Raw genomic sequence first — 57,671 nt, forward strand, 5'->3', positions numbered from 1 at the left:
GCCGCCCTAAACCGGCCACCGCGTTCTTCCAGGAAGAGCTCAGGCGCCTGGTTTTGGGGCGGCTGCGCCACCCAGCGCGGGGCAAGCCCGCTCACTACAGAGGTGTTCAAGGTTTTTTCGGGCGCAGTACCAGCCACAACGCCCCGGCGATCAATATTCCACCATACAGATGCGCCATCGACAGCGGCTCATCCAGCAACAATGCGCCCCACAAAACCCCGAACGGCGGAATCATGAAGGTCACGGTCATCGATTTTACCGGCCCAATGGACGACAGCAGGCGGAAGTACAGGATGTAGGCGAACGCCGTACACACCAACCCCAACCCGAGCAGCGACAACCACACCTGCCAACCACCCCAACTGGCCGGGGGATGGCTGATTGCGCTGTAGGCGAATAGGGGCAGGAGAAACAGCGTAGCCCCCAGCATGCTGCCCAACGCGGCGAGCCGGCTGTCCAACCCGCCACGCTGATCCAGCCAGCGCCGCGCCAGGAAACCGGCAAAACCATAGCAAGTCGTCGCCAGCAGGCAGGCCAGCGCGCCCATCAACAATTGCAGGTCAAACGCCACCGGCCCGGCGCGTGTCAGCACGCCCACGCCCAGCAGACCCAGGCTGACACCGGCGATTTTTGCCGACGTCAGCCGTTCGCTGAAGAACAGCCCGCCGATCAGCACGCCCATCAGCGGCGTGGTGGCATTGAAGATCGCCGAGTAGCCCGCCGGCAAGACCTGGGCCGCCACCGAGTACATCGTCGCGGGAATCCCCGAGTTGATCACACCCAGCAGCAGCACGGTTTTGAACTTGCCCTGGAAGTCCCAGTTGACGCGCATGATCGTCAGGATCACCAGCAAGCCGGCGGCGGCGATCGACACGCGAAAGAACGCGGTCGGCACGGTGCCGATTTCCGGCGCGATGATGCGCATGAACAGGAAGCTGGCCCCCCAGATGGCAGCCAGCCCCAATAGGTACAAGGTGTCGAGGGGTCTCACGAAATACTCCTACATCAATAAGGCGGCGAGTGTTGCATGACCCGGTGACGGATTACAGGACAAACCGCGTGACCAGGCCATTGAGGTCCACAGCCAGGCGAGACAGCTCATGGCTGGCCGCCGAGGTCTGGGTGGCACCGGCGGCGGTCTGGGTGGACAGGTCGCGAATGTTGACCAGGCTGCGGTCCACATCGCGGGCAACCAGCGCCTGCTGCTCGGCGGCACTGGCGATCACCAGGTTGCGCTGGCTGATCTGTGAAATGGCGGCGGTGATTTTCTCCAGCGCGCTGCCGGCACTGTTGGCTCGCTGCAAGGTCTGGCCCGCGTGTTCGGCGCTGCTGTTGAGGGCGTCGACGGTGTTCTGAGTGCCTTGCTGGATGCCGTTGATCATCTGTTCGATTTCTTCGGTGGAGTCCTGGGTGCGCTGCGCCAGGGAGCGTACTTCATCGGCCACCACGGCGAACCCGCGCCCGGCCTCACCGGCACGCGCCGCTTCGATGGCGGCATTGAGCGCCAGCAGGTTGGTCTGCGCGGCGATACCGCGGATGACTTCCAGCACCTTGCTGATGTCTTGCGCCTGTACCGCGAGGCCCTCGGCTTTGGTCGAGGCACCGAGCACTTCGTCGACCAGGTTCTGGATCGAGCTGATGGTTTCGCTGATCTGGTAATGACCGTGCTTGCTGTCTTCGTCCGACGCCTTGGAGGCCTCGGCGCTGGACACCGCATTGCCGGCCACTTCGTCCACGGCAGTGCTCATTTCAGTGACGGCGGTGGCGGCCTGTTCGATCTCGTCGTTCTGCGCCTGCAGGCCACGCGTGCTCTGTTCCATCACCGAACTCATCTCTTCGGCCGCCGAGGCCAGCTGTTGCGCCGATTCGCTGATGCCACGGATAGTGCCCTGCAACTGCGCCTGCATGGTGGCCAGGGCCGCCAGCAGTTGGGCGGGCTCGTCCTTGCCGCTGACGCTGATCGGTTGGCTCAAGTTGCCGCCGGCGATTCTGCGTGCCACGGTCAGCGCCTGGGCGAGCGGGGCGGTGATGCTACGGGTCAGCAGCCACGCCAGCAGCAAGGTGGCGATCAATGCGCACAGGATGATCAGGCCGACAATCCACTGCGCGCTGAAATAGGTCTGCGCGGAGGCGTTCACTGCGGCTTCCACGCCGTTCTGGTTGAAGGTAATCATGTCCTCCAGGCTCTTGCCGAGGATCAGGCCCTGTGGTGCGAGACGACTGTTGAGCAGGTCAATGGCATCCTGTTGCTGATCCTTGTCGACCAGGGCGACGATCTGTGCGACGAGCGTCAGATAAGTATTTACGTTGTCTTCGAGCTGCTTGAGCATGCCGCGCTCTTCGTCGTCGCTGAGCAGGGCCTTGTGATGGTCCAGCAGGGTTTGCAGCTCGGCGCGCTGGCGCGTGATCAGGGCTTTGCTGTTGTCGCGGATGCGTGATTCGTCGGTGGTCGCCAGGCGCAGGGCCTCCAGGCGAATACTGGCCACCAGGGCCGCGCTGTCGTGAATGTTCTCGATGCTGGGCATCCACGACGCTTCGATGACCTGCGCGCTTTGTCGCAACTTGGCCATCTGGCCCAGGCCGAACATCCCGACAATCACCAGCAAGCCGGCCAGTACCCCAAAACTCAGACTGGCACGTAGACCGATCCGCATATTCCTCAATGACATCTCAACGCTCCTTGGGTGATTAGTACCTGTTCCCGGATCGGTCTTCTGACCTTGTTAGGGTGGGAGAAGGGGGGCGCTGTATATCAAAGTGCCATCAATGTAGTAATCAGGGTTTCCCTTACGCTGTATCACCACCCTTGCCGGGACTTTCATCTGCGAAGCCGGGTTGTTTTTGCAGCGCACAAACCTCAGGCACCGCCGTTGCTGGCTCACAGCGCGGAGGGCGCGGCTGCGCCAAGTGCATTTATTGACTGCTTGGTCGAGTTATAAAAATTGAAAATAAATGTACAAAACCACTAAGGCTGTACAGCGAGGTTGGAAAAATCATCCTTCTCCTGCCACGGTTCACTGGCTAAGCTCAGGTTTCCCTGACGCCGCTTGAGGTTTTCCGCATGTCGCAGCACGCCCTCGCAATTGCCCGGATGATCCTGGATGGCTTCGACGATTACCGTGAGCACTTCCGCCGAATCACCGATGGTGCCCGCGAGCGTTTCGAAAAGGCTCAATGGCAGCAAGGCCAGGCGGCGTCGGCGGCGCGTATCAACCTGTATGAAGAGAAAGTCGGCGAAGTCACCGCGCGCCTGCGGGCCGGTTTCCCGGCAGCGGTGCTGCTGGAGGTCGATCAGTGGCCCTTGGTCAAGAGCGCGTATATCGGCCTGATCGACCTGCGCTTCGATGATGAGCTGTCGGAGACCTGGTACAACTCGATCTTCTGCGGCCTGTTCAGCCATGACCTGATCAGCGACGGCTGTATGTTCATTCACACCACGCGGCCGAGCCTGCGACGGGCGCGTGCGGCGCAAACGCGGTTGTACACGCCGGATGGCAAGGTGGCCGAGATGCTGGCGCAGATCTTTGCCGACTACAGCTTCAGCGAACCTTACGCCGACCTGCCCGCCGACCTGCGCCGCCTGGAAGCCCAACTGCGGGAAAACCTGCCGGACTGGGTGTGCAAAGACCCGGACCTGAGCGTCGAGCTGTTTTCCTCGGTGCTCTACCGCAATAAAGGCGCTTATCTGGTCGGCCGTCTCTACACGCACGACGAGCAGTGGCCGCTGGTGATTCCATTGCTGCACCGCGAAGGGCGCGGTATTCAGATCGATGCGCTGATCACCGACGAGGCCGAAGTCTCGATCATCTTCTCGTTCACCCGCTCATACTTCATGGTTGATGTGCCGGTGCCCGCCGAGTTCATCGGCTTTCTCAAGCGCATCCTGCCCGGCAAACATATCGCCGAGCTGTACACGTCGATCGGCTTCTACAAACACGGCAAGTCGGAGTTCTATCGTGCGCTGATCAACCATCTGGCCAGCACCGATGACCGCTTCATCATGGCTCCCGGCGTGCGCGGCATGGTCATGAGTGTGTTTACCCTGCCGGGCTTCAACACCGTGTTCAAGATTATCAAGGACCGTTTTTCACCCTCGAAAAACGTCAACCGCGCCACGGTGATCGAGAAGTACCGCCTGGTCAAAAGCGTCGACCGGGTCGGGCGCATGGCCGATACCCAGGAGTTTGCCGACTTCCGGTTCCCCCTGAACAAGTTCGAGCCCGACTGCCTGGCCGAGCTGCTGGAAGTCGCGGCCGGCACTGTCGAAGTGGAAGGCGACACGGTGCTCATCCGCCACTGCTGGACCGAGCGACGCATGACCCCGCTCAACCTCTACCTCGACAACGCCAACCCGGCGCAGGTGCGTGAAGCCCTGGAAGACTACGGCCTGGCGATCAAGCAACTGGCGGCGGCGAATATCTTTCCCGGCGACATGCTGCTGAAGAACTTCGGCGTCACCCGCCACGGTCGCGTGGTGTTCTACGACTACGATGAAATCTGTTTTCTCACCGAAGCCAACTTCCGCCACATCCCGCCGCCGCGTACCCCCGAGGATGAAATGGCCTCGGAGCCCTGGTATTCGATCGGCCCGCTGGATGTCTTCCCCGAAGAGTTTCCGCCGTTCCTGTTTGCCGACGCCGCCCAGCGCAAGCTGTTCGATGAGTTGCACGGCGAGCTGTACAACGCCGATTACTGGAAGGGGCTGCAGGAAGCGATTCGAGCCGGCAAGGTCATTGATGTATTCCCGTATCGCCGCAAAGAGCGCGAGAACGAATGAGGGGCGCGCGCGTGGGTGGTTTTCTGCGACAATCCGCCCCCTGCATAAATAGATGACCCAAACGCACCTGATGACTGACCAAGCACCCACGATCGATCAACTGCTCAAGACCCTCGACCACGCCATGCTCGCCGACCGCCACCGCTTGCGGCGGCAGTTGCTTGAATTGCGCAAGAAGCCTGACGAGGAAAAGCTGGCGCAGTGGGTGGCGCGGATGCAGGCGTCCTGTGCCCAGGTCACGGCGCGGCGGGCCGGCCTGCCGGTGATTCGCTACGACGACAGCCTGCCGATTGCCGCCAAGCGCGATGAGATCAAAGCTGCACTGAACAAGCATCAGGTGCTGATCATTGCCGGTGAAACCGGCTCGGGTAAAACCACCCAGCTACCGAAGATCTGCCTGGAAATCGGTCGTGGCCAATTCGGCCTGATCGGTCATACCCAGCCGCGTCGCATCGCCGCGCGCAGCGTGGCCACCCGCGTCGCCGAAGAGTTGGGCACGCCATTGGGGGCATTGGTCGGCTATCAAGTACGCTTTGAAGACCAGAGCGATTCCAACACCCTGATCAAACTGATGACCGACGGCATCCTGCTGGCGGAAACCCAGAACGACCGCTACCTCGAACGCTACGACACGATCATCGTCGATGAAGCCCACGAGCGCAGCCTGAACATCGACTTCCTGCTCGGCTACCTGAAAACCCTGCTGCCGCGCCGCCCCGACCTCAAGGTGATCATCACCTCGGCGACCATCGACCTGGAGCGCTTTTCCAAGCACTTCGACGATGCGCCGATTGTCGAGGTTTCGGGCCGTACCTTCCCGGTGGAAACCTGGTATCGCCCGCTGACCCTGGAACAGGACGAGGAGGGCAACCGCGTCGAGGACGACTTGACCGTCGACCAGGCGATCCTCGCCACCCTCGATGAAATCGCCGCCTATGAACGCAGCGAGCGGCGCAGCCCAGGCGACGTCCTGGTGTTCCTGCCGGGTGAACGCGAGATTCGCGATGCCGCCGAGATGCTGCGCAAGGCCCAGCTCAAGCACACCGAAATCCTGCCGTTGTATGCGCGCCTGTCACCGGCCGAGCAGCAGCGGATTTTCCAGTCGCACCCAGGGCGGCGCGTGGTGCTGGCGACCAACGTTGCGGAAACCTCGCTGACGGTGCCGGGCATTCGTTATGTGATCGACAGCGGCACTGCGCGCATCAGCCGTTACAGCTACCGCGCCAAGGTACAGCGCCTGCCGATCGAAGCGATTTCCCAAGCCAGCGCTAACCAGCGTAAAGGCCGTTGCGGCCGGGTCGAGCCGGGCATTTGCGTACGCTTGTACAGCGAAGAAGACTTTATGGCGCGTCCGGAATTTACCGACCCGGAAATCCTGCGCACGAACCTCGCCGCCGTGATCCTGCAGATGCTGCACCTGCGCCTGGGCGAGATCACCGACTTCCCGTTTATCGAACCGCCGGACGGCAAGGCCATCAGCGACGGTTTCAATCTGCTGCAAGAGCTTTCGGCGGTAGACCGCAATAGCCAGCTCACGCCGTTGGGCCGCCAGTTGGCGCGTTTGCCGGTGGACCCACGCATGGGGCGCATGCTGCTTGAAGCCGCCAAGCTTGGCAGCTTGCAGGAAGTGCTGATCGTCGCCAGCGCAATGTCGATCCAGGACCCGCGCGAACGCCCACCGGAGCGCCAACAGGCGGCCGACCAGGCGCACGCACAGTGGAAGGATGCCGATTCCGACTTCGCCGGGTTGGTCAATCTGTGGCGCGGCTTCGAAGAGCAGCGCCAGGCGCTGACCGCCAGCCCGCTGCGCAACTGGTGTCGCAAGAACTTCCTCAATTACCTGCGCCTGCGTGAATGGCGCGATTCCCATCGCCAGTTGAGCCTGATCTGCCGCGACATGCAGCTGGCCATCAACCAGGCCCCGGCGGACTACCCGAAGCTGCACAAGGCGGTGCTGTCCGGCCTGCTCAGCCAGATTGGCCAGAAGACCGAAGACGGCGACTACCTCGGTGCGCGTCAGCGGCGTTTCTGGATTCACCCGTCCTCGGGCATCGGCAAAAAGCGCCCGCAATGGTTGATGACCGCCGAACTGGTGGAAACCACCAAGCTGTATGCACGCATGGTGGCGAAGATCGACGCCGACTGGATCGAGCCGCTGGCCGGGCATTTGATCAAGAAAAACCACTTTGAGCCGCATTGGGAGAAGAAGCGTGGCCAGGTAGTGGCATTTGAGCAGATCACCCTGTTCGGGTTGATCGTGGTCGGACGCCGGCCGGTGCATTACGGGCCGATCGACCCCGTGGTGTCGCGCGAGCTGTTTATCCGCGAAGGCCTGGTGCGTGGGGAAATCCAGTCCCGTGCCAAGTGCCTGGCGGCCAACCAGCAGTTGCTGGAGCAGCTCGACGAACTGGAAGCCAAGGCCCGCCGCCGCGATATCCTGGCCGATGAAGAAACCCTCTACGCCTTCTATGACGCACGCCTGCCGGCGGAGATCCACCAGACCGCGACCTTCGACAGCTGGTACAAGGTCAACAGCCAGAAAAACCCGCAACTGCTGATCATGCGCGAAGAAGACGTGCTGGCACGCGAAGCCAGTGAAGTCACCGCCGCGCATTACCCGGATACCCTGCACCTGGGCGACCTGGCCCTGACGTTGAGTTACCACTTCGAGCCCAACCATCCGCGTGACGGCGTGACCCTACGCGTGCCAGCACCGCTGCTGCCGGCGCTGCCGCCGGAGCGTCTGGAGTGGCTGGTGCCGGGGCTGATCGAAGCCAAATGCGTTGCCCTGGTGCGTAATTTGCCCAAGGCACTGCGCAAGAACTTCGTGCCGGTGCCGGATTTCGTCAAGGCGGCGCTGCAGCGCATCGAATTTGGCCAGGGTTCATTGCCCCAGGCGCTGGGGCACGAATTGCTGCGCATGACCGGCGCACGGGTCAGCGATGAGGCTTGGGCGCAGGCGGCTCAGCAGGTGGAAAACCACTTGAAGATGAACCTCGAAGTGGTCGATGGCCAGGGCAAGTTCCTGGGTGAAGGCCGCGATCTGGCGGAGTTGACCGCCCGCTTTGCACAAGCCAGCCAAGCCGCCTTGGCCGTGCCGCAAACTGCAAAAAGCCAGCAACCGGTGCAGGCCAAGGTGTTTGCGGCGGTGGCCGAGAAAACCCAGCAAAACATCGCCGGCCTGTCGATGACCGTCTACCCGGCGCTGGTGGAGGACAATGGCACCGTCAAGGAAGGGCGTTTCTCCACCGCTGCCGAGGCCGAGTTCCAGCACCGCCGTGCTTTGCAGCGCCTGCTGATGCAGCAATTGGCGGAACCGGCAAAATTCCTGCGCGCAAAATTACCCGGGCTGACCGAGCTGGGTTTGATGTACCGCGAATTGGGGCGCATTGACGCGTTGGTGGAAGACATTCTGCTGGCCAGCCTCGATACCTGCGTGCTGGAAGGTGAAGCCAGCCTGCCCCGTGATGGGGCGGGCTTGGCCGCCTTGGCCGAACGCAAGCGCGGCCATTGGACCGAACATGCCGAACGCCTGGCGCGCCTGACCCTGGAAGTGCTCAAGCTCTGGCACGGTTTGCAGAAACGCTTCAAAGGCAAGATCGACCTGGCCCAGGCCGTGGCGTTGAACGATATCAAGCAGCAACTGAGCCAATTGGTGTATCCCGGTTTTGTCCGGGAAACCCCGGCGCAGTGGTTCAAGGAATTGCCGCGTTTTCTCAAGGCCATCGAGTTGCGCCTGGAGAAATTGCCGAGCCAGGTGCAAAAGGACCGGGTGTGGAGCGGCGAGTTGGCAGGCTTGTGGACCCAGTACGAAAACCGCCTGAAAAAACACGCCCAGGAAGGTAAGCGCGACCCGCAACTGGAGCTTTATCGTTGGTGGTTGGAAGAGTACAGGGTGTCGTTGTTTGCCCAGCAGTTGGGCACTAAAGTGCCAATTTCCGACAAGCGCCTGAGCAAGCAGTGGAGCCAGGTGGAGCCCTGATTCTGACGTGGGTCGGGCTGGCTCACTTGCACATTAAAACGGTGCTTGTCTGGGACGTGGCGCCAAATCCCGGCATTTGTGGCAAACTTCGCCGCTATAAATGCCGGGATCGTCGCACAGAGCTGCGGCGCGATGGAATAAAGCGTTGCCAGTCTGATGTCCGCCGCGCGGAATCGGACTACTTACAGTTTGGTACGACGGTACCAATATCTTCTGCCTGACAGATTTAGAGGAACGACCGTGCATAACGTCGTCATCAGCGGCACTGGCCTGTACACCCCGGCCAACAGCATCTCCAACGAAGAGCTGGTGCAGTCTTTCAATGCCTACGTGCAACAGTTCAACAGCGACAATGCCGCTGCTATCGAGCGCGGTGAAGTGCAGGCGTTGACCGAGTCCAGCGCGGCGTTCATTGAAAAGGCGTCAGGCATCAAGAGCCGCTTCGTGATGGACAAGGAGGGCATCCTTGATCCGCAGCGCATGGCCCCGCGCTTGCCCGAGCGCTCCAATGACGAGTGGTCGGTGCTCTGCCAGATGGCGGTCGGCGCCGCCGAACAGGCCCTCAAGCGCGCAGGCAAGACTGCCGCCGACATCGACGGTGTGATCGTTGCCTGTTCCAATCTGCAGCGTGCCTACCCGGCCATCGCCATCGAAGTCCAGAGCGCACTGGGCATCGAAGGTTTCGGTTTCGACATGAACGTGGCGTGTTCCTCGGCCACCTTCGGCATCCAGAACGCCGCCAACAGCATTCAGTTGGGCCAGGCGCGGGCGATCCTGATGGTCAACCCGGAAGTGTGCACCGGCCACCTGAACTTCCGTGACCGTGACAGCCACTTCATTTTTGGTGATGCGGCCACTGCCGTCGTGCTTGAGCGCGCTGACCTTGCGACCTCCGAGCATCAGTTCGAGGTGGTGAGCACCAAGCTGTTGACCCAGTTCTCCAATAATATTCGCAACAACTTCGGCTTTCTCAACCGCGCGGCGGAAGAGGGCATCGGCGCGCCCGACAAGCTTTTCGTGCAGGAAGGTCGCAAGGTGTTCCGCGATGTCTGCCCGATGGTTGCCGAATTGATCAGCACCCACCTGGCGCAGAACCAGTTGAATGTCACCGACGTGAAGCGCTTCTGGCTGCATCAGGCCAACCTGAGCATGAACCACCTGATCGTGAAGAAACTGTTGGGCCGCGAAGCCACGGTGGAAGAGGCCCCGGTCATTCTCGATACCTACGCCAACACCAGTTCGGCGGGTTCGGTGATTGCGTTCCATACTTACCAGGACGACCTGCCCAAGGGCTCCGTGGCGGTGCTCAGCTCGTTTGGCGCTGGGTATTCCATCGGCAGCGTGATCCTGCGCAAGCGATAAACATCGAGGTCTTGAATGGCGGCAGCGGACGACGCGCACCTGCTTGAACGACTGCTCAAGGGCGAGCAGCGGGCCTACAAGGACATGGTCACCACCTACCAGAGCGCGATGCGGGCGGTGGCCTATGCCATCGTCGGCCAGCGCCACGCCGACGAGGTGGTGCAGGACGCCTGGTTGTCGGTGGTGCGCAACCTGGCCAAGTTCGAAGGGCGCTCCAGCCTCAAGACCTGGTTGCTGACCATCACCGCCAACGCCGCCAAAGGCCGCTACAAACAGAACCGTCGTGAAGTCTTGCTCGACGATTTGCCTTCGCCCCACGGCACCATCGGTGATGATCGCTTCGTACCCGACGACGGCCATTGGGCTGTCGCCCCCTACGCCTGGCACCAGGACACCCCGGAAGCCTTGCTGACCGAGGACGAGCTGCGTGAATGCCTGGAGCATACGATTCTGAGTCTGTCGGAGTTACAAAGTAGCGTGCTGGTGCTGCGTGAACGCCAGGGCCTGGAATTGGAAGAAATCTGTAATCTTCTGACGCTCTCGCTCTCCAATGTCCGTGTGCTGTTGCATCGAGCGCGGCTTAAAGTCTTCGCCACGGTGGAGCATTTTGAGGAAACGGGCGAATGTTGACGTGTAAAGAACAAGTGGCGCGGTCCAGTGACTACCTCGATGGGCAATTGACCTTTCGCGAGCGTTTGCTGGTGCGTCATCACCTGATGTTCTGCCCCAACTGCCGGCGATTTATCCGTCAGATGCGCTTGTTGCAGGCGACGTTGAAGATCATGCCGCAAGCCCCGGTCAAGGATGCCGATGCGTTGGCTGAGCGACTGGCTGCCGAGCGGCGCCAGATCATTAAAGGCGGGTAAAGACAGGCTTGCGTAGGGAGTCGAACGGATGAGGGGCGACCCACCCACGCAAGGCTGTTGAAACCACCTCGGGCCGTCCTGGCCCAAGGCTTGTTACACACACATTTAGAACTTGGCTTCAGCATCCAACTGCAGGGTGTTGGTGTTGGCATCACGCTGGGTGCGGCTGGCGTAGTCGGCCTTGGTCAGGAAATACGTAGCGCCGAGGGCGAAGTTCTTGTCGATGTCGTAGCTGACCTTGAACTTGTGACCGCGTGAACCGGTGGTGCCGTTGGCGAAGTCCGAGTCGGTGAAAGCGCCAACGACCGCGTCACGTTGGGTATCGCGGTAGTTGTAGTCCAGGTTGAAACCGAACACTTTGGATTTGGCACCCAGCAACCAGGCGGTGTCCTGATCGGTCACGGCATCGTTGTTTTTCACGTACTGACCATAAAACGCCAGAGGCACGGCCAGGCCGCCGATATCGGCTTGGGCAAAGCCTTCGTACAGGCGGAACTGGTTGTCGGGCGAGTTGCCGTTGACCGCCAGTGCGCAAGGCGTGGTGGTTGTGGTGCAGCGGCTGTCTTTATCGTTCTGGTAGGCGTAAACGCTGCCGCCCAGGGTCATTTTCAGGTTGTCCGTGACCGAGAAGCGCGTGCCCAGCTGGCCGGATGTCAGGCGCAGGTCGTGGCGGAACTGCACGCCGTCGCCGTCAACGTTGTCCTTGAGGTTGTAGTTGCCGATGCTGCCGAACAGTTCGGCGCTGCTACCCAGTGGGTACTTGTAGGTCAGGGCCAGACCTTCCGGGTTGATGTCGCTATCCCAGATCACGTCGCCCATGTTCACCCAGGGTTGGAGCATCTTGCCGCCGATCACGTGCAAGTTCTTGATCTGGTCCGGGTGGTAGTCGATGTAGCCGAGGTCCAGCCAGATCGACTTCTTGTCGAAGTAGTTGTCCTGGTCCTGGTTGGTGGAGCGGGCATCGTCGTTGCTGCCCGTGGCGATTCGGATGCCGGTGTCCACTTGCGAGTTGATTTCGGTGTAGGCGCCCAGGCGTGCGCGAATACGTTGGCGGTCTTTGTCACGGCCGCCGTTGTTGGATTCGCCTTGGATCTTCACGGTTTCCTGACGGAAACGCACGTCACCCTTGAGTTGGGTGCGCGCGGCCCAGGCCAGCTTCTGGTCGAAAACGCTGAGGTCGTTGGTTTTTTTCGCGGTGGCCGCGATCTGCTCGTTGGTCTCTTGTTGAGCTTGCTGTGCGATCTGCTTTTCTTTCTGGTCTTTGGCCAATTCCGCTTGCAGTTCAGTGTACTGCGCCGCAGTGATCTGGCCGTTGGCCTTGAGCATGTCGAGCAATTTAGCGTCGACTGCAGCGCTGGCTGGAATGCTCAGGGCCATCAGCAGGCCGCCGCACAGGACCGCCGCAGTTTTAGTGGAAGCAAGACGCATATCAATCTCCGAAAGTGAGGAGGGATGGCAAACCATCTAGGACACAACCGACCGATGACGGACGGAAAATAGCCGCCTTATAGAACCAGGCGCTCTAAAAAACAGGCGTCAGTATTGCGATCGTTTATGACGAGGTAGTGGCGAAGTGATTTCATCTGCATGACAAATTATTTAAGAATGGAACTAATTGTTTCGAGATTTGTCCTTGCGGTTTCGAGGTGTGCCCCGCGCTGTGATAGGCGATACTCGCCAGGCTTTTACGCCCAACACCCGCGAGGACGCCGATGCCGCTGCAACGTCTGGACAGCTTGTCCGAAATTGCCCCAAATGCCTGGGACGCCTTGGTGCCGCATGCTCAGCCCTTCGTGCGGCATGCATTTCTAAGTGCGTTGGAGGACAGCGCCAGCCTGGGCGCGCAGTCGGGTTGGCAGCCTGAGCACTTGCTGCACTGGGAAGGTGATCGCTTGGTGGCGGCCTTGCCCAGTTACCGCAAGTGGCACTCCTATGGCGAGTACGTGTTCGATCATGGCTGGGCGGACGCCTGTGAGCGCGCCGGTATCGACTATTACCCCAAGCTGTTGACGGCGGTGCCGTTCAGCCCGGTGAGCGGGCCAAGGTTGTTGGCAGCGAATGCCGAGGACGGTTTTGAATTGCTCAAAAGCCTGCCGGGCTACCTGGAAGTTGAAGGGCTTTCCAGTGCGCATATCAACTTCACCGACCCACTGGCCGACAGCGCACTGGCCCGGCAAGAGGGCTGGTTGCAGCGCCTGGGCTGTCAGTTCCATTGGCAGAACCGGGGTTATCGCGACTTTCAGGACTTCCTCGATGCCCTCAGTTCACGCAAGCGCAAACAGATGCGAAAAGAGCGTGAGCAAGTGGCGGGGCAGGGGATCGATTTCGAATGGCTGCAAGGCCACGAACTGAGCGAGGCCCAGTGGGACTTTGTCTATGCCTGCTACGCCAATACCTACGCCGTGCGCCGTCAATCCCCCTATTTGACCCGCGCCTTTTTCAGCCTGCTGGCCGAGCGCATGCCCGAGGCGATCCGCGTGGTGTTGGCCAGGCAAGGGGCGCGTCCGGTGGCCATGGCTTTCAGCTTGATCGGTGGCGATAGCTTCTATGGTCGCTATTGGGGTTGCCTGGCGGAGTTCGATCGTCTGCATTTCGAGACATGTTTCTACCAGGGCATGGACTACGCGATCGCCAACGGCTTGCAGCGTTTCGACGCCGGTGCCCAGGGCGAGCACAAGTTGATACGCGGGTTCGAACCGGTGATAACCCGTTCATGGCACTACCTGCGCCATCCGGGTTTGAAGCACGCCGTGGAGGATTTCCTGGCGCGTGAGCGGGTGGGAGTGCTGGCGTATGCCGAAGAGGCGAGGGCAGCTTTGCCTTATCGGCAGGGCTGAACCATCGGTCAGGCAATACTTCCAAGACGCTGGTACGTCGCTATTCTGTATGTACAAAAGTAAATACAGGGCGTGCCATGCTTTTTGAGTGGGATGAATCCAAGAATAAAGCCAATATATTGAAGCACGGCATCGATTTTAATGACGTTCCGGATATCTTCAGTCATCCAATGCTGGCCTTGCGCGATGATCGAGCGGATTATGGTGAGGAGCGTTGGGTCAGTATTGGCTGGATCAAATTGTTAATGGGTGTAGTCGTATACACCGAACGGTGTGGTGATGTGATCCGTATCATCTCCGCCCGAAAAGCAACCAAGAAGGAGGCCAAATACTATGACGCAAACATCGAAAACTGATTGGGAGCGCTTGGCCAAGATGAATGATGACGAAATTGACACCAGCGATATTCCGGAGCTCGACGCCGACTTTTTCCGGCGTGCCGAATTGCGTGTCCCGGTGAAACAGACGGTCACGATTCGACTTGATGCTGATGTACTGGAGTGGTTTAAAGGCCAGGGTACCGGGTATCAGACGCGAATCAATCAGCTCTTGCGTCAGTACATGCAGGCCCACCAAGGATGATGTGATTCACGGCAGCCCTGCCTTATCGGCAGGGCTGAACTCCTTTGCTTCAGGCCGTCTCTTCTTTGCCCAGCCAGCGATAAACCACACCGCCGACGATTGCACCGAGGATCGGCGCGAGCCAGAACATCCACAGCTGCTGGATCGCCCACCCGCCGACAATCAATGCCGGGCCGGTACTGCGGGCCGGGTTGACCGAGGTGTTGGTGACGGGGATCGAGATCAGGTGGATCAGGGTCAAGGCCAGGCCAATGGCTATGGGTGCCAGGCCCGCAGGGGCACGGCGGTCGGTGGCGCCGAGGATGATCAGCACAAACATCGCCGTCATCACCAGTTCGGTGACAAAGCCTGCCGCCATCGAGTATCCACCGGGTGAGTGCTCGCCATAACCATTGGAAGCCAGGCCGCCGGCCAGTTCAAAACCCGGTTTGCCACTGGCAATGAAGTACAGCAGTGCCGCGGCGACGATGCCGCCGATGACTTGGGCCACGATGTACGCCGGTAATTCCCTGGCCGGAAACCTTCCGCCCACGACCAACCCCACCGATACTGCCGGGTTGAGGTGACAACCGCTGATATGACCGATAGCAAAGGCCATGGTCAGCACCGTGAGCCCGAATGCCAGGGCCACACCGAGCAGACCGATCCCGACGTTGGGGAACGCTGCGGCCAACACCGCACTCCCGCAGCCACCCAGTACCAGCCAAAACGTGCCCAATCCTTCCGTAACGGAACGTTTCAACAAAGTAGACATGAACACTTCCTTAGTAGATTGCTCTATCTAGTTAACGGGTAGGTGATGCTTCCTTGCAGTGTTACGTCAGGGCCATCCTGGTTCCTGCTTGTAGTACAGCAGGATTGTGGCCCATCACCCGTTCGATAGAGAAAACTGTCAGAATTGTTCGGATTTGGTGGCGCAGTCATGACCCTCCGATGTCAGTCGATGCCTACAAAGCCCCCCGTCTGGTGCTGCCACAACCGCGCATACAGTCCGCCATGGGCCAGCAATTGGGCATGGCTGCCACTTTCAGCAATCCGGCCTTTCTCCAGCACCACCAACCTGTCCATTCGCGCAATAGTCGACAGCCGGTGCGCAATCGCAATCACCGTCTTGCCCTGCATCAGGGTTTCCAGGCTTTCCTGAATCGCCGCCTCGACTTCCGAGTCCAGTGCCGAAGTCGCTTCATCCATGATCAGAATCGGCGCGTCTTTAAGCAGCACGCGGGCAATCGCAATGCGTTGACGCTGCCCGCCGGACAGCTTCACGCCGCGTTCCCCCACATGCGCGTCCAGCCCGGTGCGGCCTTCGGCATCCGACAGCAATGGGATGAACTCATCGGCGCGGGCCTTGTGCACGGCGGCCCAGAGCTCTTCATCGGTAGCATCCGGCTTGCCATACAACAGGTTGTCGCGGATCGAACGGTGCAGCAGCGAGGTGTCCTGGGTGATCATGCCAATCTGTTCGCGCAGGGTTTCCTGGGCCACCTCGGCGATGTTCTGGCCATCGATCAGGATGCGCCCGCCTTGCAGGTCGTAAAGGCGCAGCAGCAAGTTGACCAGGGTCGACTTGCCGGCACCCGAGGGGCCGATCAGGCCGATTTTTTCCCCGGCCTGGATGTTCAGGTCCAGGCCGCTAATGATCCCGCTCTTTTTGCCGTAGTGAAAATCCACCTGTTCAAAACGCACTTCACCGTGGGGCACGCTCAGGCGTGGAGCGTTGTCGCGGTCGGTCACCGCCAGCGGTTGGGCGATGGTTTTCAGGCCGTCCTGCACCATGCCGATGTTTTCGAAAATGCCATTGACCACCCACATGATCCAGCCGGACATGTTGACGATGCGAATCACCAGGCCGGTCGCCAACGCAATTGCGCCCACGGAAATCAGCGACTGGGTCCACAACCACAGGGCCAGGCCGGTGGTGGTGACGATCAACAGGCCGTTCATGGTGGTGATCACCACGTCCATGCTGGTCACCACACGGCTGGCCAGCTGGGTCTTTTCGGTCTGCTCGATGATCGCTTCCTTGGCATATTCCTGTTCGAAATGGGTGTGCGCAAACAGCTTCAAGGTGGTGATGTTGGTGTAGCCGTCGACGATACGGCCCATCAGTTTGGAGCGCGCCTCGGAGGAAATCACCGAACGTTCCTTCACCCGTGGCACGAAATAGCGCAGTGCCAGGCTGTAGCAGACGATCCAGGTCACAAGCGGAATCATCAGGCGCCAATCAGCCTCGGCAAACAGCACCAGGGAGCTGATGGCGTAGATCGCTACGTGCCAGATCGCATCCACCGCCGCCACGGCGGAGTCGCGCAGGGAGTTGCCGGTTTGCATGATGCGCTGGGCGATGCGCCCCGCGAAGTCGTTCTGGAAGAAGTTCAAGCTCTGCTTGAGCACGTAGCTGTGGTTCTGCCAACGGATCAGGCTGGTCATGCCCGGGCTGATGGTCTGGTGTACCAGCAGGTCATGCAAGGCGCCGAAAATCGGGCGCAGCAGCAGCGCGACCACGGCCATCCAGATCAGCTCGGCGCTGTGAATCTGGAAGAAGTCGGCGGGCGGGGTGCCTTGGGCCAGGTCGATGATGCGGCTCAGGTAGCTGAACAGCGCGACTTCAATCAGCGCACCGATCAGGCCCACCACCAGCAAGGCGACGAAATGCGGCCACACCTGGCGCAGGTAGTAGAGGTAGAAGGGAAGGACTTTATCGGGAGGGGCCGCGCTGGGTGCGTCGCGGAAGATATCGATCAGTTGTTCAAAGCGACGATAGAGCATTAAGTTTGACGCCCGCCGTGCGGGCTCTCCTTTCAAAGGTACGCGCGGCCTTGTGGGCCGCGCGCGAAGCGGCCTGCCGGCCTCAGTCGATGCGCTTGGCCGACTTGATCACGACAGGATCGATTGGCACGTTCTGCATGCCTTGCTTGGTGGTGGTCTGGGAGTTGACGATGATGTCGACGACGTCCATGCCCTTGACGACTTTGGCGAACACGGCATAACCGGCGTCACGACCCGGGTCGAGGAAGGCATTGTCGGCCACGTTGATGAAGAATTGGCTGGTGGCCGAGTTCGGGTCATTGGTACGCGCCATGGACAAGGTGCCGCGTACGTTATGCAGGCCATTGCTGGCTTCGTTCTTGATCGGTGCGTCGGTGGGCTTCTGCGACATCTGCGCGGTGAACCCGCCGCCCTGGACCATGAAGCCCGGGATCACACGGTGGAAAATCGTGTTGGTGTAGAAACCTTTATCGACGTAGGCCAGGAAATTCTTGGTGCTGATCGGCGCCTTGACCGGGTCCAGTTCGATCTCGATCTGGCCGTTGGTGGTATCGATCAGCACGTGAGGCGCCTTGGCGGGTTCGGCGGCCATCAGGTTGGCTGCGAACAGAACGGAGCCGGTAAAGAAGGCGATTTTTTTCAACATGGGTCAGTGATCCTGGGTAGTGGTTTCGACAGTCTTCAGAAAATCGAGCAAGGTCGCGTTAAAGACTTCGGGTTGGTCCAACGGCGTGGCATGGCGGGAATCCTCGATCACCACCAGACGCGCATCGGGCAGCAGTTTTACATAGTTTTCTTTATGCGCCACGGGGGTGTAGTCGTGGTCGGCGCTGATGACCAGGGTTGGACAGGTAATCCTGGAAAGTTGTTCCTGTACGCCCCAGCCCACAATCGCGTCGAAGCTGGCGAGATAAGCACGTTTGTCATTTTTTGCCCAGCGCTCGGCCATCTTGCGGCGCAGGTCGGCCTGGTGCGGTTTGGGGAACAGCCGGTCGCCGAGCGCCTTGCCGATGGTCGCGAGGCTGAGCAGGCGCGCCAGGCTCCAGCGTTTGGCCCATTGCCAATAATCATCGACACTGCGCACCTTGACCTCGGGTGCGCTGTTGACGATGCACAGGCTCCTGACCCGGCCGGGTTCGTCCACTGCCAGCTGGAAGGCAATCATACCGCCCATGGACAGGCCGACCACATGAGCGGGTGGCAGGTCCAGGTGTTCGATCAGGGCGATCAGGTCGAAGGTGAAGCCTGCAATGCTGTAGCGCTCCCGGGGTTTGTCGGAACGCCCGTGACCGCGTACATCCACCACGATCAGGCGGTAATGCCTGGCCAGCACCGGGACCTGCAATTCCCAGTCCTGGCTGCTGGAGCCCAGGCCGTGGATCAGGATCAGCGGTGCGCCGTGACCATATTCCTCGTAGTGCAGGCTGCAGCCTTCGTGGTCGAACCAGGGCATGCATAAACTCCGTTTCAGGCTTGTCGTGGGGCGGCGAAAGGCGCATCCAGAGGGGCGGTGTCAAAGGTGCGCAGCAGTTCCACGAGGATCTGCGTGGCCGGCCCCAGGGGTTTGTCCTTGTTTGAGTAAAGGTAGAACGTGGGGTTGCGGCTGCCGCCTTTTTCCAAGGGTAGCTGCTTGAGCAGGCCGTCCCTGAGTTCACGTTCGATCAGGTGTCGGGGCAGCCAGGCGAAGCCCAGGCCGCTGCTGACGAATGTGGCGGCAGTGGACAGGCTGCCGACGGTCCAGCGCTGTTCGGCACCGAGCCAGCCGACATCCCGCGGCTGCTGCCGTCCGGAATCGCGGATCACCACCTGCATCTGGCTTTCCAGGTCGTGGAAGCTCAGTTCGCGGTTCATGCGGTGCAGCGTGTGTTCGGGATGGGCCACGGCCACAAACTCCACATCGCTCATTTCCGTGCCCAGGTAACCGGGGATGCTGAAGCCGCAAATCGCCAGGTCGGCCACGCCTTCAATCAGCAGTTCTTCAACACCCGACAGTACCTCTTCGCGCAGGCGCACGCGGCAACCGCGGCTCTGCGGCATAAAGGCGGAGAGGGCGCGCACCAGACGCGCATTGGGGTAAGCCGCATCGACCACCAAGCGCACTTCCGCTTCCCAGCCTTGTTCCATATGGTGGGCGAGGTCTTCCAGCTGGCTGGCGTTTTTCACCAGTTGCCGCGAGCGGCGCAACAGCACCTCACCGGCGTCGGTGAGCACTGCCTTGCGCCCGTCGATGCGCAGCAATGGCACCCCGAGTTGATCTTGCATACGCGCCACGGTGTAGCTCACCGAGGACTGCGAACGGTGCAGCGCTTCAGCCGCCTGGGCGAAGCCGCCATGGTCGACCACGGCTTGCAGCGTGCGCCATTGATCGAGGGTAACGCGGGGCGCTTTCAAGATGAGCTCCTCTTGTCCTAAGCTGGCAACCTTTATGGAGACTGCCGAATGAGAAAATTCTGTTGTGTGTGGCTGGCGCTGTTGCCGATGAGCGCGTTTGCCTACCCGATCGACGTGACTAAGAAGATCGACGGTGTGAGCGTGGATTACACCGCGTCCGATGTGGACGGCGACATCAGTTCGATCCAGTTGAATAACTACGGCACGAATGACGCCGTCTGTTCGGTAACCTTTACCAACGGCCCGGAATCTCCACGTCGTCGTACGGTTACGGTGCTGGCGGGTAAAAGCACCAACACGACGGTCAAGTTCAACCGCGCCATTATCAAAATGCGTATCGCCCTGGCCTGCGCTCCCAAATGAGGCGACAGCGGAGCCTGCGCTTAGCAATACTCCGCTTATTAACAAATTTCTAGATGGGTTATAGCAGTTTTTTGCGCTTTTTTATCGAATGGGCGTTGTTTAATCTTTTCTCCATCGACTTACAGCAAGTACAGATGGAGCCTACATAGCCATGTCCAATGTTCTGATCATCGAAAGCAGTGCCCGCCAGCAGGATTCGATTTCCCGCCAACTGACTCAGCAATTCATCAGCCAATGGCAAGCCGCGCATCCGGCGGATCAGATCAGCGTGCGAGACGTGGCGCTCAACCCGGTTCCGCACCTGGACGCCAATCTGCTGGGCGGCTGGATGAAACCGGTCGAGCAACGCAGCGCCATTGAACAGGCGTCCCTGGACCGCTCCAACGAATTGACCGACGAATTGCTCGCCGCCGATGTGCTGGTGATGGCTGCGCCGATGTACAACTTCGCCATCCCCAGTACGCTCAAAGCCTGGCTGGACCACGTGTTGCGCGCCGGTGTGACCTTCAAGTACACCGCCACCGGGCCCCAGGGCTTGCTGACGGGTAAACGTGCCATCGTGCTCACTGCGCGGGGCGGCATTCATACCGGCGCGACATCTGATCACCAGGAACCGTATTTGCGCCAGGTCATGGCCTTCATCGGGATTCACGACGTGACGTTCATTCACGCTGAAGGGGTGAACCTGAGCGGTGACTTCCAGGAAAAAGGCATCAACCACGCCAAGGCGTTGCTGGCCCAAGTTGCTTGATCCGTTAATCGTCAGATAATCGCGCGGTGTTTATCTAGCTCCACGCCAACCCTTCAAGTACGCGTATCGAACCTCCCTTTGCACTTTTTGCTCCTGAGTGCTCCTGCCCGACTGCCGCTATAGCGAGGTCGGGCTTTTTTTTGCGTCGAGTTTCGTGCCGCGCCGAAAACCTTTAATGTCCCGCCCATTCGAAACGAGGCGCGCATGGGTTATCTACTGGTTGTCACTCTGATTCAGGCATTTTCCTTCAGCTTGATCGGCGAATACCTCGCCGGCCACGTCGACAGTTACTTCGCCGTGCTGGTGCGCGTGCTGTTGGCCGGGCTGGTCTTCATCCCGCTGACCCGCTGGCGCTCGGTGGCACCCGCGTTCATGCGCGGCATGCTGATCATCGGCGCATTGCAGTTCGGCGTCACGTACGTGTGCCTGTACCTGAGCTTTCGCGTGCTTACGGTGCCCGAGGTGCTGCTGTTCACCATCCTCACGCCGTTGCACGTGACCCTGATCGAAGACGCCCTCAACCGGCGCTTCAACCCCTGGGCGCTGATTGCCGCATTGGTGGCGGTGGGCGGCGCAGCGGTGATCCGCTTCGATCAGATCACGCCGAATTTCTTCATGGGCTTTTTGCTGCTCCAACTGGCCAATTTCACCTATGCCGCCGGGCAGGTGATGTACAAGCATCTGGTGGCTCGCTACCCGAGTGATCAGCCGCATTATCGGCGCTTCGGTTATTTCTACCTGGGTGCGCTGCTGGTGGTGTTGCCGGCGTTCTTGCTGTTCGGCAAGGCCAACTTCCTGCCCGAAGCGCCGCTGCAGTGGGGCGTGCTGTTATTTCTCGGCTTGGTCAGCACCGCGCTGGGCATGTACTGGTGGAACAAGGGCGCCTGCCTGGTCAATGGCGGCACCCTGGCGGTGGTGAATAACCTGCATGTGCCGGTGGGCCTGCTGCTCAACCTGCTGATCTGGAACCAGCACGAACCGCTGGGCCGTCTGGCCCTGGGCGGCTTGGTGATTCTGGGGGCGGTGTGGATCAGCCGGTTGGGTGTGCGTAAACATCAGCTGGCTGCAGACTGATCTCATTCTGGGTGTGTATTCGCTGAATTTTTTCTCGACATTGATCTGACCAAAACAAGGATGAACGGTGTGAAGGACTCGCAGTTAGAAGCAGCTATGCCTGAGATGGTTGTCTATCTCAAGGCATTAATTCTAGGGTTTGTAATTTCTGAAATCTTCCGTATTGCCTTACAGCTGGGTCGGCCGCTGGCGAATCAGCTGGGTCAGTTCAGCGATGCGTTGTCATGGTGTTTGATTGTCATCTTTATTGCGTTGGTCACGGTATATGCGGTCTGTAGGGGGGCCAAAGCTACATTCAACCGGTTGAGCAAAAGTCGCAGATTGGATCTGCTGCTCACCGTGGGAATCGGCGTCGTGAGCGACCAATATTTGGTTCCTCCGAAAGTTGACAGTCATCTTGAGGCTTTTTTTAACTCTCAGGCGTTCGGGTGGGGTTGGGCGGCAGCCACTTTATTGTTCTTCGCGTTGCTGATGGTTTCTTCTCTCGTCAGCTTTTTCCGTTCAAATCGGCGCGTTGCAGACTCCCAGATTTATTTTCTAACCGATAGGGAGATCGACAATCCGGATCAGGATTGTTTGTCCTTGGGCGAAGACGCACGCACGTTTGCTGAGACTGTGCTTGCCAGCAACACCGCTTCAGGATTGGTATTTGGTCTTGAGGGGCCTTGGGGTATAGGAAAAACCAGTTTTTTGAAGATGGTTGAAGCGTATTGGGCGACCGAGGCGCCTTCGTCGATTATTCTTTTTCGCTTTGAGCCGCTCAGGTATGCCGGTGAAGCGGATTTAACTGAGCGATTCGTGAAGGAGCTGTTGAGCGTCGTCCAATGCTCGGTATTTGCGCCAGAATTCAAAGTTGCACTATCTCGTTATTCGAAAATGTTAAAGGGGAAGGCTGAGTTTTCATTGTTCGGTCTGAAACTGTCGTTCGAACCCTCTAATGAAACAGTTGATGAGCTATTGCGGGATCTGGATTCAGTGCTTCGAAGGGCGAATCGAAGGTTGATCGTCATTGTCGAAGATTTGGATCGAATTGAGCCTAAGGCGGTCAGTAACGTTCTTTTTACTGTTCGTAGGACATTCAATCTTTCCCAAGCGACTTATATTCTTTGCTATGACACAGAGAATTTAATCGCTGGGAAGGATGAAGGGCGTGTGTCACGTGAGTTTCTTGAAAAATTTATAAACGTAAAGTTTAGCGTGTTGATAGACTCGGCGGCTGTCATTAAATACCTTAACGAAGGATGGCAGCGAGAGCGCGAGTTTATGGCCTCGTTGACGTCAGATAGGAAACCGGTACTTACCGAATTGCTGAGTGATCTGGCTTCTTTGCTGGCGGGTAAAAATGCTGTGCAATATATGCAGATTGTCGGAAATATTCGTAAGGTTAAGCGGTTTATCAATGCGGTTGTGGCGATACGCTTGGAAACGCTGGATATCTCTATTACTGACTTTGATCGTGGGGATATTATTAATCTTGTGTTGTTGCATATGAACTATCCTGGCGTTTTTAGGCAGATATATTCCGAGGAGATGGAAGGCCGCTCTGGAATATTTTCGACGCTCGTTAATTCTGATAAGACTGTGAATAATCATCTTGATTATCTTGATTATGTGTCATCTCAAGAGCCTGGTGCGAAATTTTTGTTGGATTCGTTATTCTCGATGTCGACAAGAAAGTCTAATGAGGGTTATGGGAGGGCACGGGCTTTTGTCAATGATCGCTATGACCGATCATTAGAGAAGTATCTCCAGTTGATTATTAAATGCACAGTGCCAGATCCAGCGAAAACACATAAACTTTTCCAGTGTGCTGTAAGCAAGGCAGCGCAGGGCGATTCCATTCAAGATATTCTCGAAGGACGAGGGTTTGAGCTATCGCAAGGGGAGCATGCGCATCAAAAATTTTGGGAGCTTTTCGTCGATAAATGCTCTAATGACGGAAAGTTAGCATTCGCTGCTGCTGATGCCTTAGTTGATATTGCTCCGCGCTATATGCTGCTTCGTGTTTCTGGCGAAAACTTACGTCACCGTTCGATGTTGCATATTGTGAGGCTGCTGGATGCGGTGGGGTGGAATTCTTCTAAAGGGAAGAATGTATGGGTGGAACCTGATATCGCCAATAAGATTTTTGGCGAGGAGGCGTTTGTCGGGTCTGGAATGCTGGAGCGAATGTTGGCATCTGAGCCCTCGGTACTTAAATGGCATGATGTACTGTTGTTTCGTCAGTATTGCTCGCCAGAGAAGAATGGTCGCTATCAGGACGTTTATAAATCGCTTCGCGGGCATCTTGGTAGCCAATCTGTACGTTCTATTCAAGCGGATCTCGATCCTGTGCGAGAGTGTGTCAGGTATTTCAGTCAATATGTCTTTGCGCGGTTTCGAAGTGAGTTTATTGACCCCCAGAAGAATTTCTTTGAACTGGTATGGCAGGTTCCCACTCGATGCTTTTGGGGGGAGGTAGACCCTGCGGATGCCTCAACAGTTTCAGAGGGGGCGACTTTGTCGTTGGACGACAGGGTCAATGCAGAAAGAAATTATTTAATTTCTTTTGTTGTTTATAACTTGATTAATGTCTCGCCTGTGGATGGTCAAGTAGGTGGGTGTGGTGTTTTTGATCTGAAAGGCAATTCGGATAAGCATCAAATATCAGAGTTGATGAACGAATATTTATTCGGCTTCTGTTTTGATGTCGAGCGGCACGAAAATAACCTGATGCATTTTCTGGATTTTTGTATTTATAATTTTCCCCATAAAGCAGTTACCTCTGAGGGCTCCGAGTCCTTGGGCAGCGACTCTGATTTTAACCCGGTGGCAAACGAAGTGATCTTGTCACTGGACCTTTCGCGGTTGACGTCGTATTGGCGCCAACACCGCGATAGGGTTTTAAACGAGGGGTACCTTGAGAGGGAACGGAGTGTCTGCACACATGACTACGTGAAAAAATACAGTGAGAGCCTCAAAGCTGTTTTAAAGGCTCTTGATGCGTTTTGTGACAACGACGTCACTGCCTCATCATCGAGTTAAACGACGCTTTTTTCCAACGCCGGCGGATGACTCGCCCCCAACACCGCCGGCAACACCCCCGCCCGTAGATCATTACCACTCGGCTGCTGATACAGGCTCAGGCCGAACTCCGGCAATACCGCCAGCAAGTAATCGAAGATATCGCCCTGGATGCGCTCGTAATCCGCCCACGCCGTGGTGCGCGTGAAGCAGTAGATCTCCAGCGGCACGCCCTGGGCGGTGGTTTGCATCTGGCGCACCATGCAGGTCATGTTCGGTTGGATCTCCGGATGGCTTTTCAGGTACGCCAGCGCATAGGCACGGAAGGTGCCGAGGTTGGTCATGCGGCGGCGGTTGGCCGACAGCTGCGCACTGTGCCCCTGGGCTTCGTTCCAGGCTTTGAGTTCGGCCTGCTTGCGGCTGATGTAGTCGGTGAGCAGATGCACCTGGGTCATGCGCACTTCTTCATCGTCACGCAGGAAGCGCACACCGCTGGCGTCGATGTACAGGCTGCGCTTGATGCGACGCCCACCGGAGGCCTGCATGCCACGCCAGTTCTTGAACGACTCGGACATCAATCGCCAGGTTGGGATGGAGACGATGGTCTTGTCGAAATTCTGCACCTTGACCGTGTGCAGGGTGATATCCACCACATCACCATCGGCGCCTACTTGAGGCATTTCGATCCAGTCGCCGACCCTCAGCATGTCGTTGCTGGTCAGTTGCACGCTGGCGACGAACGACAGCAGGGTGTCCTTGTACACCAACAGAATCACCGCCGACATGGCGCCAAGCCCGGACAGCAGCAACAGCGGTGAACGGTCGATCAGTGTGGCGACGATGATGATCGCGGCAAATACGAACAGCACCATCTTCGCCAATTGCACATAACCCTTGATCGAGCGGGTGCGCGCATGTTCGGTACGGGCGTAGATGTCCAGCAGGGCGTTGAGCAGGGCGCTCACGGCCAGCGTCATGAACAGGATGGTGAACGCCAGCGCCACGTTGCCGATAAACAGGGCGGCGGTCTTGCTCAGGTCCGGCACCAGATACAGGCCGAACTGGACCACCAGTGACGGCGTCATCTGTGCCAGGCGGTGGAAGACTTTGTTATGGCGAAAGTCGTTGAGCCAATGCAGTGCCGGCTGGCGCCCGAGCATTTTGACCGCATGCAGGATGAGGTAGCGCGCAACCCGCCCGACCAGCAAGGCGGCTACCAGCAACACCAGCAGACCGAGGCCGGCGTGCAGCATCGGATGTTCGTCGAGGGTGCCCCAGAGGCCTTGGACGTTGAGCCAGAGCTGTTTGATATCCATGGGTAAAACCGATTCCTCTAAATGCAAGACGGGGCCGATTAGAGCATTTAACGGCGACAATGTTGGCTTTATGGACAAAAGCTCTAACAAAAAAGCAGCTGATTAGCACCGTTCGCGTAAAGAAACTCGGTTTGGGCGCCCGAAACCGTTACCCTATGCAGCTGATATTTTGTATTTCTTCGAGGTAGCACCCGTGTTTTCCCAATTCGCCCTGCACGAACGCCTGCTCAAAGCCGTGGCCGAGCTTAAATTTGTCGAGCCTACGCCGGTGCAAGCAGCGGCCATCCCGCTCGCGCTCGAAGGGCGTGACCTGCGGGTGACGGCTCAAACCGGCAGCGGCAAGACCGCCGCTTTCGTCCTGCCGGTACTGAACCGCCTGATCGGCCCGGCCAAAGTTCGCGTCAGTATCAAGACCCTGATCCTGCTGCCGACCCGTGAGCTGGCCCAGCAGACCTTGAAGGAAGTGGAACGTTTCTCGCAATTCACCTTCATCAAGTCCGGCATCATTACCGGCGGCGAAGACTTCAAGGTCCAGGCCGCCATGCTGCGCAAGGTGCCGGACATCCTGATCGGCACCCCAGGCCGCATGATCGAACAACTCAACGCCGGCAACCTCGACCTCAAGGAAGTCGAAGTGCTGGTGCTCGACGAAGCCGACCGCATGCTCGACATGGGCTTTGCCGATGATGTGCAGCGCCTGGTGGGCGAGTGCGTCAATCGCCAGCAGACCATGCTGTTTTCCGCCACCACCGGAGGCTCGACCCTGCGCGACATGGTCGCCCAGGTGTTGAAAAACCCTGAGCACCTGCAGGTCAACAACGTCAGCGACCTGAACGCGACCACGCGTCAGCAGATCGTCACCGCCGACCACAATGTGCACAAAGAGCAGATCCTCAACTGGCTGCTGGCCAACGAGACCTATCAGAAGGCCATCGTGTTCACCAACACCCGTGCTGCCGCCGACCGTATCTATGGCCGCCTGGTGGCCCAGGAATACAAGGCGTTCGTGCTGCACGGCGAGAAAGACCAGAAGGACCGCAAACTGGCCATCGACCGTCTCAAGGCCGGCGGCGTGAAAATCCTCGTGGCCACCGACGTTGCCGCCCGTGGCCTGGACGTCGACGGCCTGGACCTGGTGATCAACTTCGACATGCCCCGCAGCGGCGACGAGTACGTGCACCGTATCGGCCGTACCGGCCGTGCCGGTAACGATGGCTTGGCGATCTCGCTGATCTGCCACGGCGACTGGAACCTGATGTCGAGCATTGAACGCTATCTGAAGCAGTCGTTCGAGCGTCGTACCATCAAGGAAGTCAAAGGCACCTACACCGGTCCGAAGAAGGTCAAGGCGTCGGGCAAGGCTGTCGGTGTGAAGAAGAAAAAAACCGACGCCAAGGGCGACAAGAAGAAGACCGGCGCCAAGTCGCCGACCAAGCGCAGGATCGCCAACCGGCCGAAGACCGACAACCTGTCGCTCGTCAGCAAGGACGGCATGGCCCCGCTCAAGCGCCGCAAGCCAGAAGCACCAGCTGCCGAGTAAGGCAGGGGTGAAATGAAAAAACCGGACATTGTCCGGTTTTTTTATGGCCTCAGTTTTTGCTTTTGGCGGTGGCCTCTTCCAGATCCTTGAGGCGTTGATCGATCAGTTGGCACTTGTCGGGCAAGTCGGCCGCGGTGGTGTCCACGTCCATTTTCTTCAGCTCGGCGTTGATTTGCTCGGCCTTGGCCGGGTTTTGCTGTGTCAGCTGGGTGACTTCCCGGGCCAGTTGTTCGCGCTTGGCGGTGGCCTCTTCGGGAGTGCAGGCCCAGGCGGGCAGGGCGGACAGCAGCGTGGCGGCAATCGCCAGTTTTATCAGGGCATTCATGGTCGGACCTCCTTGGCAGTGATGTTCAGTGGAGGTGACGGGGGCGTGGAAAGTTCATAGAAATGACGCCTGTCTACTCAGCTGAACGGCCGCTGACGTGGCCTGTCACACCTTTTGACGGGCTACTTTCCATCGGCCTGCGGGAGGAATCAGGATGACGACTTACAACTGGGATCTGATCGAACGTCTGCTGCATGAAGTACAGAACGGCGAAGGTAGCTTCGCCCCACGCAAATACGCCGAGCAGGAGGCGGCCGAGAAGGCGACGGCGGGTGAGCCTACCGGCAATCTGGATGCGCTGAAAAGGACCGCCGCGGACTACGAGGCACTGCTGTTCAAGCGTGGTTTTATTGAGTCGCGCCCGGAGGAAGAGGGCGGCAATGGCGAGAACTTTATCCTGACCGCGCTCGGTGCGCAGTTGCTGGCGTTGATCGACAGTTCGATCCCGGGCAATGACCATCCGCGCCAGGTACTCGACGAGCAGCCTGATGCACTGGACCCGGCAACCTTTGCCACCGTTGCGTCCAAGGCTCAAATCGCCTGATGCCCAACGCCCGCGCCGCTGTGGGGTGTCGGGCGAAACTGTCAGATCGGTAATCTGCCGCTAAGGTGGCTGACAGCCGTGCGTGCCTAATCTGCTGCCATTCAACGTATGGAATTGAATTGGCATGCACTCCAAAACCACCCGACGAACATTCGTCAAAGGCCTGGCCGCCGGCGGCTTGCTGGGCGGCCTCGGGCTCTGGCGCACCCCGGTCTGGGCGTTGACCAGCCCCGACCAGCCCAGCGTGCTCGCGGGCACGCAATTTGATCTGTTTATCGATCAGTCCCCGGTCAACCTCACAGGCCGCGATCGCACCGCGCTGACGATCAACGGCAGCCTGCCCGGCCCGCTGTTGCGCTGGCGCGAGGGCGACACCGTGACCCTGCGCGTAAAAAACCGCCTGGCTGAGCCGACGTCGATCCACTGGCACGGCATTCTCCTGCCGTCGAACATGGATGGTGTGCCGGGCCTGAGCTTCCAGGGCATCGAACCGGGTGGCGTGTTTGTCTATCGGTTCACGGTCAGGCAGCACGGCACGTACTGGTACCACAGTCATTCCGGGTTCCAGGAGCAAAGGGGGGTGTATGGCCCGCTGGTGATCGATCCCAAGGTGCCCGAGACGTTCAGCTACCAGCGCGATTACGTGGTGATGCTGTCGGACTGGACCGATGAAGACCCCGTTGCGCTGATGAAAACCCTCAAGAAACAGTCGGATTACTACAACCGGCACAAGCCGACCGTGGGCGATTTTGTACGGGATGTGGGCAAGCAGGGCTGGTCAGCGACCGTCGACGATCGCTTGATGTGGGCACAGATGAAGATGAACCCTACGGACCTGGCCGACGTCAGTGGCCAGACCTACACCTATCTGCTCAACGGCCAGCCTCCCGGACGCAATTGGACTGGCGTGTTTCAGGCGGGGGAAACGATTCGGCTGCGCTTTATCAACGGATCGGCGATGAGCTATTTCGATGTGCGCATCCCGGGGCTGAAGATGACCGTGATTGCCGCTGATGGCCAGCCGGTGCAGCCGGTGAGTGTCGACGAGTTCCGCATTGCCGTGGCGGAGACTTTCGACGTGCTGGTCGAGCCGACGGCGCCAGCCTATACGCTGTTTGCCCAATCGATGGACCGCAGCGGCTACGCCCGCGGCACCCTGGCTTGTCAGCCCGGGGCGATTGCCTCAGTCCCCGAGTTGGATCCGCGCCCCTGGATCACCATGGGCGATATGGGCATGGGCGGTATGGATCACGGAGCCATGGCGGATATGCCGGGTATGGAAGGCATGGACCACAGTGCGATGCCGATGCAGGCCCATCCCGCCAGCGAGCAGGACAACCCGTTGGTGGATATGCAAGCCATGAACCCGGTCCCCAAGCTCGATGACCCCGGCATCGGCCTGCGCAACAACGGCCGGCGTGTTCTGACTTACGCTGACCTGCGCAGTACCTTCGAGGATCCTGACGGCCGCGACCCCAGCCGCACCCTTGAATTGCACCTCACCGGGCATATGGAGAAGTTCGCCTGGTCGTTCAATGGGGTGAAGTTTTCCGATGCCGAGCCTTTGCAATTGACTTATGGCGAGCGGGTCCGATTGGTGTTGGTCAACGACACCATGATGAGCCATCCCATTCACCTGCATGGCCTGTGGAGTGACCTGGAAGACGAAAACGGCCAGTTCCAGGTACGCAAACATACCGTCGACATGCCGCCGGGTTCCCGGCGCAGCTACCGCGTAACCGCTGATGCGCTGGGGCGATGGGCCTATCACTGCCACCTGCTGTATCACATGGAAATGGGCATGTTCCGCGAGGTGCGCGTGCATGAATGAGCAAGCGAGCATAAGCCGGCATGTTTTATGGGCGTTCATCGGGTTGGCGTTCAGCCCGCTGACCCTGGCGGATGAGTTTCAAGGCATGAGCCCGGCGATACCCGCGCTCAGCGAGAGCCGCACGCCGATCCCGACCTTGACCGACGCTGATCGCGCCGCGGTGTACAACGCTCCCGGTGGGCACAAGGTTCACGACAGTGCGATCAACTCACTATTGCTGATCAACCAGTTGGAATGGCAAGACGGCGACGGCGAGGGTGCGCTGAACTGGGATATCAAGGGTTGGGTCGGTGGCGACATCGACCGCCTGTGGTTGCGCAGTGAAGGCGAGCGCAGTGCCGGTCGTACTGAAAACGCCGAAGCCCAGGTGCTGTGGGGGCATGCCATCAGCCCATGGTGGGATCTGGTGGGCGGTGTGCGCCAGGACTTCAAGCCGGGGGACGGGCAAACCTGGGCAGCGTTTGGTACACAGGGCATGGCGCTGTACAACTTTGAAGCTGAAGCCACGGTGTTTGTCGGCGAGGCGGGGCGTACCGCAGCCCGATTGGAAGGCGACTACGACCTCCTGCTGACCAACCGGCTGATCCTGCAGCCCACCGCCGAACTCAATTTCTATGGCCGTAACGATCCGCAGCGCGGCATCGGTTCTGGCCTTGCGCAGAGTGAGCTGGGCTTGAGGCTGCGTTATGAAGTCCGCCGCGAATGGGCGCCCTACGTGGGTGTCACCTGGAGCCGCAGCTACGGCCAGACTGCGCAATACGCACGGGATGACGGCGCAGACACCCGTCAGGTGCGCTGGGTGGTGGGCGTACGCCTGTGGTTCTGACGCTTTACTCTTTCTATAACTCGCCGCCACGAGCGGCCTGGAGCCTTGCATGTCAATGTTGAAAACCACCCTGGCGGGCGCTGTGCTGTGGGCGGGACTGATCGCCAGCCTGGCGGCCTCGGCCCATCCGAAACTGTTGTCGTCGACCCCGGTTGAGGGGGCCAAGGGGGCGCCACCGGCCGTGATCGAGCTGCGTTTTTCGGAGAACCTGCTGACGCAGTTTTCCGGCGCCAAGCTGACCATGACCGATATGCCCGGTATGCCGAATTCGCCGATGCCGGTAAAAGCCAGTGTCGCGGCCAGTGCCGACCCCAAAGTGATGCTGATCAAGCCGGCCTCTACACTGGCGACCGGTACCTATAGGGTCGACTGGCGTGCCGTGTCGGCCGACACCCACCCGATCCTCGGCAACGTGGTGTTCAGCGTCCAGCCATGAGTGAACTGCTTCCGGTTGTTCTGCGCTTTGCTCTTTATCTGGACCTGATGCTGGTGTTTGGCCTGGGGCTGTTTGGCCTGTATGCCGATAGCCGGCCGCTGGATCTGAAGTGGTTGCTGCGGGGGTTGGCGAGCCTGGGGGTGCTGCTTTCGGTGGCGTCGCTGTTGTCGATGACCCAGGCCATGAGCGGTGCCGAGGATTGGTCGACGCTGTGGCCACACCTGCAGATGATGCTCTGGCAGACCGAACTGGGCTGGAGCTGGTGGCTACGGATTGTTGCGCTGTTCTGGTTGGTGCTCAGCACCCGCTTGGCCACTTGGTTCGGTGGCCTGGCATTGGTGACGCTGGCGTGGACCGGGCATGGCGTGATGCATGAGGGCGCGCTTGGGGTGTGGCATCTGCTCAGTGACAGTGCTCACCTGTTGGCGGCGGCGGGCTGGGTCGGGGCATTGGCGGCGTTCGGTTTATTGCTGATGCGCAGGTCCGCGCCGGCGGTGCAGGTATTGGCACACACCTTGGCGGGCTTCGAGCGCGTGGGTGTGGCATTCGTCGCGGTGCTGATTGCCACGGGCGTGGCGAACTATCTGTTTGTGGTCGGGCCGAACCTGGATGGCATCACGGGTGGCGTTTACGCGATCCTGTTGTGTTTCAAGTTGGGATTGTTCGGCCTGATGCTGGGGCTGGCGACGCTCAATCGTTCCCATCTGACGCCGTTGCTCCAGCGTTCGCTGGCGCAGGGCGACCACGTCGCCGCGTGTACAGCCTTACGCCGCAGCATCGCCCTGGAATTTGCGGCGGTGCTGGCGATCCTGGCGTTGGTGGCTTGGCTCGGGACGCTGGCGCCGACCTAGGGCTGCGTGCTCTTCAGGCATTTGAGCGCTTGGAAATCGGCGCGCACCTTGTCGATTTTCTGGGTGAGCTTCTGACGTTGTTGCACGCTGCTTTCGGCCATCAGGTCGACGATCAGGCTGCGCGCTGCCGCTTCTGTTTGTGTATAGGCGGTGCGGTACTGCGGGGTCCACAGGCTTTCGCGGTTCACCAGCAATTGCTCGATCTTCTGCGGGAAGTCGGCGTTGCGGCGTTGTTGCAGGGCCTCGATAAATTGCGCCTGCCAGCGCGCGCGGTTGTCGATCCAGGCTTGGTTCTGCGGGCCCAATGCGATGGACCAGGCTGTCACGCGGTTCTGCTGGCTGGTGCTCAACGGGCCGATCCAGGCGTCCAGGCGTTTGCTCATACGCTCGGCGCGCTCCTTGATCTGCCGCTCCAGCGGTGGCTTGAGGTATTCGTCCTGGCGTTTTTTCAGGTCCTTGGCAAAGGCGTCCTGCATGTCCTTGACTTGCTGATCATCCAGGCCTTGTAACAGCTCGACCGCTGACGGGGTGATTTGCCGGGCAATCTCGGCGATCGCCTGCTTGGCCTCCAGGGTACGCGATTGCAGAGCGGCGTCGCTGACCTTGTTGTCGTCGACCATCTGTTGCAGGCGGTCGAGCCAATCCAGGTAGCCGGGCAATTGCGTGGTGCAGTGCCAGGCCAGGTGTTGCTTGAGTGTGTCGTTGAACCAACTCTTCTGCCCGGCGTTCATTTCCAGGTAGTCACTGAGGGTCCAGGGGATGATCACATCGAGATTGCGGTAGGCCAGGCCTACGCGATTGCAGCCGGCCAGTATCAGGCTCAGGCTCAGCAGTATCACCAGAAGTTTGAGCCGACGCAGCATGGGCAGGTCCTTGCGCAGTGGGGTTCATGCATGTGAACCCACGCCGGGCGCGACAGTTCAGCCGATTAATAAAACGACCGCGCAGCCTTCAAGGTCAACAGACCATCGCATTGCGAGTTGTGTCCGGAATATGCCGAGCAGTCGCTGCCGCTGAGGCTGGAGCCGCTGTAGATCAGGTCCAGGTCGATGCCTTTCCATTCGCGCGAGAACTGTACCGACCAATCGTTGAAGCTGCTGATCGAGCCTCCCTCCACTGAGACCGGGCTGCCCAACTGATGCGTGGTGTACTTCATGCTGACGCCGATGCCGAAGGGCTGCGTGCCGCCGAGGTCGGCGAACAGGGTGCTGTCCTGTCGGTCCGGGTCGTTGCTCAAGGACACGCCGAAGCGGTTGCCCAGCAGGTTCAGGCCGCCATACAACTCCTGGCTGTCGAGCGGGCTGAGCTTGGGATGGCTGTAGTGGATCAATCCGACTTCGTAGCCCAGGGTCTGGTCGAAGGGGCGTTTGAAACCCATGTAGGAATCGACTTCGAAGTTTTTGCTGGAGGACAAGCCCATGCTGGGGGAGAACTGGCCGAAATACAGGCCGCTGTCATGGCTCAGGTCCAGGCCACCGTGGAACGAGTCACTGCCTGGCGAGGTGGGTTTGACCAGGCCTTGGGCCATGCTGCGGCTGGGGGTGGTGCCTAATTTCAGATCGAAGTCGCCCAGTTCGCGCTGGAAAATCTGCGCCTCGGCCAGTGGGCTCGCCACCAGGATGCTGATCAATACAATGCAGGGTTTGAGCACGCTTCACTCCATAAAAAGCGAGGAGCCGTAACGGAGAAATCGGGCAAGTGCCCGTGCTAGACGTGTGCAAGCATACCGGCGAATGCCAGGCGGTGAGCCCCGTTCGTCGATTGGCACAAATATGGAGAAGGTGTTTCGGGCTCCAGTCCTAGCGCCTTGAAGGCAAGACGCTTAGGGACCAGATGGGTAGACAGGTGTTATTTCTTGCCCAGGCTGATCTGCTTGGACGGGCCGAAAGTCTGGCCGCTTACGCCCTTGGCAATTTGCTGGATTTCGCCACCGGACTTGAGAAACGCTGCAATCTGGCTGTTGATCGATTCGCTGGTTTCAACGGCGGGAGCTGGCTTTGCTTTGCTGTTGGATGCTTTTACGCGCATGGCGGCCACTAACCTGTAGAAAATTAACTTGGCCAGGCATCGTACAGGAAATACTTGACAATTGCTTGGCAAATATCCCCTGGGAATAACTGGCGCGGCGGAAAATAGCCGAAGTCTATCTATCAAATAATCGCCTAACTTACTGTTTTAACTCGAAACCACGGGGCATACGGCGCTTCGCATCCCTGGAAAAACTCAGGCGTTTGATCAGACGAGCGGGGCGTCGCCGCTGGAAGCCCGTGCCAGCCCGCGATTTTTCAGGCGCACGCGCGTGGTAGGCGCAACTCGGGTAGAATGCCGCCGACGTAATGAGGGTATTGGACATGGCTTTAGTCGGGCGCTACAACAGTTTGCAAGTGGTTAAACATACTAACTTCGGTTTGTACCTGGATGGCGCGCAAGATGGTGAAATCCTCTTGCCGAATCGGTATATCCCCAAAGATATTCCCAGCGAAGATGAAGACTGGCTTAACGTTTTCATTTATCTGGACAGCGATGACAAACTTATTGCCACGACTGAAAAACCGAAAGTTCAAGTGGGCGAATTTGCCAGTTTGAAAGTGGTGGAAGTCAACAGCATTGGTGTATTCCTTGACTGGGGCTTACCCAAGGATCTGTTGCTCCCGTATTCGGAAGAAAAACGCCAATTGAGTGCCGGTGATTACTGCGTAGTGCATGTCTACCTCGACAAGCACACCAAACGCATCACCGCCACTGCACGCCTGGATCGTTACCTGGACAAAACGCCGGCCAACTACCAGGTAGGCCAGGAAGTCGACCTGCTGGTGGCCGAAGCCACCGACATGGGTTTCAAGGCGATCATCAACAACAAGCACTGGGGCCTGATCCACAAGAACGAAGTGTTCAAGTTCCTGCGCCCCGGCAAGCAGGAAAAAGGCTTTATCAAAGAGATCCGTGCCGATGGCAACATCAGCCTGAGCCTGCAGCCGGTTGGCCAGGAAGCAGCGTCCAGCCTCAATTCGAAGATCCTTGCCAAGTTGCGCGAAAACAACGGCACCTTGCCGGTCAGCGACAAAAGCGACCCGGCGCTGATCAGCAACTTGTTCGGCGTCAGCAAGGGCAACTTCAAGAAGGCCATTGGTGCGCTCTACAAGCAAGGCCAGATTGTGATTCATGCCGATCGCATTGAACTAAGCTGAGCCCGGCTTGCTCTTCTGTAGGCGCCCATCGGCGCCTACAGAGGCTACATAAATGATGCGCAAAACACTCTTCGCTTACCTCGGCACCTTGCTCGCCTTTCTGCTGCTCGACGGCCTCTGGCTCGGCGTCCTGATGGGCCCTACCTATAAGTCCCTGCTCGGCTCGCTGATGCTCGATCAACCTCGCCTACTGCCGGCGGTGCTGTTCTATCTCCTGTACGCCGCCGGTTGTGTGGCATTGGTCGTGCTGCCAAGCGCCAGCTGGCAACGCGCCGCACGCCTGGGGGCGCTGCTCGGCCTGGTGGCCTACGGCACTTATGACTTGAGCAACTGGGCCACGCTGCAAGGCTGGTCTGCCGGTTTGGCGGTGATGGACATGGCCTGGGGCACCTTTCTGACGGCGGTCTGTTGTGCTGCCGGCTACCTGTGTGCACATCGGGTGCAACACTGATTGTGTACAGGATTTTAATGCACCGTTGCTGAGCGCCCGTCCTGCTTGTAAAGCCTTTGTAGTCCCTGTGGAACGCTGATTCAGAGGGATTGTGTGCCATTGGCACGTATTCTGCTGAATGCCTCGTATACAAACCGCGCCGCCTAACGTATGCACGCTGCGACGACAGCGCTGGCCGGTATTTCGAGGAGCCCAGCGATGACCGAACAACACCCCAAAGGCTACAGCCCGCGCCTGTACAACCAGGACCTGGGGCCTTTGCCGCAAAAATGGACCTGGTACAACATCTTCGCCTTCTGGATGAGTGATGTGCACAGCGTGGGCGGCTATGTCTTCGCCGCCAGCCTGTTCGCGCTCGGCCTGGCCAGTTGGCAGGTGTTGATCGCCTTGCTGGCCGGGATCTGCATCGTGCAGTTGATCGCCAACTTGGTGGCCAAGCCGAGCCAGCAGGCTGCCGTGCCGTATCCGGTGATCTGTCGGCTGGCGTTTGGTGTGTTCGGAGCGAATATTCCGGCGGTGATTCGTGGGTTGATCGCTGTAGCGTGGTACGGCATTCAGACGTACTTGGCGTCGAGTGCCTTGATCATCGTGGTGCTGCGCTTTTTCCCACAGATGGCGGTTTACGCAGAGCCGCATTTTGCAGGGTTGTCCTATCTGGGCTGGTTTGGCTTTCTCTGTTTATGGGGGTTGCAGGCCGCGGTGTTCTGGGCCGGTATGGAGTCGATCCGCCGCTTTATCGACTGGGCTGGGCCGGTGGTGTACGCGGTGATGTTTGCCTTGGCCGGTTGGATCGTATGGAAGGCCGGCTGGGCGAATATCAGTTTCACCCTGGCGGAAAAATCCCTGTCGGGCTGGCAAGCCTTCGGTCAGGTGATCGTGGCGACGGCGCTGGTGGTGTCGTACTTCTCCGGCCCCACACTGAATTTTGGTGATTTCAGCCGCTATTGCCGCAGCATGCGCGACGTACGGCGCGGTAATTTCTGGGGGCTGCCGGTGAATTTCCTGGCATTTTCCCTGGTCACCGTGGTGATCGTTTCGGGCACGCTGCCGGTATTTGGCGAAATGCTTCACGACCCGATCGCCACCGTCTCGCGCATCGACAACAGCCTGGCTGTGTTGCTGGGAGCCTTTGCTTTCGTCACCGCGACCATCGGCATCAATATCGTGGCCAATTTCGTGTCGCCGGCGTTTGATTTTGCCAATGTGGCACCGAGCAAAATCAGCTGGCGGGCCGGGGGGATGATCGCCGCCGTGGCATCGATCTTCATCACCCCGTGGAACCTGTTCAATAACCCGCTGATGATCCACTACACCCTGGACGTCCTCGCAGCGTTCATTGGCCCGTTGTTCGGGATTCTGCTGGTGGACTTCTACCTGGTCAAAAAGCAGAAGATCGATGTGGATGCTCTGTTCGATGACAGCCCGAGCGGGCGCTACTACTTCGACGGCGGGGTGAATTGGACGGCGGTCAAAGCCTTGGTGCCCGCGACGCTGGTGGGGGTTGCAATCACCTTTACGCCGGCGCTGCAGGGCATGGCCAACTTTGCCTGGTTTACCGGCTGTTTCCTGGGAGGGCTGTTTTTCCTGGTGCTTGCCCGGCGCGAGCAGGTTCGCTCGCCGACGCCGCTGGTTGCCGGTTGATCAGTATTACGCCCGCTAATATCAGGCCGCCGCCGGCAATCACCAAGGCCGGTTGCAGGCCGCCGCTCCAGTGACTGCTCAGCGACGCCAGCAACGGGCCGCTCAATTGCCCGACGGCAAAGCTGGCGGTCAACAGCCCGGTGCTGCGCTGGTAGCCGTGGGGGGCGACTTCCCGCAAGCGTGCCATCACCAACTGCATGCAAGCCAGGAACGGTGCACCGCACAGCAATACGCCCAGCGCCAAGCCCCAGCCATTGCCCAGCAAGCAGGCGAACACCCCGGCTGCTTGTAGCCATAACGTGCTCATCAGCCAGCGGCGGGTGGTGTGCGGGTCTTTGCGGCGCAGGCTGGCGATCACCACGCCCATCGCGGCAGCCAGGCCAAAGCATGGCCAGAACAGATCGGCTTGCCAGGCGCCGTTGAATTGCGCGCTGGCCATTTGTGACAGGAAGGTCGCCGGAATGATGTAGCCCAGGCCATACAGGAAGTAAATCCAGCACAGATGCGCGATGCTGGCGTTGCCACCCGTGTGATGGACGTGGGCAACTGGCGCGATCGGTTGAGGCAGGAACGGCAGGGTCGCCAGCAGCATTACCAGCGCCACCACGCCATACACCAGCCACAGCGTTGCCGAGCTTTGCCCCAGGCGGTTCGAGCCCAATGCCAGCAGCCCGGTCAGCAGAATGCCCAGCCCCGGGCCGGCAAACACCAAGGCGCCCAGGCGTGCTCGCCCGGCGGCAATCGCCAGGGGCTGGCTCAAGCTGGTGATCATCACCAACGCCCAGGCACTGGCGACGCCGGTGCCAAAGCGCAGCAACAGGTGCGGCCAGAAGCCCTGTGCCCAATACGACGCCAGGGTCAGCAGCACGCAAAGCCACAGCCCGCCGTACATCCGACCTCGTACGTGGTGATGGCTGCGGGCGAAGATCGAATCCACTGCACCCACGAAGTAGCCCAGGTAATTGGCCGCCGCGATCAGCCCTGCGCCGGTCAGGTCGACCTGGCCTTCACTGAGCAGGTGGGGCATCTGCGGGGTCAGCGCGAAGCGGCCAATGCCCATGGCCATCATCAAGGCGATAAAGCTGGCGAGTAAGCGGATCAGGGGGGACATGTTCAGGTTTCCTGCAAGGCAGCGATTGACCTTCAGGCTAAATCGAGTTTACTTTCTGTAAAAATGAATAATATTGAGTAACTTGTTCAGTTTTGGAGAAAGGCGTGGAGTTCAGTCAATTGCGTATTTTCCAGGCCGTGGCGGAGGAGGGTTCCATCACCCGTGCGGCCGAACGCTTGCACCGAGTGCCGTCGAACCTGTCGACACGCCTCAAGCAGATGGAAGAGCAGCTCGGTGTTGAGTTGTTCGTGCGCGAGCGCCAGCGTTTGCAGCTTTCTCCGGCGGGCAAAGTGTTACTGGACTACAGCACCCGTCTGCTGGCGCTGCACGACGAAGCTCACGGCGCTGTGCAGGGCGGGCAACCGGCCGGCGATTTTGTGCTGGGCAGTATGTACAGCACTGCAGCGATTCATTTGCCGAAGTTGTTGGCGCGTTACCACAAGGCCTACCCGATGGTGAACCTGCAGGTGCAATCGGCGCCCAGCGGTGAGCTTTTGGAGGGTCTGATCGCCGGTCGCCTGGACGCGGCGCTGGTGGACGGCCCCATCACCATCGCTACCCTTGATGGTGTGCCCTTGTGCGAAGAACGGCTGGTGTTGATCTGCGAAGCCGATCACCCACCCGTGCGCGGCCCCCAGGATGTGGCGGGCCGCTCGGTATTCACCTTCCGCCGCAGTTGTGCTTACCGCGCACGCCTTGAAACCTGGTTTTCCCACGACCGTGTGGCCATGGGCCGGGCGATCGAGATCGAGTCTTATCAAGGCATGCTCGCCTGCGTGATTGCCGGTTCCGGTGTGGCATTGATGTCTGAATCCATGCTCGACAGCCTTCCGGGCAAGGACGGTGTGTCCGTTCATCCCCTGACCGGGCCTTTTGCCACTGCGACTACCTGGCTCATGTGGCGAAAGGGGATGCTCGGCGCTAACCTCAATGCATGGATTGACCTGCAGCAGGCAGGCAGAGCCGAGATCCTGCAAGACACGCGCGCGATCGCTTGAGCGATCCGTCAGGATTTAGATGAATTCAGTAATAGTTCGTTGTGTTTTCGTACAAGCAATACGTAAGACTTAAGGCTACTATCTGTAGGAAGCGGCGACAGAATTAGCGCCGACCCGCATTACCCTCAAAGGGGGGCACCACCATGAAAGAGAAAATTCAGAACTGGCTCCATGACCTCGGCGTGGCACTCGGCTTGATCGAGCCGCCGCTGCAACCGGTGCCTATTCGTACGGATGATGAGCAACGCCGTCCCCGTCGCAGGTAAGCCCTGAGGCGCTCACGTGATCGTGGCCGTGATCATGCGGGCGTTGAGGGCGTGGGTTCTCTTCGGAGTGCCTTCCGTGCTCCTTATGCCTTACGCGGCCGCGTTTTTTATTATCGTGTTCCGAATGCAAGACCTGCGGCGATCTGTTTGAGAAGGCTTGGCAGTAGCCCCCAAAAAAACGGGCGCGACACCCGACGTCGCACCCGCTGAAGCAACCGCTTTAAATCCTGTTGCGCCTCAAACCGCCCGGGCTACCGATGCCTGGGGGCTGCGCGACAACATACTCACCACCACGAAGCTCACCAGCCCAATCGCCAGGCTGTAGTAGATCGGCGTATTCGCGTCCAACCCATCCTTGATCATGAATACCAGCGCCGTCACAAAGCCCAGGGTCATGGAGGTGATCGCGCCTGAGGTGGTTGCCCGCTTCCAGAAGATCGCACCGATCAGTGGGATCAGCATGCCACCCACCAACAGGTTGTAGGCCAGGGTCAACGCGCTGATCACATCGTTGACCACCAGTGCGATGCCCAGTACGGCAATGCCGGTGAGCATGGTGAACAGGCGGTTGACCGCCAGGCTCGATGGTTTGCCGCCACGCAAGCGCGGCAGCAGGTCTTCGGTCAATACCGTGGAGGCCGCCAGTAAGCCGGCGCTGGCGGTGGACATCATCGCGGCCAGGGCCGCAGCGATCACCAGGCCGCGGATGCCATCCGGCAGCGAGGCTTTGACGATGGCGGCGAAGGCGTTGTTGACGTTGTCCAGATTGGGGAGCAGCACATGCGCCGCCATGCCGATCAGCGCGCAGGCCAGACCGTAGAGGATGCAGTAGAAACCGGCGAAAGTGCCTGCGTACTTGGCGACCTTTTCATCGCGGGCGGTGAACACTCGCTGCCAGATGTCCTGGCCAATCAGGATGCCGAAAAAGTAGATCATGAAGTAGGTGATGATCGTGTCCCAGCCGATTTCGGTGAAGCTGAAGTTCGATGCCGGCAGCTTGGCGACCAGCTCATCCCAACCGCCGACGCGGTACAGGCAGATGGGGAGCAGGATGAACATCAGGCCGACGGTCTTGATCACGAACTGCACGATATCGGTGAGGGTCAGCGACCACATGCCGCCGATGGTCGAGTACACCACCACCACGCCACCGCCCAGCAGCACCGAGACCCAGAACGGCAGGCCGAACAGCACTTGCAGTACGGTACCAATGGCCAGGATCGAGGTCACGCCGATCATCAAGGCATAGGCCAGCATGATCACCGCACTCGCTTGACGGGCCATGGGGTTGTAGCGTTTTTCCAGAACCTGGGTGACGGTGAAGATTTTCAGCTTCAGCAGCGGCTTGGCCAGGAACAGGTTCAGCGCGATGATCCCGGCGCCCAGCGCGGCGCACAGCCAGAAACCGGAAATACCATGCACATAACCCAGGCGCACGGTGCCGACCGTAGATGCACCGCCCAGTACGGTGGCGGCCATGGTGCCCATGTACAGCGACGGCCCCAGGTTGCGGCCAGCCACCAGATAGTCCTCGTGGGTCTTGGCGCGGCGCATGCCGTAGTAGCCGAGCACGAGCATGCCGGCGGCGTAGATGAGTACGACGAATAAATCCAAAGCCATGACGGCGGTTCTCCGATTATTTTTTATTGTGCTGAAGGCGCTTGCTGTGGCGAGGGAACATGCGGTGGTGAGGGTGAACGCTCCCTCGCCACGACAGCCGGCCCATAAACCGAGGCCGGCTCGGGAAACAGCCGCAGCAAGGTCAGGTACACCACCGAGGCCAGCCCCAAGGTCACCGGCAGGCTGATGTCGATGCCATCCGCCAGGTTGCCCAGCGGCCCGACAAACTGCCCCGGCAGGTTGACGAAGCACAGGCCCACCAGTGCACTCGGGATCCAGGCCCCGAGCCCGCGCCAGTTCCAGCCATGGTTGAACCAGTAGCGACCGCCGGTCTCACCACGGGTAAACACTTGCAGATCGTCCGGGCAGTAGAAGCCCCGGCGTACGATCAGGCCGATGATCATCATCACCATCCACGGCGTGGTGCAGGTGATGATCAGCACGGCGAAGGTCGAGACGCTTTGCACCAGGTTGGCGGCGAAACGTCCGATAAAGATGAAGGCTATCGACATCACCCCAATCAGCAATGTGGCCTTGACCCGCGACAGCAGGCGTGGGAACACGCTGGACATGTCCAGCCCGGTGCCATACAGCGAGGTGGTGCCGGTGGACATGCCGCCGATCACCGCGATCAGGCACACCGGCAGGAAGAACCAGCTCGGCGCCACCGCCAGCAGGCCGCCGACATAATTGTTGGCCGCGATGTAGTCCGGCGCCTTGATCGCCACGATGGTCGCGGTGGCCAGGCCGAACAGGAACGGGATCAAAGTGGCGATTTGCGCGAGGACCACCGCCAGCATGATTCGACCTTTCGGTGTTTCACGCGGGATATAGCGCGACCAGTCACCCAGGAACGCCCCGAAGGAAATCGGATTGCTCATGGCCACTAATGCGGCGCCGATAAACGCCGCCCAGAAACCCGGCTGACCCAGCGCTACAGTGCCGGCGAACTGGCTGTCGAAGGCCGGCGCAAACGCGAAGATCCCCAGCAGGAACAACAGGCTCGCCGCCCATACGGCGATACGGTTGACCCACAGCATGAAGCGAAAGCCGTAGATGCACACTGTGAGCACCAGGAGGGCGAACAGGCCATAGGCCAAACCTAGGGTCAGATCGGTTTCCGGCAGGCCAATCAGACGTTTCGCACCACCGACCAAGGCATCACCCGAACTCCACACCGAGAGTGAGAAGAAGGCAATCGCGGTCAGCAGCGACAGAAATGAGCCGACAATCCGCCCGTGCACGCCGAAGTGCGCACCGGAAGACACCGCGTTGTTGGTGCCATTGATCGGCCCGAACAGGCCCATGGGGGCCAGGATCAACGCGCCCACCAGCACGCCCAGTACGATCGCCCAGGCGCCGGCCTGGAACGACAGGCCGAACAGCACGGGAAATGAGCCCAGCACGGCGGTGGCAAAGGTATTGGCACCGCCGAAGATCAGGCGGAACAGATCCTTGGGGCTGGCGGTACGTTCGTGGTCCGGGATCTGTTCGACCCCGTTGGTTTCTATTTTTCGAATACTTTTATCGTTGTTTTTATTATTCATGATCAGCTCCGATCACATTGGCTAATGGGGCGGCAGCCCTTCCGGCATAGCGGATAAATGTTCGTGACAGGCCAGCCACAGGCCCTCTTGTTGTTCTGCGCGCAACCGTTGCCGTCTGAAGACAATGGTTTCGCGTTCCTGGCTATTGAATTGCTCCCCGTTCATGCGCAGCTCGGTGGCCACGTCATGAATCAATATCGCCACGTCACCTTGCAGGCTGACGGTGGCGTTGCTTGAGGTGCAGGACAGCACCTCAAACCCCTCATCCTGGCGCCAGCTGTCCCACAACGCCTGGTAGGCGTCGCGGCTGAGCAGCGGCTCGGGGAGGGTGTAGAACACAAAGGTGGCATCGGCCGTGAACGCGTCGAAATAAGCGGCGCGGTCATTGCGGGCAAACGCCGACACCAGGTCGGCGGCAGCTTTCAGCACGGCTTGCGCGCTCATCAGCGATGCGCCACGCCAGGCAGTACGCAGAGCATCTCGTACAGCAAGTTGGCGCCCAGCAGCGAGGTGTTGCCGGTGGTGTCGTACGGTGGCGAAACTTCCACCAGGTCGCAACCAATCAGGTCCAGGCCCTGGCAGCCGCGGATGATCTCGATCGCCTGGATGGTGGTCAGCCCGCCGATTTCCGGGGTGCCGGTACCGGGCGCCCACGCCGGGTCGATGCCGTCGATATCAAAGCTCAGGTACACCGGGCCACCGCCGACTTTTTCACGTACTTCGGCCATCAAGGGGGCGAGGGAGTGGTGCCAGCATTCTTCGGCCTGGACCACGCGAAAGCCCTGTTTGCGGCTCCAGTTAAAGTCTTCGGCGGTGTAGCCCTGGGCGCGCAGGCCGATCTGCACCACACGGTCGCAATCGAGCAAGCCTTCTTCGACGGCGCGGCGGAAGGTGGTGCCGTGGGCGATTTTCTCACCGAACATGTGGTCGTTGACGTCAGCATGGGCATCGATGTGCACCAGGCCGACCTTGCCGTGTTTTTTGTGGATCGCGCGCAGGATCGGCAAGGTGATGGTGTGGTCACCGCCCAGGGTCAGCGGGATCACGTCGTGGTCAAGAATCTCGTCGTAGGCTTCTTCGATGATGCGCACGGCGTCGAGCAGGTTGAACGTGTTGATCGCCACGTCGCCGATATCGGCCACCGACAGCGAGTCGAATGGGGCGGCACCGGTGGCCATGTTGTAGGGGCGGATCATCACCGATTCGGCGCGGATTTCACGCGGCCCGAAGCGTGTGCCGGCACGCAGTGAAGTGCCGATATCCAGGGGCACGCCGATAAAGGCGGCGTCCAGGCCCTGGGCCGTTTGCAGGTGGGGCAGGCGCATCATGGTGGCGATGCCGGCGAAGCGCGGCATTTCGTTGCCGCCCAGTGGTTGGTGGAAAATCTTGTCCACGGGAGTGCCTCATCGTTGTTTTGTTTATTAGCGGTCGATTCTGCGAAAAGCCCGTGGCGGGAAGAATCGGCAGGGGCAAATACTTAGTTCAGGTTTTTCTAAACTAATCCCCAGCGGTTAAACTCTCTGGGTTGTAGTGAGCGGGCTTGCCCCGCGCTGGGGGGCGAAGCCGCCCCAAACCCTGACACCTCAGGTCTTTCTGACACACCGCAGCGTCCTTATTTGGGGCGGCTTCGCCCCTCAGCGCGGGGCAAGCCCGCTCACTACAAGCCAACTGAACACTGTGGAGAGCCCATGGCCAACGCCTTGCCCGACTTGAAACTGCTGCGCATCTTCGTCAGCGTGGTGCGCCACCAGGGCTTCGCCAATGCTCAGCACGAACTCAACCTGTCGACGTCAGCCATCAGCACCTACATGAGCCAACTGGAGTCGGCGTTGGGCCTGGTGCTGTGCCATCGCGGGCGGGGCGGGTTCAGCCTGACCAGCAAGGGCGAGTTGTTCCATCAGGAAACCCTGCGCCTGCTCGGTGAACTCGAAGGTTTCGAGCAATACGCCGCCGCGTTGAAAGGCGAGTTGCGCGGCACCCTCAAGCTGGGCGTGCTCGATTCCACTGTCAGCGACAAGGCGTTGCCATTTGCCGAAGTGATCGGCGCCTACAGCCTGGAACACCCGGCGGTGCATTTGCATCTGTCGGTGATGAGCCCGTACGAATTGCAACTGGGGGTGCAGGACAATCGCCTGGACCTGGCCATCGGCGCTTTTTCCAACCGCATGAGCGGGTTGATCTACATGCCGCTGTATCGCGAGCAGCACTGGTTGTATTGCAGCACGCGGCACCCGCTGTTCAACGAGCGGCGCATCCCCGAACAAGTGATCACCCAGCAACGCATGGTCGGCCGCGGCTACTGGAGCCAGGCGGAACTGGCGCGCCATGGCTTCAAGCACAGCGCCGCCACGGTGGAAAGTATGGAGGCGCAGCTGATCCTGGTGCTGTCCGGTGCTTACATCGGCTACCTGCCCGAGCACTATGCCCAGGCCTGGGCCGACAAGGGCGACCTGCGCGTGTTGCTGCCGGCGACCTTCGGCTACCAGGCGCCGTTCTCCATGATCATGCGTCGGGGCCGCAGCCGCGAGCCGTTGATCCAGACGTTCCGCGACTTGCTCAAAGCCCAGCTCAACCAGGCCTGAAAAATCATGTCCAGACCCCAATGTTCCCGTTGCCTCAGGCCCGTCACCCATTGCCTGTGCCCGTTGATTCCCTGCCTCGACAGTCGCACGCGAGTGTTGCTGTTGCAGCACCCGAGCGAGGTCAACCATGCGCTGAATACCGCCCGCTTGGCGGCGTTGGGGTTGAACAATGCGCAGTTGGTGGTGGGCGAGGTGTTTGCAGATTTGCCGACTTTACTGAACCCGCCCGGTTATCGGGCGCGGTTGTTGTTTCCGGCGGATGATGCCCAGCCTTTGCAGGCCTATGCGCCGGACGAGCAGCCCTTGTTGTTGGTAGTGCCCGATGGCACCTGGCGCAAGGCGCGTAAACTGTTGCACCTCAATCCGTTGTTGGCGGCGTTGCCGAGGGTGACACTGGCCGAGGGCGGTGTTTCGCGTTACCGGCTGCGCAAGGCACCGGGGCCGGGAGCGCTGTCGACGCTGGAGGCGCTTGTGCAAGCGCTGCAGGTGCTGGAAGCACCGGTATCGTTCGAACCGTTGCTCAAACCCTTTGAAGCGCTGATCGAGGGGCAGATTGCGGCGATGGGTGAGGAGGTGTTTCAGAGAAATCATGGTGATGGGCAGTCGGGTTAGCCCGGAGATCGAGGTGCGGCTATCGGGAGCAAGCCCCCTCCCACAGAGAATCGAGTGACACCATTGAAATGCGGCCCTCTGTGGGAGGGGGCTTGCTCCCGATAGCGGTAGTACAGGCGCGCATTAATCCACATATTCCAATAAGTAATAAACACCACACTTTGCGTGATATGGCCCGCCGACCTTTCCCGGTATGATGTTCGCCCCCGCAGTCTGGATTGCGAATACGCCATGACCTTGCAGTACCCAACAATCGCCGATTGCGTCGGCAACACGCCCCTGGTCCGCTTGCAACGCATGGCGGGTGAAACCAGCAATACCCTGTTGCTCAAGCTCGAAGGGAACAACCCGGCCGGCTCGGTCAAAGACCGCCCGGCGCTGTCGATGATCACCCGCGCCGAGTTGCGCGGGCAGATCAAGCCTGGCGACACCCTGATCGAAGCCACCTCCGGCAACACCGGGATCGCCCTGGCCATGGCTGCCGCGATCAAGGGCTACAAGATGATCCTGATCATGCCCGACAACGGCAGCGCCGAACGCAAGGCGGCGATGACCGCCTATGGCGCCCAGTTGATCCTGGTCACCCAGGAAGAAGGCATGGAAGGCGCGCGTGACCTCGCCGAGCGTATGGCCGCCGAAGGTCGTGGCCTGGTACTGGACCAGTTCGCCAATGGCGATAACCCTGAGGCGCACTACACCAGCACCGGCCCGGAAATCTGGCGCCAGACCCAGGGCACCATCACTCATTTCGTCAGCTCCATGGGCACCACCGGCACCATCATGGGCAACTCGCGTTATCTCAAGGAGCAGAACCCGGCGATCCAGATCGTCGGCCTGCAACCGATGGAGGGCGCGTCGATCCCGGGTATCCGCCGTTGGCCCGAAGAGTACTTGCCGAAGATCTACAGCGCGACGCGCGTAGACCGCATCATCGACATGGCCCAGCGTGAAGCCGAAGACACCACCCGCCGTCTGGCCCGTGAAGAAGGCATCTTCTGCGGCGTGTCCTCCGGTGGCGCGGTGGCGGGCATGCTGCGCTTGTCCAGGGAAGTGGAAAACGCGGTGATCGTCGCGATCATCTGTGACCGAGGCGACCGTTACCTGTCGACCGGCATTTTCGACGAACCCAACTGATGGCCAAGCACGAAAGAGGCCTGCGCTTCCAACCGACGGGCGGTAGCCGGGCCCCGCAGATTCCGGTGGGCAAGAAACAACGCCTGACCATCGAGCGCCTGGCCAATGACGGCCGTGGCATTGTGTACTTTGAAGGCCGTACCTGGTTCGTCAATGGCGCCCTGGCCGGTGAGGACGTGGAAGCGCGGGTGTTGGGCGCTCATGGCAAGATCGTCGAGGCGCGCACCGAGCGCGTATTCACCGCCAGCGAACTGCGGCGCCCGGCACCCTGTGCCCACGTGGGGCGTTGTGGTGGCTGCAGCGTGCAGCACTTGCCCCATGCCGAACAACTTGCCCTGAAACAGCGCATGCTCGCCGAGCAATTGTCGCGTGTGGCCGGTGTTGAACCGCAGGAATGGGCGGCGCCCTTGAGCGGCCCGGAATTTGGCTACCGTCGCCGCGCCCGTGTGGCCGTGCGCTGGGATGCCAAGGCGAAAAAACTTGAAGTGGGTTTTCGCGCCGTGGCCAGCCAGGACATCGTCGCCATCGATGATTGCCCGGTGCTGGTACAGGCCTTGCAGCCGATCATGCAGCGCTTGCCGAACCTGTTGCGCCGGCTGAGCAAACCGCAGGCCCTGGGGCATGTCGAGTTGTTCAGTGGTACCTCCATCGCCGTGTTGCTGCGGCATATGGCGCCGTTGTCGGAAGCGGACCTGCAGCTCTTGAAAGAATTTTGTGCCTTCCATGAAGCCCAGCTGTGGCTGCATGGCGAAGGACAGCCGGAGCCGGTCGAAGCCGATGCCGTCTTGGGGTTTCGATTGGAACAGTGGGATCTGGAGCTGGCTTACCGGCCTGGCGATTTCGTCCAGGTCAACGCCGCAGTCAACGCGGCGATGGTCGCCCAGGCCCTGGAATGGCTGGCGCCACAACCCGACGAGCGGGTGCTGGACTTGTTTTGCGGGCTTGGCAACTTCGCCCTGCCACTTGCGCGTCAGGTGCGTGAAGTGGTGGCGGTGGAAGGTGTGCAGGCCATGGTGGACCGGGCGGCCGCCAATGCCGTCAGCAATAATTTGCATAACGCACAGTTTTTTCAGGCCGATTTGTCCCAGCCTTTGACTGACACAGAATGGGCCAAACAAGGCTTTTCTGCGGTACTCTTGGACCCACCCCGTGACGGTGCCCTGGAAGTTGTGCGCAAGCTTGCGACCTTCAAGGCCAGGCGTCTGGTGTATGTGTCCTGCAACCCGGCCACGCTGGCGCGGGACACCGTTGAGTTGGTCAAGCAAGGCTACCGGCTAAAGCGTGCCGGGATCCTCGACATGTTTCCGCAAACCGCGCATGTCGAGGCCATGGCGTTATTTGAAGCGGGCTAGGATGCCCGTTTAATCCGACCGGCCTTGTAGTCTCCAGGGCCTGTGACCTGCCGGGGAGAGTGCAGTACAAGGTCGGCGATGATTTTTGACGCATCGAAGGTGCGTCGTAGGGAAGGTAAGCAAGATGGTACAGGTGAGAGCACACCAGCCGATCAACACCGACGGCAGTATCAATCTCGAGGCATGGCTGGATCATGCCGTCAGTGTCGACCCGGCACTGGACCGTGAAGCCTTGAAGGCCGCTTGCGAGTTCGCTCGTGAGTCCGAGCAGCAAAACAATGCGGCCAAGAACCTGTGGGCCGAGGGCACTTCGAGCTTTCGTACCGGGCTTGAGATCGCCGAGATCCTCGCCGATCTCAAGCTCGACCAGGATTCGCTGATCGCCGCCGTGCTCTATCGCGGTGTGCGTGAAGGGCATATCCAACTGGCCACCGTCAGCCAGCGCTTTGGCGCCTTGGTCGCCAAGCTCATCGACGGCGTGGCCCGCATGGCCGCCATCAGTGCCAGCCTCAGCCCGCGCCAATCGATGGTGATGGGCACCCAGGGCCAGGTGGAAAACCTGCGCAAGATGCTGGTGGCGATGGTCGACGACGTGCGCGTCGCCCTGATCAAGCTGGCCGAGCGTACCTGCGCGATCCGGGCGGTGAAGACGGCCGATGATGAAAAGCGCAACCGCGTTGCGCGCGAAGTCTTTGATATCTATGCGCCGCTGGCGCATCGCCTGGGTATCGGCCATATCAAGTGGGAGCTGGAGGACTTGTCCTTCCGCTACCTCGAGCCCGAACAATACAAGCAGATCGCTACACTGCTGCATGAGCGGCGGCTCGACCGCGAGCGCTTTATCTCCGACGTGATGAATCAGCTGCGCTCGGAGTTGCAGGCCACCGGCGTCGAAGCCGATATCAGCGGCCGCGCCAAGCACATCTATTCGATCTGGCGCAAAATGCAGCGCAAGGGTCTGGCCTTCAGCCAGATCTACGATGTGCGCGCCGTGCGCGTGCTGGTGCCGGAAATGCGCGACTGCTACACCGCGCTGGGCATTGTCCACACCTTGTGGCGGCACATTCCCAAGGAGTTCGACGACTACATCGCCAACCCCAAGGAAAACGGCTACCGCTCGCTGCACACTGCGGTAATCGGCCCCGAGGGCAAGGTGCTGGAAGTGCAGATCCGCACCCACGCCATGCACGAAGAGGCGGAGCTGGGCGTGTGCGCGCACTGGCGCTACAAGGGCACCGACGTCAAGGCCGGGTCCAACCAGTACGAAGAGAAGATCTCCTGGCTGCGCCAAGTGCTGGAGTGGCACGAAGAACTGGGCGACATCGGCGGCCTGGCCGAACAGCTGCGCGTGGATATCGAACCGGACCGGGTCTATATCTTCACCCCCGACGGCCATGCCATCGACTTGCCCAAGGGCGCCACGCCGTTGGACTTCGCCTACCGCGTACACACTGAAATCGGCCACAACTGCCGCGGCGCCAAGATCAACGGGCGGATCGTGCCGCTCAACTACACCCTGCAGACCGGTGAACAGGTCGAGATCATCACCAGCAAGCATGGTACGCCGAGCCGTGACTGGCTGAACCCGAACCTGGGCTACATCACCACGTCGCGGGCGCGGGCGAAGATCGTGCACTGGTTCAAATTGCAGGCACGCGACCAGAACGTCGCGGCCGGTAAAACCTTGCTTGAACGCGAACTGGCGCGCCTGGGCTTGCCGCAGGTGGACTTCGACAAGCTGGCTGAAAAGGCCAACATGAAGATTGCCGAAGACATGTTCGCCGCCCTGGGCGCTGGCGACCTGCGTCTGGCGCAACTGGTCAACCTGGCCCAGCAGTTGGTCGAGCCGGAGCGCGGCAGCGAACAGCTGGAACTCATTCCACGCAAAGCCGCCGGCTACAAGCCCGGCAAGCGTGGCGATATCCAGATCCAGGGTGTGGGCAACCTGATGACGCAAATGGCCGGCTGCTGCCAGCCGTTGCCGGGGGACGCCATCGTCGGCTACATCACCCAGGGCCGTGGTGTCAGCATTCACCGGCAGGACTGTGCCTCGGTGCTGCAGTTGGCCGGGCGCGAGCCTGAACGGATCATCCAGGTCAGTTGGGGGCCGGTGCCGGTGCTCACCTATCCGGTGGACATCGTGATTCGTGCGTACGACCGTTCCGGCCTGCTGCGTGATGTGTCCCAGGTGCTGCTCAACGAGCGGATCAACGTGTTGGCGGTCAACACCCGTTCGAACAAGGAGGACAACACTGCGTTGATGTCCCTGACGATCGAGATCCCGGGCCTGGATGCGCTGGGGCGGTTGTTGGGGCGTATTTCCCAGTTGCCGAACATCATCGAGACCCGGCGCAACCGCACACCATGAATGGATCAGCACCATCTGAAATGTGGGAGGGGGCTTGCCCCCGATGAGGACAGGTCAGTCGGCATCTATGTTGGCTGACCCACCGCTATCGGGGGCAAGCCCCCTCCCACATTTGATCTTCAGCGGATAGAGATCAATGTATTCACTAGACGACTTGCTGTACCTGATGAACCGCCTGCGGGACCCGCAATACGGGTGCCCGTGGGACATCAGGCAAACCTACGCGACCATCGTCCCGCACACCCTGGAGGAGGCTTATGAAGTTGCCGACGCCATCGAGCGCGGCGACTTCGACCATCTGCAAGGTGAGCTGGGCGACCTGTTGTTCCAGGTGGTGTATTACAGCCAGTTGGCACGGGAGGAGGGGCGTTTCGAATTTGCCGGCGTGATCGACGGCATCACGCGCAAATTGATTCGTCGCCATCCTCACGTGTTCCCGACGGGCGATCTGTATGCGCCGCTGGATGTTCCGCGGTTGAGCGAAGAGCAGGTCAAGGAGCGTTGGGAGCAGATCAAGGCTGAGGAGCGCGCAGAAAAGTCCGATACACCGCTGCAGCTTTCCCTGCTGGACGATGTGCCCACGGCACTGCCTTCGTTGTCCCGTGCCGCCAAATTGCAAAAGCGCGCCAGCCAGGTCGGTTTCGACTGGCCTTCCGCCTTGCCAGTGGTGGATAACGTGCGCGAAGAGCTGGATGAAGTGCTTGAAGCCATGGCTGATAACGACTCGGCCGCGATCGCGGATGAAGTCGGCGACCTGCTGTTTGCAGCGGTCAACCTCGCCCGGCATCTCAAGGTTGACCCGGAAACCGCGCTGCGCAGCGCCAATGCCAAGTTTGAACGACGTTTCCGATTTATCGAACAGGCATTGCGCGATACCCAGCGTCCCATAGAAGATTGCACCCTCGAAGAGTTGGACGCCCTGTGGGGCGAAGCCAAACGTCAGGAAAAGAACGTGTCCAACTGCGGTTGAGCAGTTGCCTAAGTGAGTAAGCACCATGAGCCTTTCCCTTCGCGACCAGTTGCTCAAAGCAGGTCTGGTCAACCAAAAGCAGGCCAAGCAGGTCGGCAAAGAGAAACAGAAGCAGCAGCGCCTGGTCCACAAAGGCCAGGCCGAGGCCGATGACACCCAGGCCCGCCTGGCTGCCGAGGCGAAAGCCGAGAAGGTCAAGCGCGACCAGGAATTGAACCGCCAGCAGCAGGAAAAAGCCGAGGCCAAGGCCCGCACCGCGCAGGTCAAGCAGTTGATCGAGACGTCGCGCCTGCCGAAGCTGACCACCGAGGATTACTACAACTTCGTGGATGACAAGAAGGTCAAGCGCCTGTCGGTCAACACCTTGATGCGCAACAAGCTGAGCAATGGCTCCCTGGCGATCGTCCACCACGGCGGCGGTTATGAAGTGATCCCGCGTGAAGCGGCTCTGAAGATCCAGGAGCGCGCGCCGGAGCGTATCGTGCAGCTCAACATCCTGACTGAAAGCCAGGTGCCGGATGAGGATGACCCGTACGCCGCCTACCAGATCCCGGATGATCTGATGTGGTAAAGCCCTAGAAACAACAAACCCCGCTCAAAAGGCGGGGTTTGTGCTTTCAGCCAAGCGTATTACCAATCCACGGCGTAACTCACGCTGAAGGTACGACCCTCGGCATTCGGGTACGGCGCACGCGCGTTGGCCTGGGCGAACATGTTCTGGTAGTTGCGGTTGCTGAGGTTATAGATGGCCCCTTCCAGGCGACCCACCGGCAGCCTGACCGAACCCAGCAGGTCGACCAGGGTGTAACCCTGGATATCGCGACCGTTGTTGTCCTTGAACGCGGCATCATAGTCGTCCAGGCGCATGGCTTGCAGGCGCAGGCTGTAATCGTCGTGGTTATAGCCGACAAAGGCGGTGGTCTTGGCCGGGGAGATGCGTGTGGCAGGCAGGTCGATCCATTTACCGTTCTGCTGGGTCTCGCCTTTTGCATAGGCGTACGTGCCGCCGACCGACCATTGATCAGTGACGTTGTAGGTCAGGCTGGTTTCGATACCGCGTACACGTTCTTTCTGGTTGATCAGGCGCAATACGCGGTCATTCGCGTCATAGAACTGGGTGACGTCCGAGGTGTTTTCGTACGCCGTGACGCTGGCCAGCCACTTGTCCCAGTTGCCGCGCCAGCCCAATTCATAGCTGTCGACCTTGAGCGCTTGGGCATTGAGTTTCTGGATGTCGTACTGGCTGTTGACGTCCCGCAGGAAACGCTGGATATCCGGCAGGGAAAAGCCCTGGCTGAAGTTGACGAACACATCCTGGTTTTCGCTCAGGTGGTACACCGCACCGAGGTTGTAGAGGGTGTCGTCGTATTTCAGGGTGCCGCCCGGCAGGGTTGCCCGGTTGCCGGTCTGAACGATTTCCCCATAGGCAATGCTGTCGGCAACGTTGCTTTCGATCCACTCGCGTCGGACGCCGCCACGCAGGGTCCAGTCGTCGATGTCGTAGGACAGCTGACCAAAAATCGCCTTGGTGGTGGTCGTGATGTCCGGCCCCAGCTCGAAGGTGGTGCCGGTCTTGGTGTAGGTCAGGCCATTGACCCGGTATTGATCGCCACGCTGGCGTGAGGTTTCGTGGTCATAGTCAGCGCCCCAGACCAGGTTGCCGGTCGCTGGGCCGATGTCGGGCATCTGCGTGTCGATGGCTGCACGCAGGCCGTAGACGTCCTGCACGCTGTTGTTATCGGAAACACCGGCGCGGCCCCGCGACAGGTCCGGGAAGAACAGCTCGTCGGCACGGCGCCAGTAACTTTCGACTTGCAGGCCCTGGCCGTAGAAATCCCTGTCGGTGTAATTGAGGTTGACCGCCTGGTTGTGGGTGAACGGTTGGTCGTCCAGGTCCAGGCCTTTTACGGCAACGGCGGTGTTGCTGTTGCGTGGGTCCTTGGTGTAACGGGTGTCCTGTTCATCTTTATAGTCTTGCAGCGACAGGCTGATCTTCTTGTCGTCATCCAGCTCGTAGCCGAAGCGGCCTTGAAGGTCGTAGGTATCGGTGTCCATGTTGCTGCCCTGGGACGTGTCCTGGGGGATGCGCTTGCCGTTGCCATCGAACTGGTCGTTGCGTTGTACGCCGTTGGCCGACACGTACCAGTCCACGGGACCCTTGCGCCCTGTGGCACTTTGGAACGCCTCGTAGGCGAACCCCTTGTGGCTTAGATTGTTGCCGGCGGTCATGCCGATCTTGCTGCTGAACGCGAGGTCTTCACCTTTGTTGCGCTTGGTGATGATGTTGATGATACCGCCCGAAGCTCCGGCCCCGTAGACGCTGCTCGCGCCGGAGATCACTTCGATGCGCTCGATGCTTTCCGGTGCCACGCTGTTGAGTTGGCGGAAGTTGTCGCGCGTCGCGTTCTGGGATACGCCGTCGATCAGGATCAGCGTGTTACGCCCGCGCAGGGTCTGGCCGAAGTTGCTCATACCGCCGCTGGACGGCGAAATGCCGGGTACCAGTTGCCCGAGGATATCCGCCACCCGTCGCCCTGCGCCCGCTTGCTGGCGGATCTGGGCTTCATCGATCACCTGCACCGAGCCTGGGATCGCGGCAATGCTGGTTTCACTGCGCGTAGCCGAGACGACGGTGGCTTGTAATTGCAGGTTAGTGGGCGCAGCTTCGGATGAGTCGGCCCAAGCGGGTGTACTGATGGAGCCGATCAGAGGCAACAGTGCTGCCCATTGCGATTTTTTCATTACCATGCCTTTCAATTATTAGAAGTATTGACAGAAAAAACGGATATCACGGGTGTGCGGGTGTACGAGCGGATGGCGCGGATACCCAGGGCAGCCAGGGCGTAGGTGAGCGCGACCAGCCAGAAGCTGTGGGCCAGGCCGACCATTCCCATGCCGATGCCGCCCAGCAAGGCGCCGCACAGGGCACCCGCCTTGGCGGCGCTGTTACCCAGGCCCAGGGCAAAACCTTGTTGCGCGGGCGCGACGGTGTTGGCGATCAATGTGTAGGCAACCGGCAACAGCGCGCCTTGCCACAGGCCCCAGAGCAACCGGCTGGCGAGGAAGCCGAACCATTCGCTGGCGATTGCGGTGCACGCCAGGGTCAAGGCACAGGCCCATGTGACCCATTCGATGATGCGCAGCGTGTATGCCGGTGGGTGCCGGTCAAACAGGCGGCCCCACAGGGGCGCCGACAGCGCCAGGGTCAATGCGCTGGCGGCATAGCTGGCACCAATCAACCAGGCCGGTGCGTGTAAGACATCGGCGACGTACAAGGCATAAAACGGCTGGGGCATCATCTTGGCGGCCTGGATCAGCACGATGATCCCCAGCATCGCCCCAAGCCAGCCTTTGGGCAGGGCGGTGGGCGTGGACTTGTGTTTCGAGCGCACGCGCCGGGTATCGCCGGGCAAGAACAGGCTGACCACCGCACACGACAGGCAAACGGCCGTGGCGCTGTAGCAGAGCAGGGCGAACCCCGAGACATCCATCAGCCAGCCGCCCAATACAGGACCGGCCAATGAACCCACGGCGGTCGCCGACTGCAGGCGCGCCATGATGTGACCGCGCCCGCTGTCGCCACAGCAGGCCAATGCGTAGGCTTGAGCCGCCGCGATAAAGCCGGCCAGCGCGCCCTGCGCCACACGGATGGCCACCAACAGCCAGGGATCGAAGGTGATGGCGGCCAGCGCCTGGCAGGCCGCCAGTGCGAGCAGGGCCCGAATGATCATGGGCTTGTGGCCGGTGCGGTCACCCAGGCGCCCCCACAGGGGCGTCAGGATCATCGCCGCCATCATCGGCCCGGCATACACCAGCGACGAAAGCAGGCCGGTGTAGTGGGCATTGGCGTCGCCAAGCAACTTCTGGATCTGCAGGGGCCAGAAGGGGCCACTCATTTCCATCGCCCCCATCGATACCAGCTGGATCACTACCAGCAGCCGCAGCGCTGTGCTGTTAGTGGGCATGTGTGTCGGCACTCAGCGGGTTCGGCAGGCGCCCGACGATATCCGCGTGGCTCTCCAGCAAACGCATGCGCATGAAGGACTTGGCCGGCCATGCCTGCTCCAGCAGCGCTTTGCGTTCGGCTTCCCAGCGTTGGGGGGCGACGACGTCGCGCAATTGGTCAAAGCACTGGCTGACTTGGGCCGCCAGTTCGTTCCAGAGCAGCGCCTGGGGCATATCGAAATAACGTGCGCTGAGCAGCACCAGTTCGCCCAAGTGGCACATGAAGACGGTGTGCAACAGTTTGTCGCGTACAAAGCCCGCATCGTCGTACAGGGTCATCTTGGGATCATGCAGCTCGATGTCCAGGCCTTGGGCGTGCAAGGTCTGGCGGTCGATGCGGATATCGCCGAAATCACGCAGTAGCAGGCGGCTCAACTGCCCGTCCGCAGCCATGACCATGAAGGAGTTCTGCTGGTGGGCCTCGAATGCGACGCCATAGCGCAGGTACATGCCGAGCAGGGCTGGCAGGGCGATTGAGGCGTAGTCGCGAAAGAACCCGAGCATGGCGTCGGCATCGTCCCGGCCTTTGCTCAGGCGTACCCACTGCCTCAGCAGCGGCTGCCCGTGTTGGTCGATGGCAAACAGGCTGCCTACCGGAATGGCCAGCTCCCCCGGTTGAAGCTGACTCAGGGGGTTGTCGCGGTAAAGCACGGCCAGATGGCGGGAATGTTCGTCATTGGCTGGTTGAGGCTTGAAATGCACACCGATCCGCTCGGGCACGATGCTCAGCACCTTTTGAATCGCGGGCTCGCGCGCCAGGATCGTCAGCAGCAACTGGCTGATGCGCGGGCCCATGCGCGCCGAACGCGGCGACACCGTGCGCTGTACGCTGGTCAGGCGCAGCGAAACAGGAAGCTTGACCATAGGGGCGTCAGCCCGGCCTTCAGGCAAGACCGTCCGGAAGGACATGGTGGGGTGGGCGGTGAACGCGACGATATTGGTCAGCACCAGCAGACGGTCACCTCTCTCGTTGGCGAACAATTGGGGAAGCTCCTGGCGAGCTTGCCAAGGGTGGGCGGGCAGCGGCAGATAGTCGCCGGCTTCAAGGCCCTGGGCGGTGAGTTCGGCCACCAGTTGTTGCGCCGCGTGGGGAAACTGGGTTTGCCACCACTGCCAGTAATCCGCGGTACCCGCCAGCGTTTCGACGTGAGCGTACTGGCGGTGCAACGCACAGAGGATGACCGGGAAACGCGCTTCGAACTCGGGTGAGAAATCAATCACTTGATCGGTGCCCAGGCCCAGTTTGGTTTTGTAGTTGGGGTGCCAGGGGTGACCCAGCGTGCCCCACTGTTCAAGCACGGAAGTCGGGTTGGCAACGCTGGGTTCGTCCTTGAGGTAGCGCAGCAGGTTGGCCTGATGGGCCGCGCTCATCGAGGCGTGCAGCCTGAGGCTCCATTGCT

General features: G+C 60.0%; 51 protein-coding genes (1 of these 51 running past the window's edge). 30 read left to right on the forward strand and 21 right to left on the reverse strand.

The genetic code is table 11. The features are described 5' to 3' along the window. Positions 1-106: 106 nt before the first annotated feature. Both ACQRBT_RS15705 and ACQRBT_RS15710 read right to left on the reverse strand, forming a co-directional pair. Positions 107-991 carry a DMT family transporter gene (locus ACQRBT_RS15705; protein ID WP_090369391.1) on the reverse strand — a complete coding sequence of 295 codons (885 nt, stop codon included), beginning with the start codon at positions 989-991 and terminating at the stop codon, positions 107-109. Between the two features lie 52 nt (positions 992-1,043). After that, the gene (locus ACQRBT_RS15710; RefSeq protein ID WP_412047127.1) at positions 1,044-2,669 is read right to left on the reverse strand and encodes a methyl-accepting chemotaxis protein; all 1,626 of its coding nucleotides are present in this window, start codon (positions 2,667-2,669) and stop codon (positions 1,044-1,046) included. Between the two features lie 392 nt (positions 2,670-3,061). Between ACQRBT_RS15710 and aceK the strand changes: the two genes are divergently transcribed. From aceK to ACQRBT_RS15735, 5 genes are all read left to right on the forward strand, one after another. After that, positions 3,062-4,777 carry a bifunctional isocitrate dehydrogenase kinase/phosphatase gene (gene aceK / locus ACQRBT_RS15715; RefSeq protein ID WP_412047128.1) on the forward strand — a complete coding sequence of 572 codons (1,716 nt, stop codon included), beginning with the start codon at positions 3,062-3,064 and terminating at the stop codon, positions 4,775-4,777. Between the two features lie 70 nt (positions 4,778-4,847). Then, positions 4,848-8,759: an ATP-dependent RNA helicase HrpA gene (hrpA, locus tag ACQRBT_RS15720; RefSeq protein WP_412047129.1), complete on the forward strand. Its 3,912-nt coding sequence runs from the start codon at positions 4,848-4,850 to the stop codon at positions 8,757-8,759. A gap of 240 nt (positions 8,760-8,999) precedes the next feature. Further along, a complete protein-coding gene (locus ACQRBT_RS15725) occupies positions 9,000-10,121 on the forward strand; it encodes a beta-ketoacyl-ACP synthase III (RefSeq protein ID WP_060756140.1) in 1,122 nt (373 codons plus the stop codon). A gap of 15 nt (positions 10,122-10,136) precedes the next feature. Beyond that, the gene (locus ACQRBT_RS15730) at positions 10,137-10,751 is read left to right on the forward strand and encodes an RNA polymerase sigma factor (protein ID WP_060756139.1); all 615 of its coding nucleotides are present in this window, start codon (positions 10,137-10,139) and stop codon (positions 10,749-10,751) included. Then, complete coding sequence (locus tag ACQRBT_RS15735) at positions 10,745-10,987, forward strand: anti-sigma factor family protein (protein ID WP_060756138.1); 243 nt, start codon at positions 10,745-10,747, stop codon at positions 10,985-10,987. The genes ACQRBT_RS15730 and ACQRBT_RS15735 overlap by 7 nt, the downstream gene beginning before the upstream one ends. A gap of 105 nt (positions 10,988-11,092) precedes the next feature. Here ACQRBT_RS15735 and ACQRBT_RS15740 read toward each other — a convergent pair whose 3' ends face one another. Further along, a complete protein-coding gene (locus ACQRBT_RS15740; RefSeq protein WP_060756137.1) occupies positions 11,093-12,415 on the reverse strand; it encodes a putative porin in 1,323 nt (440 codons plus the stop codon). A 284-nt stretch (positions 12,416-12,699) separates the two neighbouring features. Here ACQRBT_RS15740 and ACQRBT_RS15745 point away from each other — a divergent pair, with 284 nt between their 5' ends. The 3 genes from ACQRBT_RS15745 to ACQRBT_RS15755 all read left to right on the forward strand — a co-directional run bounded on the left by ACQRBT_RS15745 (position 12,700) and on the right by ACQRBT_RS15755 (position 14,406). Continuing rightward, positions 12,700-13,824, forward strand: a complete 1,125-nt coding sequence (locus ACQRBT_RS15745; protein ID WP_412047130.1) for a GNAT family N-acetyltransferase — start codon at positions 12,700-12,702, stop codon at positions 13,822-13,824. Positions 13,825-13,901: 77 nt separating this feature from the next. After that, positions 13,902-14,180: a BrnT family toxin gene (locus ACQRBT_RS15750; protein ID WP_104994474.1), complete on the forward strand. Its 279-nt coding sequence runs from the start codon at positions 13,902-13,904 to the stop codon at positions 14,178-14,180. Further along, positions 14,158-14,406 carry a BrnA antitoxin family protein gene (locus ACQRBT_RS15755; RefSeq protein ID WP_060756134.1) on the forward strand — a complete coding sequence of 83 codons (249 nt, stop codon included), beginning with the start codon at positions 14,158-14,160 and terminating at the stop codon, positions 14,404-14,406. Before ACQRBT_RS15750 ends, ACQRBT_RS15755 begins: the two co-directional genes overlap by 23 nt. 49 nt (positions 14,407-14,455) lie before the next feature. Here ACQRBT_RS15755 and aqpZ read toward each other — a convergent pair whose 3' ends face one another. From aqpZ to ACQRBT_RS15780, 5 genes are all read right to left on the reverse strand, one after another. After that, positions 14,456-15,160, reverse strand: coding sequence for an aquaporin Z (gene aqpZ, locus ACQRBT_RS15760; RefSeq protein ID WP_060756133.1), 705 nt, complete (start codon positions 15,158-15,160; stop codon positions 14,456-14,458). 182 nt (positions 15,161-15,342) lie between these two features. Continuing rightward, positions 15,343-17,175, reverse strand: coding sequence for an ABC transporter ATP-binding protein (locus ACQRBT_RS15765; protein WP_412047131.1), 1,833 nt, complete (start codon positions 17,173-17,175; stop codon positions 15,343-15,345). Between the two features lie 82 nt (positions 17,176-17,257). Next, entirely contained in the window at positions 17,258-17,821 is a 564-nt protein-coding gene (locus tag ACQRBT_RS15770; RefSeq protein WP_060756131.1) for a peptidylprolyl isomerase, read from the reverse strand. Between the two features lie 3 nt (positions 17,822-17,824). Continuing rightward, the gene (locus ACQRBT_RS15775; RefSeq protein WP_090369402.1) at positions 17,825-18,628 is read right to left on the reverse strand and encodes an alpha/beta fold hydrolase; all 804 of its coding nucleotides are present in this window, start codon (positions 18,626-18,628) and stop codon (positions 17,825-17,827) included. A gap of 14 nt (positions 18,629-18,642) precedes the next feature. Further along, positions 18,643-19,566 (reverse strand): LysR family transcriptional regulator, encoded by a 924-nt coding sequence (locus ACQRBT_RS15780; protein ID WP_412047132.1) that lies wholly within the window; start codon positions 19,564-19,566, stop codon positions 18,643-18,645. A gap of 48 nt (positions 19,567-19,614) precedes the next feature. Here ACQRBT_RS15780 and ACQRBT_RS15785 point away from each other — a divergent pair, with 48 nt between their 5' ends. The 4 genes from ACQRBT_RS15785 to ACQRBT_RS15800 all read left to right on the forward strand — a co-directional run bounded on the left by ACQRBT_RS15785 (position 19,615) and on the right by ACQRBT_RS15800 (position 24,778). Then, positions 19,615-19,929, forward strand: a complete 315-nt coding sequence (locus tag ACQRBT_RS15785; protein WP_244385325.1) for a 3-phosphoglycerate kinase — start codon at positions 19,615-19,617, stop codon at positions 19,927-19,929. A gap of 151 nt (positions 19,930-20,080) precedes the next feature. Beyond that, positions 20,081-20,680 (forward strand): FMN-dependent NADH-azoreductase, encoded by a 600-nt coding sequence (locus ACQRBT_RS15790; RefSeq protein ID WP_060756127.1) that lies wholly within the window; start codon positions 20,081-20,083, stop codon positions 20,678-20,680. A gap of 204 nt (positions 20,681-20,884) precedes the next feature. Then, complete coding sequence (locus tag ACQRBT_RS15795; protein ID WP_412047133.1) at positions 20,885-21,754, forward strand: carboxylate/amino acid/amine transporter; 870 nt, start codon at positions 20,885-20,887, stop codon at positions 21,752-21,754. A gap of 69 nt (positions 21,755-21,823) precedes the next feature. Continuing rightward, positions 21,824-24,778, forward strand: a complete 2,955-nt coding sequence (locus tag ACQRBT_RS15800; RefSeq protein ID WP_412047134.1) for a P-loop NTPase fold protein — start codon at positions 21,824-21,826, stop codon at positions 24,776-24,778. Here the strand turns inward: ACQRBT_RS15800 and ACQRBT_RS15805 are convergent. Continuing rightward, the gene (locus ACQRBT_RS15805; protein WP_412047135.1) at positions 24,775-26,073 is read right to left on the reverse strand and encodes a mechanosensitive ion channel family protein; all 1,299 of its coding nucleotides are present in this window, start codon (positions 26,071-26,073) and stop codon (positions 24,775-24,777) included. The genes ACQRBT_RS15800 and ACQRBT_RS15805 overlap by 4 nt on opposite strands. Before the next feature lie 193 nt (positions 26,074-26,266). On the opposite strand from ACQRBT_RS15805, the gene ACQRBT_RS15810 reads away from it, so the two are divergent. Beyond that, entirely contained in the window at positions 26,267-27,613 is a 1,347-nt protein-coding gene (locus ACQRBT_RS15810) for a DEAD/DEAH box helicase (RefSeq protein WP_104996174.1), read from the forward strand. A 49-nt stretch (positions 27,614-27,662) separates the two neighbouring features. Here ACQRBT_RS15810 and ACQRBT_RS15815 read toward each other — a convergent pair whose 3' ends face one another. Next, positions 27,663-27,938 carry a hypothetical protein gene (locus ACQRBT_RS15815; protein WP_412047136.1) on the reverse strand — a complete coding sequence of 92 codons (276 nt, stop codon included), beginning with the start codon at positions 27,936-27,938 and terminating at the stop codon, positions 27,663-27,665. Between the two features lie 154 nt (positions 27,939-28,092). Between ACQRBT_RS15815 and ACQRBT_RS15820 the strand changes: the two genes are divergently transcribed. From ACQRBT_RS15820 to copD, 5 genes are all read left to right on the forward strand, one after another. Then, positions 28,093-28,482 carry a hypothetical protein gene (locus ACQRBT_RS15820; RefSeq protein WP_060756122.1) on the forward strand — a complete coding sequence of 130 codons (390 nt, stop codon included), beginning with the start codon at positions 28,093-28,095 and terminating at the stop codon, positions 28,480-28,482. Positions 28,483-28,606: 124 nt separating this feature from the next. Next, a complete protein-coding gene (locus ACQRBT_RS15825) occupies positions 28,607-30,313 on the forward strand; it encodes a copper resistance system multicopper oxidase (protein WP_412047137.1) in 1,707 nt (568 codons plus the stop codon). Between the two features lie 85 nt (positions 30,314-30,398). Then, positions 30,399-31,139 carry a copper resistance protein B gene (locus tag ACQRBT_RS15830; protein WP_412047156.1) on the forward strand — a complete coding sequence of 247 codons (741 nt, stop codon included), beginning with the start codon at positions 30,399-30,401 and terminating at the stop codon, positions 31,137-31,139. 49 nt (positions 31,140-31,188) lie between these two features. Continuing rightward, positions 31,189-31,575, forward strand: coding sequence for a copper homeostasis periplasmic binding protein CopC (gene copC / locus ACQRBT_RS15835; RefSeq protein WP_412047138.1), 387 nt, complete (start codon positions 31,189-31,191; stop codon positions 31,573-31,575). Further along, positions 31,572-32,426, forward strand: coding sequence for a copper homeostasis membrane protein CopD (gene copD, locus ACQRBT_RS15840; protein WP_412047139.1), 855 nt, complete (start codon positions 31,572-31,574; stop codon positions 32,424-32,426). Before copC ends, copD begins: the two co-directional genes overlap by 4 nt. On the opposite strand, the gene ACQRBT_RS15845 is transcribed toward copD, so the two are convergent. From ACQRBT_RS15845 to ACQRBT_RS15855, 3 genes are all read right to left on the reverse strand, one after another. Continuing rightward, a complete protein-coding gene (locus ACQRBT_RS15845; RefSeq protein WP_090369423.1) occupies positions 32,423-33,289 on the reverse strand; it encodes a DUF6279 family lipoprotein in 867 nt (288 codons plus the stop codon). The two genes, copD and ACQRBT_RS15845, sit on opposite strands and share 4 nt — an antisense overlap. 65 nt (positions 33,290-33,354) lie before the next feature. Then, the gene (locus ACQRBT_RS15850; RefSeq protein WP_126870729.1) at positions 33,355-34,077 is read right to left on the reverse strand and encodes a TorF family putative porin; all 723 of its coding nucleotides are present in this window, start codon (positions 34,075-34,077) and stop codon (positions 33,355-33,357) included. 197 nt (positions 34,078-34,274) lie between these two features. After that, positions 34,275-34,454 carry a hypothetical protein gene (locus tag ACQRBT_RS15855; RefSeq protein ID WP_003193095.1) on the reverse strand — a complete coding sequence of 60 codons (180 nt, stop codon included), beginning with the start codon at positions 34,452-34,454 and terminating at the stop codon, positions 34,275-34,277. 323 nt (positions 34,455-34,777) lie between these two features. On the opposite strand from ACQRBT_RS15855, the gene ACQRBT_RS15860 reads away from it, so the two are divergent. The 3 genes from ACQRBT_RS15860 (at position 34,778) to ACQRBT_RS15870 (ending at position 37,706) form a co-directional block, all read left to right on the forward strand. Beyond that, on the forward strand, positions 34,778-35,614 hold the full coding sequence (locus tag ACQRBT_RS15860; protein ID WP_060756116.1) for a CvfB family protein: 837 nt from the start codon (positions 34,778-34,780) through the stop codon (positions 35,612-35,614). Positions 35,615-35,666: 52 nt separating this feature from the next. Next, a complete protein-coding gene (locus ACQRBT_RS15865; protein ID WP_090369427.1) occupies positions 35,667-36,065 on the forward strand; it encodes a DUF2177 family protein in 399 nt (132 codons plus the stop codon). Positions 36,066-36,263: 198 nt separating this feature from the next. Then, positions 36,264-37,706 carry an NCS1 family nucleobase:cation symporter-1 gene (locus ACQRBT_RS15870; protein WP_412047140.1) on the forward strand — a complete coding sequence of 481 codons (1,443 nt, stop codon included), beginning with the start codon at positions 36,264-36,266 and terminating at the stop codon, positions 37,704-37,706. Here the strand turns inward: ACQRBT_RS15870 and ACQRBT_RS15875 are convergent. After that, positions 37,618-38,817: an MFS transporter gene (locus ACQRBT_RS15875; protein ID WP_412047141.1), complete on the reverse strand. Its 1,200-nt coding sequence runs from the start codon at positions 38,815-38,817 to the stop codon at positions 37,618-37,620. The genes ACQRBT_RS15870 and ACQRBT_RS15875 overlap by 89 nt on opposite strands. 104 nt (positions 38,818-38,921) lie before the next feature. Between ACQRBT_RS15875 and ptrR the strand changes: the two genes are divergently transcribed. Together ptrR and ACQRBT_RS15885 are read left to right on the forward strand one after the other, a co-directional pair. Further along, on the forward strand, positions 38,922-39,815 hold the full coding sequence (gene ptrR / locus ACQRBT_RS15880; protein ID WP_060756112.1) for a putrescine utilization regulator PtrR: 894 nt from the start codon (positions 38,922-38,924) through the stop codon (positions 39,813-39,815). Between the two features lie 143 nt (positions 39,816-39,958). Continuing rightward, the gene (locus tag ACQRBT_RS15885) at positions 39,959-40,081 is read left to right on the forward strand and encodes a PA1414 family protein (RefSeq protein WP_003193089.1); all 123 of its coding nucleotides are present in this window, start codon (positions 39,959-39,961) and stop codon (positions 40,079-40,081) included. Positions 40,082-40,318: 237 nt separating this feature from the next. On the opposite strand, the gene ACQRBT_RS15890 is transcribed toward ACQRBT_RS15885, so the two are convergent. From ACQRBT_RS15890 to speB, 4 genes are read right to left on the reverse strand one after another with little or no spacing between them, the layout of a single operon-like run. Then, positions 40,319-41,701, reverse strand: coding sequence for a sodium:solute symporter (locus ACQRBT_RS15890; RefSeq protein WP_060756111.1), 1,383 nt, complete (start codon positions 41,699-41,701; stop codon positions 40,319-40,321). 23 nt (positions 41,702-41,724) lie between these two features. Then, a complete protein-coding gene (locus ACQRBT_RS15895; RefSeq protein ID WP_412047142.1) occupies positions 41,725-43,248 on the reverse strand; it encodes a purine-cytosine permease family protein in 1,524 nt (507 codons plus the stop codon). A gap of 21 nt (positions 43,249-43,269) precedes the next feature. Continuing rightward, positions 43,270-43,692: a YybH family protein gene (locus tag ACQRBT_RS15900; protein ID WP_411985170.1), complete on the reverse strand. Its 423-nt coding sequence runs from the start codon at positions 43,690-43,692 to the stop codon at positions 43,270-43,272. Beyond that, positions 43,692-44,642: an agmatinase gene (gene speB, locus ACQRBT_RS15905; RefSeq protein ID WP_104994461.1), complete on the reverse strand. Its 951-nt coding sequence runs from the start codon at positions 44,640-44,642 to the stop codon at positions 43,692-43,694. Before speB ends, ACQRBT_RS15900 begins: the two co-directional genes overlap by 1 nt. Positions 44,643-44,936: 294 nt before the next feature. Between speB and ACQRBT_RS15910 the strand changes: the two genes are divergently transcribed. From ACQRBT_RS15910 to ACQRBT_RS15940, 7 genes are all read left to right on the forward strand, one after another. Then, complete coding sequence (locus tag ACQRBT_RS15910; protein ID WP_017134867.1) at positions 44,937-45,830, forward strand: LysR family transcriptional regulator; 894 nt, start codon at positions 44,937-44,939, stop codon at positions 45,828-45,830. A gap of 6 nt (positions 45,831-45,836) precedes the next feature. After that, positions 45,837-46,442: a tRNA-uridine aminocarboxypropyltransferase gene (locus ACQRBT_RS15915; RefSeq protein WP_412047143.1), complete on the forward strand. Its 606-nt coding sequence runs from the start codon at positions 45,837-45,839 to the stop codon at positions 46,440-46,442. Between the two features lie 231 nt (positions 46,443-46,673). Further along, on the forward strand, positions 46,674-47,576 hold the full coding sequence (gene cysM, locus ACQRBT_RS15920) for a cysteine synthase CysM (RefSeq protein WP_060756105.1): 903 nt from the start codon (positions 46,674-46,676) through the stop codon (positions 47,574-47,576). Further along, positions 47,576-48,928, forward strand: a complete 1,353-nt coding sequence (gene rlmD, locus ACQRBT_RS15925; protein ID WP_090369441.1) for a 23S rRNA (uracil(1939)-C(5))-methyltransferase RlmD — start codon at positions 47,576-47,578, stop codon at positions 48,926-48,928. Before cysM ends, rlmD begins: the two co-directional genes overlap by 1 nt. Positions 48,929-49,052: 124 nt before the next feature. Next, entirely contained in the window at positions 49,053-51,296 is a 2,244-nt protein-coding gene (gene relA / locus ACQRBT_RS15930; RefSeq protein WP_161549104.1) for a GTP diphosphokinase, read from the forward strand. A 136-nt stretch (positions 51,297-51,432) separates the two neighbouring features. Then, complete coding sequence (gene mazG / locus ACQRBT_RS15935) at positions 51,433-52,266, forward strand: nucleoside triphosphate pyrophosphohydrolase (protein ID WP_060756102.1); 834 nt, start codon at positions 51,433-51,435, stop codon at positions 52,264-52,266. Between the two features lie 25 nt (positions 52,267-52,291). Further along, the gene (locus ACQRBT_RS15940) at positions 52,292-52,837 is read left to right on the forward strand and encodes a DUF2058 domain-containing protein (RefSeq protein WP_060756101.1); all 546 of its coding nucleotides are present in this window, start codon (positions 52,292-52,294) and stop codon (positions 52,835-52,837) included. Between the two features lie 59 nt (positions 52,838-52,896). Here ACQRBT_RS15940 and ACQRBT_RS15945 read toward each other — a convergent pair whose 3' ends face one another. The 3 genes in view from ACQRBT_RS15945 to ACQRBT_RS15955 are tightly spaced (at most 11 nt apart) and all read right to left on the reverse strand, a layout consistent with a single transcriptional unit that may run on beyond the window. Then, positions 52,897-55,008: a TonB-dependent receptor gene (locus tag ACQRBT_RS15945; protein WP_412047144.1), complete on the reverse strand. Its 2,112-nt coding sequence runs from the start codon at positions 55,006-55,008 to the stop codon at positions 52,897-52,899. A gap of 11 nt (positions 55,009-55,019) precedes the next feature. Next, a complete protein-coding gene (locus tag ACQRBT_RS15950; protein ID WP_161549106.1) occupies positions 55,020-56,231 on the reverse strand; it encodes an MFS transporter in 1,212 nt (403 codons plus the stop codon). Continuing rightward, positions 56,221-57,671: the 3' portion of an IucA/IucC family protein gene (locus ACQRBT_RS15955; RefSeq protein ID WP_412047145.1), read on the reverse strand. The gene runs 478 nt beyond the window's last position; 1,451 of the gene's 1,929 nt are visible here — the last part of the coding sequence; the start codon falls outside the window, past its right edge — the gene reads right to left on this strand; the stop codon is at positions 56,221-56,223. The genes ACQRBT_RS15950 and ACQRBT_RS15955 overlap by 11 nt, the downstream gene beginning before the upstream one ends.

The organism is Pseudomonas sp. R19M (assembly GCF_050312585.1).
In the GTDB taxonomy this organism is placed as follows: Bacteria; Pseudomonadota; Gammaproteobacteria; order Pseudomonadales; family Pseudomonadaceae; genus Aquipseudomonas; species Aquipseudomonas palleroniana.

Coding starts and splice junctions, on each gene's coding strand:
- ACQRBT_RS15885 (WP_003193089.1), top strand. CDS start 39,959: ATGAAAGAGAAAATTCAGAACTGGCTCCATGACCTCGGCGTGGCACTC.
- ACQRBT_RS15945 (WP_412047144.1), bottom strand. CDS start 55,008: ATGAAAAAATCGCAATGGGCAGCACTGTTGCCTCTGATCGGCTCCATC.
- ACQRBT_RS15710 (WP_412047127.1), bottom strand. CDS start 2,669: ATGTCATTGAGGAATATGCGGATCGGTCTACGTGCCAGTCTGAGTTTT.
- ACQRBT_RS15815 (WP_412047136.1), bottom strand. CDS start 27,938: ATGAATGCCCTGATAAAACTGGCGATTGCCGCCACGCTGCTGTCCGCC.
- ACQRBT_RS15860 (WP_060756116.1), top strand. CDS start 34,778: ATGGCTTTAGTCGGGCGCTACAACAGTTTGCAAGTGGTTAAACATACT.
- mazG (WP_060756102.1), top strand. CDS start 51,433: ATGTATTCACTAGACGACTTGCTGTACCTGATGAACCGCCTGCGGGAC.
- ACQRBT_RS15825 (WP_412047137.1), top strand. CDS start 28,607: ATGCACTCCAAAACCACCCGACGAACATTCGTCAAAGGCCTGGCCGCC.
- aqpZ (WP_060756133.1), bottom strand. CDS start 15,160: ATGTCTACTTTGTTGAAACGTTCCGTTACGGAAGGATTGGGCACGTTT.
- ACQRBT_RS15820 (WP_060756122.1), top strand. CDS start 28,093: ATGACGACTTACAACTGGGATCTGATCGAACGTCTGCTGCATGAAGTA.
- ACQRBT_RS15745 (WP_412047130.1), top strand. CDS start 12,700: ATGCCGCTGCAACGTCTGGACAGCTTGTCCGAAATTGCCCCAAATGCC.
- ACQRBT_RS15900 (WP_411985170.1), bottom strand. CDS start 43,692: ATGAGCGCGCAAGCCGTGCTGAAAGCTGCCGCCGACCTGGTGTCGGCG.
- relA (WP_161549104.1), top strand. CDS start 49,053: ATGGTACAGGTGAGAGCACACCAGCCGATCAACACCGACGGCAGTATC.
- ACQRBT_RS15940 (WP_060756101.1), top strand. CDS start 52,292: ATGAGCCTTTCCCTTCGCGACCAGTTGCTCAAAGCAGGTCTGGTCAAC.
- copD (WP_412047139.1), top strand. CDS start 31,572: ATGAGTGAACTGCTTCCGGTTGTTCTGCGCTTTGCTCTTTATCTGGAC.
- ACQRBT_RS15895 (WP_412047142.1), bottom strand. CDS start 43,248: ATGAATAATAAAAACAACGATAAAAGTATTCGAAAAATAGAAACCAAC.
- ACQRBT_RS15865 (WP_090369427.1), top strand. CDS start 35,667: ATGATGCGCAAAACACTCTTCGCTTACCTCGGCACCTTGCTCGCCTTT.
- ACQRBT_RS15765 (WP_412047131.1), bottom strand. CDS start 17,175: ATGCTCTATCGTCGCTTTGAACAACTGATCGATATCTTCCGCGACGCA.
- ACQRBT_RS15915 (WP_412047143.1), top strand. CDS start 45,837: ATGTCCAGACCCCAATGTTCCCGTTGCCTCAGGCCCGTCACCCATTGC.
- ACQRBT_RS15770 (WP_060756131.1), bottom strand. CDS start 17,821: ATGTTGAAAAAAATCGCCTTCTTTACCGGCTCCGTTCTGTTCGCAGCC.
- hrpA (WP_412047129.1), top strand. CDS start 4,848: ATGACTGACCAAGCACCCACGATCGATCAACTGCTCAAGACCCTCGAC.
- ACQRBT_RS15790 (WP_060756127.1), top strand. CDS start 20,081: ATGTCCAATGTTCTGATCATCGAAAGCAGTGCCCGCCAGCAGGATTCG.
- ACQRBT_RS15735 (WP_060756138.1), top strand. CDS start 10,745: ATGTTGACGTGTAAAGAACAAGTGGCGCGGTCCAGTGACTACCTCGAT.
- ACQRBT_RS15805 (WP_412047135.1), bottom strand. CDS start 26,073: ATGGATATCAAACAGCTCTGGCTCAACGTCCAAGGCCTCTGGGGCACC.
- ACQRBT_RS15950 (WP_161549106.1), bottom strand. CDS start 56,231: ATGCCCACTAACAGCACAGCGCTGCGGCTGCTGGTAGTGATCCAGCTG.
- ACQRBT_RS15890 (WP_060756111.1), bottom strand. CDS start 41,701: ATGGCTTTGGATTTATTCGTCGTACTCATCTACGCCGCCGGCATGCTC.
- ACQRBT_RS15875 (WP_412047141.1), bottom strand. CDS start 38,817: ATGTCCCCCCTGATCCGCTTACTCGCCAGCTTTATCGCCTTGATGATG.
- ACQRBT_RS15845 (WP_090369423.1), bottom strand. CDS start 33,289: ATGCTGCGTCGGCTCAAACTTCTGGTGATACTGCTGAGCCTGAGCCTG.
- ACQRBT_RS15775 (WP_090369402.1), bottom strand. CDS start 18,628: ATGCCCTGGTTCGACCACGAAGGCTGCAGCCTGCACTACGAGGAATAT.
- cysM (WP_060756105.1), top strand. CDS start 46,674: ATGACCTTGCAGTACCCAACAATCGCCGATTGCGTCGGCAACACGCCC.
- ACQRBT_RS15830 (WP_412047156.1), top strand. CDS start 30,399: ATGAGCCCGGCGATACCCGCGCTCAGCGAGAGCCGCACGCCGATCCCG.
- ACQRBT_RS15755 (WP_060756134.1), top strand. CDS start 14,158: ATGACGCAAACATCGAAAACTGATTGGGAGCGCTTGGCCAAGATGAAT.
- ACQRBT_RS15740 (WP_060756137.1), bottom strand. CDS start 12,415: ATGCGTCTTGCTTCCACTAAAACTGCGGCGGTCCTGTGCGGCGGCCTG.
- ACQRBT_RS15855 (WP_003193095.1), bottom strand. CDS start 34,454: ATGCGCGTAAAAGCATCCAACAGCAAAGCAAAGCCAGCTCCCGCCGTT.
- ACQRBT_RS15795 (WP_412047133.1), top strand. CDS start 20,885: ATGGGTTATCTACTGGTTGTCACTCTGATTCAGGCATTTTCCTTCAGC.
- ACQRBT_RS15730 (WP_060756139.1), top strand. CDS start 10,137: ATGGCGGCAGCGGACGACGCGCACCTGCTTGAACGACTGCTCAAGGGC.
- rlmD (WP_090369441.1), top strand. CDS start 47,576: ATGGCCAAGCACGAAAGAGGCCTGCGCTTCCAACCGACGGGCGGTAGC.
- ACQRBT_RS15910 (WP_017134867.1), top strand. CDS start 44,937: ATGGCCAACGCCTTGCCCGACTTGAAACTGCTGCGCATCTTCGTCAGC.
- aceK (WP_412047128.1), top strand. CDS start 3,062: ATGTCGCAGCACGCCCTCGCAATTGCCCGGATGATCCTGGATGGCTTC.
- ACQRBT_RS15870 (WP_412047140.1), top strand. CDS start 36,264: ATGACCGAACAACACCCCAAAGGCTACAGCCCGCGCCTGTACAACCAG.
- ACQRBT_RS15750 (WP_104994474.1), top strand. CDS start 13,902: ATGCTTTTTGAGTGGGATGAATCCAAGAATAAAGCCAATATATTGAAG.
- copC (WP_412047138.1), top strand. CDS start 31,189: ATGTCAATGTTGAAAACCACCCTGGCGGGCGCTGTGCTGTGGGCGGGA.
- ACQRBT_RS15785 (WP_244385325.1), top strand. CDS start 19,615: ATGAGAAAATTCTGTTGTGTGTGGCTGGCGCTGTTGCCGATGAGCGCG.